Below are 57,671 nucleotides of genomic sequence, written 5' to 3'. Positions count from 1 at the left end.
CAGAAAAAGTTGAAGAAGTAAGTTCAAAGATGGTTTCTGAATTGATTGTGGCTGGTGATATTGTAGGTTTAAATCAACATATGAAGGAAGGAGTGAAACAATATTTAAACTCTGAACATTATAAACATTATCTGGATAAAATGAGCCAGTTAAATAATTATTCTAGTCGAAATATCCAGCTTATCTTAGCTCAAAATCCAAACGCAAAATATGTAACGTCATTAAACAAATGGAATAAAGAATTTGGACGTTATATCAATAAAGGGGAAAAAGCTCTAAAAATTATAGCTCCAAATATTCATCTTAAAAAAGATTCTGAAGGCAATCCAATGCTAGATAAAGAAGGGAAGCCAGTAACGTATATGACCTTTCAAGTAAAGTCTGTTTTTGATGTGAGCCAAACTAAAGGTAAGGAATTGCCAAAAGCTTTGCAGCCGGTCAAAGAAAATTTATCGGATTTAGACTACGCAAATCTCTATCGTAGTTTAAAAACGATTGCTGACAATAATCACGTTCAGGTTCGCTTTGAACAGCTAGAAAATGGAAGAAGAGGGCGTTATAATCCTAAAAATAATGAAATTGTGATCCATAAAGATATGGGAAAAGCACAAATTATTAAAACGTTTTTACATGAAACAGCTCACTCTGAATTGCACCATTCTCATCACCAACAAACAGAAAATTTAACTTATAGCAATGCAGAACTTCAAGCGGAGAGCGTTGCCTATGTAGTCGCTTCTTATTATGGAATGGATACAGCAGAACATTCATTTGGCTATTTAGCTAAATGGACGGATGATAAAAAAGCATTGTCTGATTTGGAAACCCAGCTTGATATTGTGCAACAAGAAGCAAAAAGTTTAATCCAAAGAATGGATAAAGAACTTGAAAAACTAAAAGTGATCCAAGTCAAACAAGACAAGAATCGTTTTGCGGACAAGCTGTCACATTATCAATCCAAAACGGAAAAATCCATTCAGGAACGTCAAACGAAAGAGGAAAAAGACTCAAAAAAACTCAAGGGTATCTCGAAATGATTGAACGAGATACCCCAATTCCAAAATTACAATTCAAACAGAATAATACTAGAAGAGGAGATTCAAATAGATGAATATAACACAGGAAGAAAGATTGATGAGCTTGCTGAGGGATTATGTGTTTCTTATGGATGGTGACCTTGTTTTAGGATATCGTCCTGAAGCAACAAACCTTACTCGAAGCAACTTACTGCAACAAATGGAAGAAGAGTATAAAACATTGACAACAGATGATTCCACTCTAAAGAATTGGTATCGTGACAATATAGGCTTGTTAAATCAAGTAGAAGATACTTCGTTTGAACAAGCACTAAAAGAAAAAATCCTACTGGCAGAAATTCAAACAGGACATTCTATTTGGCAGGAGTTGACATCAAAACAAGTAGATAGGTTGGGTCAAAAATTAGTGGAAAACGAGATGATTCAGTCATCATCTATTGACTCAAAACCAGTCACGAAGTTTAAAAAAATCTTTCCTTATCTTGGAAAGCAGTAAAATTTGACAGTTTGGAAGAACTAAAATGTTAGCCCAGGGGTTTGGGGATTTCCCCAAAAATGAAAAAGGGGAGAGAGTCAAAATGGGGATTTGACTTTCTCTGACCTTTTTTAAAATTCGCATTTGGTACCCCAAATGCTACGCTTGCCACAAGAAAAGGTCAGTCAGTCCCCATTTCTCATTGTGGGAAGTTCTATGATTAAAAATGCTCAATTTATAGCAGAAAGGAGTCATTGCATGAGGGAACGATATGAAAATAGAAAACGACCTATTGAGAGGAAAGTTCGTTTTACTCCAGATGAAGATCGTCAAGTCAAAATGACAATGGAAGAAATGGGCGTTAAGACATTTCAGTCTTATGCAAAAAATATGTTGGTACAAGGGCAAGTCGTTCAAATTGATTTTTCGGAGTTGAAAGATTTGCGAGTGGCAATCAATCGAATTGGCGGAAACATCAACCAAATTGCCAAACATGCCAACGAAAATGATTTGATTACGATAGAGGAAATCGGCGAAGTTGTGAATCTCTTATCTGAAATTAAAGACTTAGTCAATGCTAAAGTTTCTAGTGAGGAGAAGAGAAGCATCGCACAGAAAAAACAAATAGTAAGGACGTATGATGAATGGTAGCGATTAAACCGCCAATACAAATTAAGATGCAAGGAAATCTGAAACAAGCGGTTCAGTATATTCTAAATTCAAAGAAAACAACTATCAAATCTATTTCAGAAATAGAAGAGAACTTTCCAATTGTCATCAAAAATGGAGAACACTGTATTCAGTTAGTATCAGGTCATCAGATAACAGACGTGTCCATAGCAGATGAAGAGATGATCATGACAAAGAGGTTAGCTGCAATAGAAAAAGGAGATGATGATTTTAAAGAAATTTATTCTGGAAAACAGGTTCTAGCTCATCATATCATCCAGTCATTTTCTCCAGATGATCACTTGACTCCTGAGCAGGTACATGAGATCGGACGTAGAACGATGTTAGAGTTTACAGGTGGAGATTATGAGTTTGTCATTGCAACACATGTTGATAAAAATCATCTCCATAATCATATCATCGTAAACACAACCAATAGTGTCACGATGAAAAAAATGAGATGGCAAAAAAATACGTTAAAAAAATTAAGAGCAATCTCAGATAAACAGGCGGATTTGTATGGAGCTAAAATCATTCAGCCAACGATGAAAAATTCTCATAAAAAGTATGCTGCTTGGCGCAGACAAAATAATTTTCGGTTTGAAATAAAAGAGCGCTTAGATTTTCTGTTGAAACAATCCATCTCAATGGAAGATTTCAAAATGAAAGCGAAAGCACTTGATGTACAAATTGATTTTTCTGGAAAATATGTAAAGTATCGTCTACTAACTCCATTAGATGGAAAATTACAAGAGAGAAATACTCGTGATGATACATTATCAAAAAAAGGAATTTATTCGTTGGAAAATATTCAGAAGAGGATTCGCTTAAATCAAGTTGTTTATGATGTATCAGAAATACGAGAAAGGTATCAAAACGAAAAAGAGAAAACTGAAATTGATTTTGAGTTGAAATTAGAAGTTGAAGCTTGGCAAGTGGAATCAGAAACGACAAATGGTATTTATCTTCAAATGGATTATGGAGTTTTTAATTCTGGCACAATTCTTATCCCTGCTCATAAGGTAGATAAGTTAGAAAATGGAAATTATCATATTTTTCTTAAGGAGAAAGATTATTTCTATTTGATGAATCCCGATCATTCTGAAAAAAATCGTTATATGATGGGAACGACCGTTGCGAAACAACTGGCAAAACAAAATGGACAAGTGATAGTCACTAAAAATCCTTATATATCTTCAATGAAAGAACTGATTCAAGAATTTAATTTCTTAGTAGATCATGATGTGCGAAATGGAAAACAGTTTGATGAGTTAGAGGAACGCTTTAATCAAAAAATAAAAGAGACAGATCAGGAATTAAAAAAATTAGATGATCGTCTTGTTCAGTTGAGAAAAATTGAAGGAGGATTTTTATCTTTAGAAACGGATCCTGAAAATTCTTTAGTAGCTAGTCGATTGCTAGAAGAATTAGTGAAACCTGGAACGAAACGAGAAGATATACAACAGTTGATTCAACAATTAACGATTGAGAAAGGAGTTCTAAAAGAGCATTTTGAAGATACTTTGAAGAATTATACGAATTATCAGGAAGTAAAACAAAATGTGCTGACTCGAAAAGAACTCTCTAAGTCGGGTCAAGAAAAAGGGAAAGAAATTTAAGCAAAAACAATCATAAATATCATTATAAATATATTGACAAATATATTTATAATGATATAATAGAAGTATAGAAATTAGGAGGGGAATCTCATGAAAAAATACTTTCTTACAATTACGTATATTCTTTTAGTTACTTTCTTAGTTTGTGTTGGAGTAACCTTATATCTTCTGTTAACAAAGTATCCAATGTTTTATATCATATCAAGTGGTATATTTACAATTATTATCGGAATTGGAATTTATGCTCTGTTTATTTTAGCATCATTCGAGGTTTAAAAAGGAGAATTATAAATGACAAAATCACAATTATCTGTTAGTATATTTTGTTTTTCCATGCTTATTCTAGGAGTTATTTGTTTGTTTTTAGGTTATGCAAATTTGGGTATATATTGTAATACTTTAGTATTTGCCATTCAAAGTATTTTGATAGCCCAGCAGCTTATATTAAGAAATAACAACAATTCGGAGGATGAAAAATGAAGATCATAAGTTTTGCTGCCATCAAGGGTGGCGTCGGAAAAACAACCTTAACGTTTAACTATGCGGAGTGGTTGGCTAAAAAGGGGAACAAAGTTCTCTTAATTGATTTAGACCATCAGTGTAACCTGACCCAGTGCTATAATATTTACGAGAGCAAGAACACAATTGCCAATACTTTCAAAAGTGGAGACGTGGAGATTAAACAGGTCAAAGAGAACATCAGTCTTATACCTGGTTCTGTCCAGCTAGATGCGGTTGAGCGAGACTTGGAGAATAGCGACAAGAAAAATATGCTGCTCTATCTCTGGTTAGAAGATAACTACGAGAAGAAACAATTAGATCAGTTTGACTATATCTTGATTGATTGCCGTCCAGATTTTGCGACAGCGACAAAAAATGCGGTGGCTGTCAGCCATGCGATTATCAGTCCACTAACACCTTCTGAATTTGGTTATAATGCTAAGTTTAATCTTTCTAGTCGTTTGGAGGCTTTTAGAAAAGATGTGATTGACTATCGGACGAGAGAGTCCTATATTACTGCCAAACTTTATTTCTTGGCAAATATGATTCGTCCTAATTACGGTTCTTCTAGAGAGTTACTAGAAGCACTTGGACTAGAAGCTGAAGAAAAAGGAGAAGATAATCTGTTAGGGATTGTGCCAGCTAAGGAATTATTCAACCATTCCACGATTGAGAAGATTTCTATTGCGGATATGAAAGAAAATCCTGATCTATACAAAAAGCATAAAAAGTTTTTTGACGAATTGGAGCAGACTTTCTCCAAAATTTATGATACAATATAATTATATTTATAAACACAAATACAATTATAAGTATAAACAAAAAAGGAGATAGTCATGGCATTTACCCCTAAGGAAAAAGAAATATCCAAAATCATTGAAGAAACTAATCAACCAGCAGCACAGCCTATTTTTACTACTAACAATGCTAGTTTTGAGAGAAAGAAGCAATTTCAGTTTATGCTCAAGCCAAGTAACCGAGAAAAGCTTGACCGATTGGCTAAAGCTGCGGGTGCTCGTTCAGCTTCTGATTATCTAGATAGATTATTAGAAAGTATGGAATAACTATATCTATAATTGTAGTCATAAACACAAATATAATTATAAATATATTTGCTGTCAAGAAGAAATAATATAGACTTTTTCTGTTTTATGGTATAATGTAAGAGGTTCAAAACTCTAACAAGAGGCATCGGCTTTTAGCCGGTGTTTTTTATGTTCTGAAATAAATTCTTTTTTTGAAAATAATTCATGCGTTTTGTAAAATAAGAATTATGGATTTGAAAGTGATTAGTGAAAAAGAATTATTAAGCCAATTTCGAGCAGATGAACCAGATAAATTTTATCAATTTATTTCTTCTTTTGAGAAATACGTTGCGCCGATTATGCGTGCCAAAGGGTATCGAAGAATCAATGAAAGTGAACGAACAGTTGCTTTTCTTTTTGGAGAAGTCACATTTAGTAGGAGTCGTTGGACAAATGGGAAACGAACACGGATTCCAGTTGATGAAAAATTGGGATTAAAGAAGCATGTTCGCTATGCTCCAGAATTGCTGTTCAGAATTTCAAAATTAGCCACTTTTTTACCTTATCGCCAAGTATGTAAAATTATTGAAATGGATTATTCTATTGTGATTTCAAAAGATACTGTTTTAAAGGTTGTTAAACTAGCAAACAAACTTTTGAAAGCAAAAGAGCGCTATCGTTATCTAAAGGATGATAACACTGTTCAAAAGATTAAAAGTAATCGTATCTATGTTGAAGGTGACGGCGTTATGGTAAAGTGTAACTCTGGAGGAGATGAACGGAAAAACATGGATTTGGCTCACTTTGTTGTCCATACTGGACGAAAGCGAGTAGGTCCAAATCGTTATGAATTGCAGAATAAAAAAGAGATTATCAATAGCAGTCATGCGAAAGCAAAAGAGGAATTATTAGATTATCTCTATAACTATTTTGAAATTACACCTGATACTGTTTTAATTTCTAATTCAGATAACGGGAAAGGTTATACATGTAGAATCTTTATTGAGTTAAAGAAGGCTTTAAACATCCGACGGCATGAACATTTTTGGGACGCTTATCACTTGAATGAGAAAATCAAATCCTTTTTTAAACCTTATCCTAAAGATTTGCAAGATGTTTGTTTTAAAGCTATCCAAACACATGATAAAGAACTGTTGAAAACAGTATTTGATACCTGTGAAGGATTGATTACAGACGAAGAAGAAATGAACCAACTTTTATCTTTTAAACAAAAGCTGTTTAGGAATTTTAGATATACAAAACCAGCTACTTTAAGAGGACTTTCTGATGTAAATATTGGGATTATGGAATCGCAACACCGAAAAATTACTTATCGTATGAAACATCACGGAATGTATTGGAGTGAAAAGGGAGCTAATACCTTATCTCAAATGATTCTTTTAGAAAGAAAGGACGAATTAGAAGAGTTATTTTTTGGAAGATGGAAACAAGAGTATGAGCAGTATAAGTCGGTTGTTATGAGTGCAGGCAAGCTAAAAACAAGAAGTTGGCAAAATCCTTTCACTAAAACTCATGGAATTGCAGGTCATTTAATGCAGCGGTGTGAATATAAAAAAGCGTCAAAAAATCCTTATTTTTAACGCTTTTTTGGCTTGTTTTGCTTGCATTATTTTAGTGTTAATGATATAATAATTATATTGAAAAAACAAAAAAGGTGTAGAAGTTGCTGCTTCTACACCACCGATTAAGACAAAAGACACTTGCTTAATCAGTCAAACAGTATTGTAACATAAAAAACGCAATAACGTCAAGACTGGGGCAAGAAATAATTTGTCTCAGTTGTTTTTTTGGAAATATTTTATACTAATTTTCTTGATTTGTAGGGGATTTTATTGGTTCTCAAAAATTTAGACACAAACAAAGGCGTAAAATGCTTGCAATTTGAAGAAAATTTGATAAAATAGTAAGGAAAGTTAGACTGTATTGCCTACTGTCTATCTATAAAATATATTTTATTGGAGGCTTTTACTCAAATGGCAAAAGAAAAATACGATCGTAGTAAACCACACGTTAACATCGGTACAATTGGACACGTTGACCATGGTAAAACTACCCTAACTGCAGCTATCACGACTGTACTTGCACGTCGTCTTCCAAGTTCAGTTAACCAACCAAAAGATTACTCATCTATTGATGCTGCTCCAGAAGAACGCGAACGCGGAATCACTATCAACACTGCACACGTTGAATACGAAACTGCTAAACGTCACTATGCTCACATCGACGCTCCAGGACACGCGGACTACGTTAAAAACATGATCACTGGTGCTGCTCAAATGGATGGAGCTATCCTTGTAGTAGCTTCAACTGACGGACCAATGCCTCAAACTCGTGAACACATTCTTCTTTCACGCCAAGTAGGTGTTAAATACCTTATCGTCTTCATGAATAAAGTTGACTTGGTTGACGATGAAGAATTGCTTGAATTGGTTGAAATGGAAATTCGTGACCTTCTTTCAGAATACGATTTCCCAGGTGATGAAATCCCAGTTATCCAAGGTTCAGCTCTTAAAGCTCTTGAAGGTGATGAAAAATATGAAGACATCATCATGGAATTGATGGATACTGTTGATGAATACATTCCAGAACCAGAACGTGACACTGACAAACCATTGCTTCTTCCAGTCGAAGATGTATTCTCAATTACTGGACGTGGTACTGTTGCTTCAGGACGTATCGACCGTGGTACTGTTAAAGTCAACGACGAAGTTGAAATCGTTGGTATCCGTGACGAAATCCAAAAAGCAGTTGTTACTGGTGTTGAAATGTTCCGTAAACAATTGGACGAAGGTCTTGCTGGAGATAACGTAGGGGTTCTTCTTCGTGGTATCCAACGTGACGAAATCGAACGTGGACAAGTTCTTGCTAAACCAGGTTCAATTCATCCACACACTAAGTTCAAAGGTGAAGTTTACATCCTTACTAAAGAAGAAGGTGGACGTCATACTCCATTCTTCAACAACTACCGTCCTCAATTCTACTTCCGTACTACAGACGTTACAGGTTCAATCGAACTTCCTGCAGGTACTGAAATGGTAATGCCTGGTGATAACGTAACAATTGATGTTGAGTTGATCCACCCAATTGCCGTAGAACAAGGAACTACATTCTCTATCCGTGAAGGTGGACGTACTGTAGGTTCAGGTATGGTTACAGAAATCGAAGCTTAATTCAGTTAAGTTCCCAGATGAACAATTAAAGTCAGACAAACAAGCTCCGCTATTGCGGGGCTTTCTTTTTTATGATTTCATTCGACTCAGTCTTTATTTCTCTATTAAATTATGGTAAAATGATAGATGTAAATAAAAAAAGAAGAGGTATGTGAAATGTCACGTAAACCGTTTATCGCTGGTAACTGGAAAATGAACAAAAATCCAGAAGAAGCTAAAGCATTTGTTGAAGCAGTAGCTTCTAAATTGCCTTCATCAGAACTTGTTGAAGCTGGTATCGCAGCTCCAGCCCTTGACTTGTCAACAGTTCTTGCAGCTGCTAAGGGTTCTGATCTTAAAATTGCCGCAGAAAACTGCTATTTTGAAGATGCTGGTGCATTTACTGGTGAAAATAGTCCCAAAGTTCTCTCTGAAATGGGCACAGATTATGTTGTAATTGGTCACTCAGAACGTCGTGAATACTTCCATGAGACAGATGAAGATATCAACAAAAAAGCAAAAGCAATCTTTGCAAATGGGATGCTTCCAATTATTTGTTGTGGTGAAACACTTGAAACTTATGAAGCAGGTAAAGCTGCTGAATTCGTAGGTGGACAAGTTTCAGCCGCTCTTGCTGGCTTATCAGAAGAACAAGTTTCTTCACTTGTTATCGCATATGAACCAATCTGGGCTATTGGTACTGGTAAATCAGCTAGCCAAGATGACGCACAAAAAATGTGTAAAGTTGTTCGTGACACAGTTGCAGCAGATTTTGGCCAAGCAGTAGCGGATAGAGTTCGTGTACAATACGGCGGTTCAGTAAAACCTAACAATGTTGCTGAATACATGGCATGTCCAGATGTTGACGGTGCCCTTGTTGGTGGAGCATCACTTGAAGCAGAAAGTTTCCTTGCATTGTTGGACTTTGTAAAATAATTTCTTAAAAGAAATAGTTAGCTTGCCATATTTTATGGCAGGCTTATTTTAAAATGGAGAAATAAAATGAAAAAGAAAAGTTTATTTTATTTAGCAAGCACAGCTATTTTAATTGCAGCTAGTTCACAGCAAATTTTTGCTGATGAACCTGTAAAAACTTCTACGCTAGAGCCGACAGTAGAACTCAACAAACAAGAAACTCATTCTTTAGCTGAACTCCAAACAAAAGAAGTAACTCAAACTGCTCCAATAAATCAAACAACTTCATCTTCTTCATCTAAAAACGAAGCAATTACTGCTTCAACTGAAGCTAAAGTTTCAGAAGAACAAAATGTTGTAAAAGAAAATTCGACAACTACAACTGAGACTAAAAAAGACAACAAGTCAACTTTTTTTGCTGCACAGAATAATCAAGCAACAGCTAGAAGTAATCCTGATGCACAAGTGAAAAAATCAACTTTTGTGGATGTCAGCAGTCATAATGGGCATATCAGCAAAGAGGATTATCAACATTTAGCTGAAAAAGGGGTAAATGGGGTTGTTGTCAAATTAACAGAAGGAACGAGTTATAAAAATCCTTATGCGGCTTCTCAAACACAGAATGCACAAGCGGCAGGTATGCAAGTGTCGGCTTATGCTTTTTCTCATTATACTAATGAAGCAGAAGCAAGAGCAGAAGCGCGCTATTTTGCAGAGGAAGCAAGGCGATTGAACCTTCCTTCCTCAACTGTTATGGTAAATGATATTGAAGATTCTGATATGCGTCCGAATATCAATGCAACTACTCAAGCTTGGGCAGATGAAATGCGGCGTATGGGTTTTTCAAATTTGATGTACTATACAAGTGCAAGTTGGCTTGATCGAAACAATCTTAGAACGAAAGGACCAATCCAAACAGAACAATTTGGCTTGGAAAATTTCTGGGTAGCGCAATATCCAACTTCAAAATTAAGTGCCGATGATGCGAAAACACTGAAATATAATAGTGAAGCAGGTGCTTGGCAGTTTACTTCGCAAGCTGAACTACTACCTGGTCGTCATGTATTTGACCAAAGTGTGGATTATACTGGACGATTTACGAATAAGGCAACTCCAAGCAATCGTGCTGTAAATCAGCCAATAAAGGGAAAAATCACGGTTCAAAACAAGAATCCTAACACGGGAACCTTTGATGTGATTGTGTCGGACGTTTCTGCTCCTTACGGCGTTCGTGAAGTGAAATTACCGACCTGGTCTAATGTCAATGGTCAAGATGACATTATCTGGTACACAGCGACAAAGCAAACTAATGGAACCTATAAAGTAACAGTAAGGGCAGTAGATCACAAATTTTCTACAGGACTCTATCATATTCACCTTTATTACATTCAAAATAATGGGAAATTGGTTGGCGTAGGTGGAACAACTACCGAGCTTTCATTTGGACGACCTCAAGGAAAAGTGACTATTGCTAATAATAATCCTAACACAGGAACCTTTGATGTGATTGTTTCAGGTGTTTCTAGCCCTTACGGCGTTCGTGAAGTGAAATTACCGACCTGGTCTAATGTCAATGGTCAGGACGATATTATCTGGTACACTGCCACTAGACAGGCCAATGGAACTTACAAAACAACTGTCAAAGCGAGTGACCATAAAAGAAGCACAGGTTTGTACCATATTCATCTTTACTACATCCAAGGAAATGGTAAAATCGTTGGGATTGGTGGCACAACGACAGAAGTTTCAATTGCACGTCCAAAAGGTACATTAACAATTCAAAATAAAGATGCCAATAAAGGGACTTTTGAAGTAATTGTTTCCAACGTTTCTAATCCAGATGGTGTTCGTGAAGTGAAATTACCGACCTGGTCTAATGTCAATGGTCAGGACGATATTATCTGGTACACTGCCACTAGACAGACCAATGGAACTTATAAGGCATTCATTAAAGCAAGTGATCATAAGAATTCAACCGGTTTGTACTATATTCATTTGTACTATGTTCAAAACAATGGAACATTAATTGGAGTAGGCGGTACATCAACCAATGTGACAATTTCTGCGGAAAACCTTAAACCAACTGGAAAAATCACGATTCAAAATAATAATCCTAAAACAGGAACATTTGACGTGGTAGTGTCTAATGTTTCCAGTCCTTATGGTGTTCGTGAAGTGAAATTGCCAACTTGGTCTAGTGTGAATGGTCAAGATGACATCATTTGGTACACTGCTGCGAAACGATCAGACGGTACCTATAAGATAACTGTGAAAGCGAGTGACCATAAGAACTCAACCGGAGAATACAATATTCATTTGTATTACATTCAAAACAATGGTAAACTCGTTGGAGTGGCGGGCACCACAGTACAAGTTTCTAAAACGTCTTATCCGACACCATATTATTCTCAACGTGATAGTCGTTGGGCAAGACGAACTTATGGTGGCTATACGTTTGCTGCAACAGGCTGCGTTCCAACGACAGTCGCTATGGCAATTTCTGGTATTACAGGACAGACTGTCTTGCCAACGACTGTGGCCGATTATCTCTATCACTCTACGAATGAATTTAATAAGAGAAGTTACGGAACAACGAGCCACGGAATTGTATTAGCAGCACGGCATTGGGGCCTAAAAACAGAGACTTTAGGGTCAACTGCAGCTGTGCGAGAAGCACTTGCTATGGGATACCATGTGCTTGGTGCAGTAGGAACCAGTGTATTTGCAAATTATCCTGTTACACATGAGCTAGTCATGAGAGGCTATAACAACGGAATGACTTACGTAATGGATCCGTATAATCCTAATAATAATGGCTATTATTCAGTAGATTATTTATTTAGAGTACGGAGTTTGGATCCAACTGACAATACAGAAGGTTCTCCATTCATGACAATCAGAGCATAATATTGTGTCTGCTCTATGAGAACGAAGTTTCTGCCATTTTATCGGTTTAGTAATGAAAGGATGAAACTACGAACTAAAAATTTTAAATGTTTAGTTCTGTCTTATTCTCTTTTTGATGAAAAGTAAAAAGCTCTATGATTTCTAAGGTTATTCCTATAGAAATCATAGAGCTTACTTGTTTTTGTTCGAATTTATTTACTATTATTTTCCCAAACAAAATTGGCTGAAAAGTTGGCTAATGAGTTCATCAGGAGCGGCGTCACCTGTTATTTCACCAAGGATTTCCCAGGTCCGAGTCAGATCTACTTGCACTAAGTCAACAGGCATTCCTAAATCCAGTCCCTCATTGACAGCTTGGAGACTTTCGACAGCTTTTTCAATCAGAGAAATATGGCGAGCGTTAGAGAGATAAGTAGCGTCTTGTTCTACAATGCCTGCATTTTCAAAGAAAAGTTGGTTGATTCGTTCTTCGATTTTATCAATATTTTGATTTTGAAGAACAGAAATCTTGATAAAGTCATCGGGAAGCTGGTCAACTTCAATCTTTTCTTCTAAGTCAGTTTTATTGAGCAGCAAGATACGATTGGTGTCTTGACTGATTTCTAACAGTTTGCGGTCTTGTTCTGTCAATGGCTCGCTTGCATTCAGCACAAGAAGCACAAGGTCAGCGTCTTGGAGCACTTTTTTGGAACGTTCTACTCCGATTTGTTCGACAATATCATCTGTATCACGAATACCCGCAGTATCAATCAACTTGAGTGGCACTCCGTTGATGTTGACATATTCTTCAATGACATCGCGAGTGGTTCCAGCAATGTCCGTTACAATAGCCTTATCTTCACGGAGCAAGTTGTTAAGGAGACTAGATTTTCCGACATTAGGGCGACCAATAATAGCAGTCGAAATTCCTTCGCGCAGAATCTTACCGCGACGAGCTGTTTTTAAAAGCTGGGTTAAAAGTTTTTCAAATTCAGCTGTTTTTTCACGCAACAGTTTGGTAGTCATTTCCTCAACGTCATCATATTCTGGATAGTCAATATTGACCTCAACTTGAGCTAGTGTGTTAAGAATTTCCTGACGTGTGTTGTTAATGAGATCGGATAGAGAGCCGTCCAGTTGCTTGACGGCGGTATTCATGGCTTTGTCCGTTTTTGCCCGAATAATGTCCATAATAGCCTCTGCTTGCGTCAAATCCACACGTCCATTGAGAAAGGCTCGCTTGGTAAATTCACCAGGTTCCGCCATTCTAGCACCTTCTCGAATAGCTAATTGGAGGATTTCGTTGGTCACAGCAATTCCTCCGTGAGTGTTAATCTCAATCACGTCTTCGCGCGTGAAGGTTTTAGGAGAACGCATAGCTCCAACCATAACTTCATCTAAAATTTCGTTTTTTTCTGGGTCAATAATATGCCCATAATTTAGTGTGTGACTGGCAACGGTACTCAAATCTTTTCCTTTAAAGATTTTTTGAGCAATGGCAAAGCTGTCCGTCCCGCTCAGTCTAACAATGCCGATAGCTCCTTCACCAAGAGGAGTGGAAATGGCAGCAATCGTATCAAATTCTTTGGTTATCATCAATTTAATCCTTATAATGTGTTTATGCAATCTATATTCATTGTAACGCAAAACAAGGTTCGTCGCAAGATTTTTACATGCTGTTTTTGTTCAAATAAATTCATCATCTCTTTTTAATACAATAAAATAAATTTTAAGAAAGCTTCAAATATCATTTGTTTATTCGTTTGATATATCAAATTTTAGCAGATAAAATCTGGAATTTTTGGTGTTTTATAATCAAGAAAAATAGAATATTCGGATTTTAGAATGTTTGTAAAAAAGGGATCATTTAAAAAGAAAGTGGTTTCATTTTTGGGGTGCTAAAGTTGGCAAATCATGGTATACTAGAAGCAGATTGAATAAAGGAGCAAAAATGGAAAACCTCAAAAAAATGGCAGGAATCAAAGCTGCAGAATATGTGAAAGACGATATGGTAGTTGGTTTAGGAACGGGTTCGACTGCCTATTATTTTGTGGAAGAAGTTGGACGGCGTATCAAGGAAGAAGGACTGAAAATAACAGCAGTTACAACTTCAAGCACAACGAGTGAACAAGCTCGGCGTTTAGGTATTCCTTTGAAATCAATTGATGAAGTAGATGAAGTAGACGTGACCGTTGATGGAGCTGATGAGGTGGATACTGACTTTAACGGTATCAAAGGCGGTGGCGGCGCTCTGCTTATGGAAAAAGTTGTCGCAACTCCAACCAAAACCTACATTTGGGTAGTTGATGAAAGTAAAATGGTTGGTAAACTAGGTGCTTTCAAATTACCGGTAGAAGTCGTACAATACGGAGCAGAACAGCTTTTCCGTCGTTTTGAACATGCAGGCTATAAACCGTTATTTCGTGAAAAAAATGGGCAGCGCTATGTCACGGATATGCAGAATTTCATTATTGATCTTGACTTAGGCGTGATTGAAAATCCAGTCGAATTTGGGCAAAAGCTAGATCATGTAGTTGGCGTTGTGGAACATGGACTCTTTAATCAAATGGTGGATATGGTCATTGTTGCTGGAAGAAATGGCGTGCAAATTTTAAAATCAACCAAATCAAAAGGAGAGTAGAATTTTATGTCACATACAATTATATTCATGTCATTGTCATGGATTCAGTCCGAATTGGTACTGCATTAAGTGCTGTTCAAAAAGAACAGGAAAGATTAGAATATGCTCTTAAGAGTGGAGCGTAATTGTGTCATTCAATATTTTTCGAGTGAAAATTAAAAAAGATATAAAAGGATAAAGATATGAATTTAATGGATAAAGTTAACGAAACAGCACAGTTTTTAAAAGATAAAGGAATTACTGCACCAGAATTTGGTTTGATTCTCGGTTCTGGTTTGGGAGAATTAGCTGGTGAGATTGAAAATGCTGTCAGCATTGACTATGCAGGCATTCCAAATTGGGGTCGCTCAACAGTAGTGGGGCATGCTGGTAAATTGGTTTATGGCGATTTAGCAGGTCGGAAAGTACTGGCTTTGCAAGGACGTTTTCATTTTTACGAAGGAAATCCGATGGAAGTGGTGACATTCCCTGTTCGTGTGATGAGAGCACTAGGTTGTGAAGGTGTCATTGTTACCAATGCCGCTGGAGGGATTGGATATGGTCCAGGGACGTTAATGGCTATTTCAGACCATATCAATCTGACGGGGCAAAATCCTTTGATTGGAGCGAATTTGGATGAATTTGGTCCACGCTTCCCAGATATGTCTGATGCTTATACAAAAGCTTACCGTGAAAAAGCCCACGCCGTAGCCGAAAAATTAGGCATTGAATTGAAAGAAGGAGTTTATCTGGGTGTGACGGGACCAACTTATGAAACACCAGCTGAAATCCGCGCTTTCCAAACCTTAGGTGCAAGTGCTGTTGGTATGTCAACTGTTCCAGAAGTAATTGTGGCAGCCCACTCAGGCCTGAAAGTATTGGGAATTTCAGCTATTACAAACTTTGCAGCTGGTTTCCAAAGCGAGCTAAACCATGAAGAAGTGGTGGAAGTGACTGAACGAATCAAAGAAGATTTCAAAGGACTTGTAAAAGCAATCCTTGCAGAATTATAAAAAACATAAATGTAAAAAGAGTCGAAGATTGAGCTTACAATCACATCTCTTTCTGAACTCAACTAGAAACGAAAGGAATAAAACCCGCACGCAATCCTTTCTGAGATGAATAAGCTCCTAAGAAAAGTTATTTAGCGCTTGTACTTTTCAGTTTGGGTTTTTGACGGGCTTGGTATCTTACTTATGTCAATCCATATTGCAGCAAAACAAGGCGAAATTGCCGATAAAATTTTACTACCTGGAGACCCACTCCGTGCCAAATTTATTGCCGAAAACTTTTTAGAAGATGCTGTATGTTTTAATAAAGTTCGCAACATGTTTGGTTATACAGGGACTTATAAGGGGCATCGTGTTAGTGTTATGGGAACTGGAATGGGAATTCCGTCTATTTCGATCTATGCTCATGAGTTGATTGTTAACTACGGCGTGAAACGTTTAATTCGTGTAGGAACAGCTGGTTCCTTGAATAAAGACGTTCACGTACGTGAATTGGTATTAGCGCAAGCAGCAGCGACAAACTCAAATATCATTCGTAATGATTGGCCTCAATATGACCTTCCGCAAATTGCAAGTTTTCGTCTTTTAGATAAGGCTTATCACCTTGCCAAGGATTTTGGTATGACAACGCACGTTGGAAGTGTCTTATCATCAGATGTTTTCTACTCCAACTATGGTGAAAAAAATATCGAACTTGGTAAAATGGGAGTTCTGGCTGTGGAAATGGAAGCGGCAGCTCTTTACTATCTAGCTGCTCAATATAATGTCGAAGCACTTGGCATTATGACCATTTCAGATAGTTTAGTTCATCCAGATGAAGACACAACAGCGGAAGAACGACAAACGACTTTTACAGATATGATGAAAGTCGGTTTAGAAACGCTTATTTCAGAATCATGATTGAAAATTTAGACGTCAAAGAAGAGATAATTTACGCTATTTCTCGCTATGATTATGCTCATGCCTATAAATTGGCTCAAAGACTGAACGATGCAGAATCAAAGCTAGTTGAACTTTTATATATCATGGCAGAGCGGAGAGAGTTGAATATTCGCCCTGCTATGGAATATCAGTTGAAAATTAGAAATGATTTTCAACTTTTTTGTCATGATTCTGAGGAAGATGAGCAATTAGCGAATTACCTATATGACTTAGAAGCAAAGCTCAAAAACGAACAAGTGATTGACTTTATTCGTGCTGTTAGTCCGGCGATTTATCGGATTTTTATGCGTTTGATTAAGCAAGAAATTCCTGATATTGAATCTTACATTCATAATTCTAGAGAAGCGAGTTACGATCGTTGGAATTTTGAAAAGATGAAAAATACAGGACACCCCATTTTGAGCACTTTTCATGCTGAAAGTCCAGTTCATTCTTCTAGTCTGGCTAGCTTGATTTTACTGTTGGATTTACCAGAGCAAGTTAAAATCATGGTCAAAGAACTACGAAAGTTGGAGAAATCCGTTCGGAACCCATTGGCGCATTTGATTAAACATTTTGATGAAGAAGAATTGCATTCCACTACAGGTTTTTCTTCTCAATTTTTTATGGAAATATTGATTTTGTTGGCGCAAGCAACAGGCATTACTTATGACGAAGAGCAGTTTTACTTTGATCGGGTTAATCAAGTCATCAAAATATTGCTAAATTAAGTGTTTTGTTTCATTATAAAATCCCATACAGTTCATTTTACTTGTATGGGATTTTTGGTTATTTAGAAGAAGAGCTGGATTCTTCTGTTGATGAGGAGGAACCGCTACTTGTTGATTCAAATTGTTCAGGGTGAAGAGCACGATAGCTTGGGGAATTAAACAGATCAACAGTTGAATTACCACCTCGTTTGCTATAAAGGCTTGTAGATTCATCACCTTTTTTCTTTTCAATAGATAATAATGATTTAAGTGAGTTGGTATAAGAATAGTCCTTAGGATTCACTTTCCCTAAATCATTTCCAGTATAGAAGCGAAGCAAGTCTCCGGTTTGAATCAGGTCACTCATTTTCAACTGCTCATTGGTTGTATTGCGGATTTTTTCCAATTCTGCCTTAGTTGTTTCATCTGGATTGGTAATTTCTTCTCCTGTTTCTGTGTAGTAAGTACGTCCACTGTAGCTAGTATACTTAGGAGTTACAAAATAGTTTGATGAACGAAAGGCAACGGTTTGTTGATGTTTAGATGATAACAAATCTTGACCGACTTGCAAGTATTGTTTAGAGTCTATACCGAGCAAATGTTCCAGAGTAGGTAAAAGGTCAACTTGTCCGCCATAGGTATTAACGACTTTTCCTTTTGTCATACCAGGAATAACGACCATATAAGGAACTCTTTGTAGCATGGCATTGTCGTAGCTAGACCATGTTTCAGAGTTTTTGCCTAGCAATGGTGCTAGCGAAGGGTTCCGTGAATTGGAAATACCGTAGTGGTCACCATAAAGAACGATGATAGAATTTTCATAAAGGCCAGATGCTTTTAAGTAGTCAAAGAATGATTTAACGGCAGAATCTAGATAATTGGCCGTTGCAAAATAACCATTGATTGTTTCATCCTTGGTTGAAGCAAGTGGGAAACCAATCTCGTCTCCAATCAAGCTAGTTGTATAAGGATAGTGATTAGAAACGGTGATGTATTTTGCATAAAATGGTTGTTGTAAATGTTCAAGATATTTAATAGAATCTTTGAACATAATCTTATCATTCAGACCATATTGGAATGAATTCGTTTTGTCTTGCTTAGAAAAGTAAGAAGAATCGAAGAAATAGTTATATCCCCATTGTTTGTAGGTGGTATTTCGATTCCAGAAACTACCAGCATTTCCGTGGAAAACGGCACTAGAATTATAACCATTTTTTGAGAAAATGTACGGAGCAGCTTGCTGCGTGTTTGTTCCACCATAGTTTACCATAAAGGAGCCCTGATTGAGACCGAACAAACCAGTTTCTAACATCGTTTCTGCATCAGATGTTTTTCCAGCTTTTACTTGATTAAAGATATTAGAAAAAGCAAACGTTGAGTTTGAATGATAAAGAGAATTGAGGAATGGAGTTACTTCGTATTCTTTGCCCTCAGACTTTAATTTATAATCAATCAGGAATTGTTGGAAACTTTCTAAATGAAGATAGATGACATTTCTACCTTTAGCAATTCCGTAATACTCTTTATTTGGCTCGGCATAGTGTGACTTGACGTATTCTTCAACTGGTTTCAAATCTTCAGCACTTGCTTTAGAGCGTTCTTTGTTGGCACTATAAGTCTGATTAGCACTATAGCCAAGAAAGGCTGGCAACCCTAGGGCGCGGACAACATAATAATTAGAGAAGCCGCGTGTCAATAACTCTGGGCGGTCAACTTCTGCTAAAAAGAGGTTGGCTGAAAATAGCATACTGGATAGAGCAGTAATTGCAAAACTAGCTCGCTTGTTGAATGGCCGATCATCTAAACGAATCCATTTTTTATAAAAAAGAAAACCTAAGATTGGAAAATCAATGATGTAAATCAAATCTCCAGGTCGGAATAGTTCAAGCGCAGCCTCTCCCAGACCAGCAGAAACACTACTTGAAGCGAGCATGGTATTGACAGTAACAAAATCACTAAACTCGCGATAATAGATAGAGTTTGAAATGAGCCAGACAAATAATAAAATATAAAGCGCAACTGTTAGAATATAGAAAACCTTGGTTTTTTTAATATAAAATGCTAGTCCAATCAGTAATAATCCTAATGGAAGAGGATTGATGATAGCGAGAAAGACTTGATAGGCACCCTGAATATCCAGATTAAAATCAACAGAATAGGCCCACATGGTTTTCAGCCAATAAAGGGTCAGTAAGGTCAAGACAAAACCTAGTCTTGTACTCATGAAGTTGAGCATCTTCCTAGTCATAGTTTTCACAAATATATACTTCCTTGTCTTATTTCCTAAAATTTTCACTACTAAGTATAACATATTTTTGATTTAAGTTGGTAATTTAAAATGTTGCATTTTCTTTTGCTAGATAAAAAACAGAAAAAGGATTTTTATCAATTGAGAATAAATAGAATTTTTACGTATGAACACATTTTTTGCAATCATTTTGTAATAAGTAGTACATTTTTTTGAGAAAATTCATAACATTTGATATAATAGAGTTTATGAAACAGCTTACGATTCCTTCTTATACTGAAGAAAACATAAAAAAAGGACGATTTGTTTTAGAAAAACAAGATTTTCCTTCACTTTCTTTTCATCATCAAGTTGTAGAACTGGTAAATGCAAAAGGAAATTTTGTAGGTATCGCATATTTATCAGAGCAAAACAAGGGTATCGGCTGGTTTATCTCACAGAAGAAAGTAACTTTAGATGTCTCGTTTTTCTGTCAGTTATTCCAATATGCGAAAGCAAAGCGACAAGTTTATCAACAATCAAAAGAGACAACAGTTTACCGCCTTTTTAATCAAGAAGGAGATGGTTTTGGTGGGTTGACAATAGATTTGTATCAAGAATATGCTGTTTTTTCTTGGTATAATCTCTTTGTTTACGAAATTAAGGATACCATTGTTCAAGCATTTCAACAGGTCTTTCCAGAAGTTACAGGAGCGTATGAGAAAATTCGTTTCAAGGGTTTGAATGTTGAATCCGCTCATTTGTATGGGCAAGAAGCACCAGCATTTTTCACGATTTTAGAAAATGGTGTTCGCTATCAAGTGTTTTTAAACGATGGATTGATGACGGGAATTTTCCTCGATCAGCATGAGGTGCGTGGTAGCTTGGTAGACGGTCTAGCAGCTGGCAAGTCGCTGTTAAATATGTTTTCCTACACGGCAGCTTTTTCAGTTGCGGCAGCCATGGGAGGAGCCAGCCAGACGACCTCTGTTGATTTGGCAAAACGCAGTCGTGAATTGTCGGAAGCACATTTTAGAGAGAATAATCTTGACTTAAGCAACCATACATTCTTTGTAATGGATGTGTTTGACTATTTCAAATATGCAAAACGACATGGTTTGACTTATGATGTAATTGTGTTAGATCCGCCGAGTTTTGCAAGAAATAAAAAACAAACTTTTTCTGTGGCGAAGGATTATCATAAGTTGATTGCTCAGTCTTTGGAAATTTTAAATCCCCAAGGGATTATCATTGCTAGTACAAATGCTGCGAATGTTTCACGTACTAAGTTTAAAAAAGAAATTGAAAAAGGTTTTGCAGGAAGCAAGCACCGTTATTTGAAAGAATACGGTTTGCCAGCAGATTTTGCTTATAATAAAAAAGATGAAAGAAGTAATTACCTCAAGGTATTTACCATTAAGGTGGACAAATGAAATTAGTCGTATCAGTGATGCCGAAAAATTTAGAGGAAGCGCAGAATATTGATAGCTCGCGTTATGATGACGCGGACATTATTGAATGGCGTGCTGATTTTTTAGCAAAAGATGAGGTTTTGACTGTTGCACCTGCTATTTTTGAAAAATTTGCTGGTCGTGAATTGATTTTCACTTTGAGAACAATTGACGAAGGTGGAAATATTGAATTGACGGATGATGAATATATTTCTACCATCAAGGAAATTTCAACGATTTATCAGCCGGATTATATTGATTTTGAATATTTTTCTCACAAAAATAGATTTGAGGAAATGTTGGATTTTCCAAATCTTGTTTTGAGCTATCATAATTTTGAAGAAACGCCTGAAAACATGATGGAAATTTTATCTGAATTGACCAGTTTGACACCAAAAGTGGTGAAAGTTTCTGTTATGGCACGCAGCGAGCAAGATGTACTAGACTTGATGAACTATACGCGTGGTTTTAAAACTTTAAATCCAAATCAAGATTTTGTAACGATTTCCATGGGACAAATTGGAAAGATTTCGCGGATAACAGCAGATTTGACAGGCTCAAGCTGGTCGTTTGCAAGCTTGGATGAATCCAGTGCACCAGGTCAAATTTCTCTTGCCAATATGAAGCAAATTCAGGAGATTTTGAATGAAAATTGACGGCTATACTCGTTTAGCGGCGGTTGTCGCCAACCCAATCAAACACAGTATTTCTCCTTTTATCCATAATGCAGCGTTTGAGCAAACGGGTGTTAATGGAGTTTATGTGGCTTGGGAAATCTCACAGGATGACTTGAAAGCAACTGTTGAAAATATTCGCCGCTATAATATGTTTGGAATCAATTTGTCTATGCCTTATAAACAGGCTGTGATTCCTTTTTTAGATGAAGTGACACCTGCTGCGCAGATGATTGGGGCGGTGAATACTGTCGTGAATCAATATGGAAAATTGATTGGTTATAACACAGATGGCAAGGGATTTTTTATGAGCTTGCCTTCTTTTGTCATTAAAGGCAAAAAAATGGTCATGCTTGGAGCTGGTGGAGCTGCGACAGCGATTATTGTGCAGGCAGCTCTAGATGGTGCTGAGGAGATTTTTGTGTTTACGCGCCATTCCTCTTTTGAACGCGTTTCACAGAAAATGAAGGAAATTCAGCAGAAGACTGCAGCGAAGATTTGGGTATTATCTTTAGAAAATCAAGAATTACTACAAGAAAAAATTAACGTTTCTGCTTTATTGGTCAACGGGACCAGTTTAGGCATGGACGGTAAGGCTTTACCGATACCAAGCAGTATTCGTTTACCACATTCACTTCTTGTGGCAGATGTAATTTACCAGCCGTTTGAAACCCCATTTTTAAAATGGGCAAAAGGACAAGAAGTTGAAGTAGTGAATGGCTTGGGAATGTTGTTGTATCAGGCGGCAGAAGCATTCAAATTGTGGACAGGAAAAAAAATGCCAACGAAAGAAATTTGGCAGGCATTGGAAAAAAAGTACAAATAAGGGGTTGCCTATGAAATTAAATGTGAATATTCCCAATCATCCTTACGATATTGTCATTGAAAAAGGTACTTTAGCCAAAGCTGGAGAATGGCTGGCAAGTTTATGGTCAGCTCAAAAGGTCGTTGTTATCACAGATAATCATGTGGCAAGTCTGTATGCTGAAACGGTTAAATGTAGCTTAGAAGTTGCTGGTTTTGAAGTGTTTGTATTTGATTTTCTGGAAGGTGAAGCTAGTAAAAATTTAACAACAGTCAATAAAGTTTATGAATTTCTCGCTAAAGTAGGGATGACTCGCAGTGATGGTATTGTTGCCTTGGGTGGCGGTGTGGTCGGTGATTTGGCTGGCTTTGCCGCTTCAACTTATATGCGAGGTATTCATTTTGTACAGATACCGACGAGTTTGACAGCTCAGGTAGATTCTTCGATTGGTGGAAAAACAGGAGTCAATACGCCGTGGGCTAAGAACATGGTGGGTACTTTTACTCAGCCGGACGGGGTTCTGATTGACCCAGATGTTTTAAAAACTTTAGGACAACGTGAATTGATTGAAGGCATGGGAGAGGTCATCAAGTATGGTTTGATTGAGGATGTGGAGCTGTGGCAGGAACTGTCTGACATGGATGGTAGTCCAAAATCCATTTTGGAGCACGCAGAAAGTATCATCTATCATTCTTGCAATGTCAAACGAAAGCTAGTAGTGGAAGACGAACTTGACAATGGTGTGCGCCTTTATCTAAATTTTGGACATACGATTGGTCATGCAGTGGAGGCGACTGCTGGTTATGGCAAAGTCATGCACGGAGAAGCTGTGGCTATTGGAATGGTTCAGGTAGCGCGTGTAGCAGAAAAAAAGGGGCTGATGCCTAAAGGAATTACCACAGATATTGAGCAGATGTGTCGCAAATTTGGGCTTCCAGTTGATTATCAACCTTGGCGACAAGAAGAACTCTATCATGCCTTACTTCATGATAAGAAAGCTCGGGGCAAGACAATCAAATTAGTCATTGTTCCAGAATTAGGTAGGACAGCCATTCATCAGATTTCTTTAGAAGAAATGAAAGATTATTTAGAAAAGTAAGAGCTAAATAGCAACAACAGATGAGGTAACGGAATGAGATATTTAACTGCTGGGGAGTCACATGGACCGCGTTTAACAGCTATCATTGAAGGAGTGCCAGCTGGGCTTCCTTTGACAGCTGACTACATCAATGCAGAATTGAAACGTCGTCAGGGCGGATACGGTCGTGGAGCTCGTATGAAAATAGAGAGTGACAAAGTGGAAATTACTTCTGGTGTTCGGCATGGGCGAACCATGGGGGGGCCGATTACACTCAATGTGACCAATCTAGATCATCAAAAATGGTTGGACATCATGAATGTAGCAGATGTGGAGGACAAGAAAAAAGGGCTGCGCAAGATTACCAAACCTCGTCCAGGTCATGCAGATTTGGTCGGCGGTATGAAATATCGTTTTGACGACTTGCGCAATTCATTGGAGCGCTCTTCTGCGCGTGAAACGACCATGCGGGTTGCGGTGGGAGCTGTTGCTAAGCGTCTTTTAGAAGAAATCGGAGTTGAGGTAGCTAGTCATATCGTAACTTTCGGTGGCATTGACATTGAGGTTCCGGAAAATCTGACCGTTTCTGAAATCAAGAAACGTGCTCGTCAGTCAGAAGTTTCGATTGTCAATCCAGAACGTGAAGAGGAAATTAAAGCCTATATTGATCAGATAAAGAAAGATGGTGACACGATTGGTGGAATTGTTGAAACCATTGTCGGTGGTGTGCCAGTTGGACTAGGTTCCTATGTTCAATGGGATAGAAAGCTAGATGCTAAAATTGCTCAAGGAGTGGTTTCTATCAATGCATTTAAAGGTGTGGAATTTGGAGTTGGTTTTGAAGCGGGGCGGCTTAAGGGCAGTCAGGTGATGGATGAAATAATCTGGTCTAAAGAGGACGGCTTTACTCGTCGTACTAACAATCTAGGTGGTTTCGAGGGCGGTATGACCAACGGAGAACCTATCGTAGTGCGCGGAGTGATGAAGCCAATCCCAACTCTCTACAAGCCACTTATGAGCGTTGATATTGAGACACACGAGCCTTATAAAGCAACGGTGGAGCGAAGCGATCCGACAGCTCTTCCAGCTGCTGGTGTTGTTATGGAAGCTGTTGTTGCAACAGTGCTTGCAACTGAGGTTTTGGAGAAATTCTCTTCAGACAATCTGAAAGAATTAAAAGAAGCCGTTCAACAACACCGCGATTATGTGAAAGGATTTTAATGCTCACCTATATTTTTACAATGACTTTGGTCGGAATTTTTGCAGGAATTTTGGGCGCTTTATTAGGACTTGGAGGCGGAATTGTTATCACGCCTGTACTCACTCTCTTATTTGGAGTAGACATTAAGTATGCGGTAGGAGCCTCTATTATTGCAGTTTTAGCAACTAGTTCAGGTTCTGCGATTGCCTATCTCAAAGATGATATGCTCAATCTGCGAATTGCCATGTTTTTGGAAATTTTTACGACTTTAGGAGCTTTTGTAGGCGCTATGTTATCAGTGATAACAGATTCACAAGTCCTTTTTTTACTTTATGGCGCTCTCATGCTCTTTCAAGCATTTAATATGTACCAGAAGATTCATGATAAAAAGGACAATCAGAGTGTGAGCCACAATGATGCTATCGCAGAGAAATTAAATCTCGGTGGTGAATATTTTGACAAAGGTCTCAACCAGACAATCAAGTATCAAGTGACCAATGTCCCTGGTGGCTCTGTTGTCATGTTCTTTGCAGGTGTTATGTCGGCGCTTTTAGGAATTGGTGCGGGTGCTTTCAAAGTATTGGCCATGGATACTGTTATGAAAATGCCTTTAAAAGCTAGTTCAGCAACTTCTAACTTTATGATGGGAGTGACAGGAACGGCTTCAGCTATCTTTTACCTTTTTATAGGACAAATCAACCCGGTATTGGTTACACCAATCGCCTTGGGTGTTTTAGCAGGTTCTTTCATCGGAAGCCGCATCATGCCTTATGTACCTGTAAAAGTATTGCGCTGGATTTTTCTAGTCGCTTTATTAGCTCTGGGTGTGCAGATGTTTATACGAGGTATGCAATGACAGATAAAATGCAAAAAGAAGAGCTGGATTTGGTCATGGGGAAAATTCTTCGCATAGGGATTTTTCTCTCCATTCTTTTTATGTTTATTGGCTTGGTTCTTTACCTTTTTAGTGGTCAGCAGGTCATTTCTTTAAAGAATTTGGAACAGTTTAATCCAGTTGCCTATGTGAAGAGCCATTCCATTTTTGATGCAGTGACGTTTATGTTACTAGGGGCTTTTATGCTTATTTTGACACCGATTTTTCGAGTGATTTCAACTTTTATCATTTTTGTCAAAACAAAAGATAAAATGTATACGATTTTCACAGCGATTGTTATGGTTATTATTTTAGTATCAATTATTTTGGGATTCATTGTTGAGCCAAAGTAAGGAGTTAAGCATGGTAAAGAAAGTTATTTATATTGCGGGTCTTGGTTTGATTGGTTCATCAATCGCGCTTGGAATTCGACGTGATCATCCAGACTATACTATATTAGGTTACAATCGTGGAAAAGAATCTCGAAAAATTGCCCTTGAAAAAGGCATGGTAGATCAAGTGACCGACCAGTTTGCTGAATTTGCTCCTCTGGCAGATGTGATTATTCTTGCTGTCCCTATCAAGCAAACCATTGAGTTTATCAGGCAATTAGCAACTCTAGATTTGAAAAAAGATGTGATTATCTCAGATGCAGGTTCTACCAAAGCTGAAATTGTAGCTGCTGCTGAAGAAGCTCTAAAGGAGAAAACCATTCGCTTTATAGGTACTCATCCAATGGCTGGTAGCCATAAGTCAGGTGCTAGTGCAGCAGATGTAAATCTCTTTGAAAATGCCTATTATATTTTTACTCCGTCTCATTTGACGAAAGACGGCACGATAGCAGAAATGAAGAATCTCTTATCTGGTCTACATGCTCGGTTTATCGAAATTGATGCCAACGAGCACGATCGTGTCACCAGTCAAATTAGCCATTTTCCGCATATTCTCGCTTCTAGTCTTATGGATCAAGCCGCTGCCTATACTCAGCAATACGAGATGACGCAGCATTTCGCTGCTGGAGGATTTCGTGATATGACACGGATTGCAGAAAGTGAGCCGGGCATGTGGACTTCGATTTTGTTGACAAATCCAGATGCTATTTTAGAGAGGATAGAGGATTTTAAGAAGCGCTTGGATACTATTTCAGGTGCCATTCAGAATAAAAATGAAGATGTGATTTGGAATTTCTTTCAGCATGGTCGCCAAGTGCGAAAAGCTATGGAAATTCATAAACGAGCAGGTGTGGATAGCTTTTATGACATTTTTATCAATGTTCCCGATGAAGAAGATGCTATTTTAGGAGTGTTGGAACTTCTAAGGGGAACATCCATTGTTAACATTCACATCAATGAAGAAAATCGCGAAGATATTAACGGAATTTTGCAAATCACCTTTAAAAATCGCGAAGATTTGGAGAAATCTGCTAAAATAATAAGAGAAAAGACACACTATCAGGTCTTTTTAGATTAAGGAGGAAGACTATGTCAAATATTTATGATTTAGCGAATGAATTAAGCCGTACTCTGCGAGACCTTCCTGAGTACAAAGCTGTTGTCGAAAGCAAAAAAGCAGTAGATGCTGATAGTGAAGCAAAGAGTCTTTTAAAAGACTATCTAGCTTTCCAGCAAGAACTGCAGGGCATGGCGCAATCAGGTCAAATGCCAACGCAAGAAGTGCAAGACAAGATGAAGTCGTTTGGGGATAAGATTCAAGGCAATCCTGCCCTGACTGAATTTTTCAATAAACAACAACAATTGTCTATTTACTTGGCTGATATTGAACGTATCATTTTTGATCCGGTTCAAGAATTGTTGAAATAATGTTATGATTCAAGCTGATTCAAGATTTTGGTCAGCTTTTTATGTGCATAAAATCCATAGGAGAAGAAAGGATTCAACAAATTAGCGAGAATTTTCTGAATATTTCCACTAAATACTTGTTTTTTACTAATTTCTGAGTATAATGAAATGTATCAACTAAACAGATTTTCAGTTTAATGATGAAGCTGAACGGTGTATTTTGTGGAGGTGCTTTATGTCACGTAAAATTGCGATTATTGGTATGGGAAATGTTGGTGCCGCAGTCGCGCATGGTCTGATTGCGCAAGGTGCTTTTGATGATTATGTGTTGATTGATAAAAATGAAGCGAAAGTCAAAGCAGATGCACTTGACTTTCAGGACGCTGCAGCAAATTTGAATCATCACGCAAATATTATTGTTAATGATTATCAGGCGTTGGCAGATGCGGATGTGGTGGTGTCAGCACTGGGCAATATCAAATTACAAGATAACCCCAACGCCGATCGATTTGCGGAATTACCCTTTACATCCAAGGAAGTTCCTTTTGTCGCTGAACAATTGAAAAAAGTTGGATTTACAGGGATTATCATTGTTATTAGTAATCCAGTAGATGTCATTACTAGTCTTTATCAGCACTATACAGGCCTGCCTAAAGAGCGTGTTATTGGGACAGGAACGCTGCTAGACACAGCTCGCATGAAACGTGCAGTTAGTGTTCGCTTTGGTGTTGACCCTCGAAGCGTTTATGGCTACAATCTTGGAGAACATGGAAATTCTCAATTTACAGCTTGGAGCCAAGTACGGATAAAAGGTCAACCGATTTCTACATTTGCTTCAGTCGAGGAGTTGGATGAGATTGCTCTAGAAGCTCTTAAAGGAGGGCATACCGTCTTTTATGGTAAAAAATACACATCTTATGGCATTGCGAGCGCAGCTATCCGTTTAGCAGTAGCTCTTGTATCAGATTCACATGAAGAATTGCCAGTATCAAATTATTATCAGCCATTAGACACCTACTTGAGTTATCCAGCGATTGTAGGGCGTGAGGGGATTCTTGAGCAAGTCAAACTTAGTTTAACGGAAGAAGAGGAAGAAAAATTAGCCTATTCTGCACAATTCATCAAGCAAAAATTTGCAGAAAGTTTATAATTCTAAGAGGGTGAGGAAAAGTTGAATTCCACGAAATGAAGCTTTTTCCCCGCTCCCTTTTGTTTCCCTTCTCTTTTTATGGTACAATATGTAAAAAGAATCCGGTATGAGGTTTTCTATGCAGTTACGTACAAATTCAAAGGGATTAGCTGGGTGCATTCGTGTGCCGGGTGATAAGTCTATTAGTCATCGATCGATTATGTTTGGTAGTTTGGCCAAGGGAGTGACAACGGTTCACGATATTTTGCGTGGTGAAGATGTTTTATCCACCATGCAAGTTTTTCGTGATTTAGGTGTTCAAATTGAAGAGGACGGCAATGTAGTAACGATTCATGGAGTGGGTTTTGCTGGTCTTCAAGCGCCGACAAACAAACTGAATATGGGAAATTCTGGAACCTCTATTCGCTTGATTTCAGGTGTATTAGCTGGGCAGGATTTTGTGACGGAAATGTTTGGTGATGATAGTTTATCTAAACGTCCTATGGATCGCATAACGATTCCTCTTCGTCAAATGGGGGTGCAAATCGCCGGGCGAACCAAGCGTGATTTGCCACCGCTCACTATTCATGGGAATAAGAACTTACAGCCCATTCATTATACCTTGCCTGTGGCGTCTGCTCAGGTTAAGTCTGCTTTGATATTTGCGGCTTTACAAGCTCAAGGCGAGTCTGTCATTATTGAAAAAGAAATGACCCGCAATCATACAGAAGACATGATTAAACAATTTGGTGGTCAGATTTCTGTCAATGGAAAGGAAATCCGCATTCAAGGCGGACAAGAGTTTACTGGACAGAACGTGTTAGTGCCAGGAGATATTTCTAGTGCGGCTTTCTGGATAGTAGCAGGACTTATCGTTCCTAATTCTAAGATTATTTTGGAAAATGTCGGCATCAATGAAACACGAACTGGCATTTTGGATGTTGTTAAAGCTATGGGTGGAAATATAAACTTGTCCAATGTAGACAATATTGCTAAGTCCGCTACCATAACAGTAGAGACATCTGAATTAGTCGGCACAGAAATTGGCGGAGAAATTATCCCACGTTTAATTGATGAATTGCCAATCATTGCACTTCTGGCCACTCAAGCTAAGGGGCAAACGGTGATTCGTGATGCGGAAGAATTAAAGGTAAAAGAAACAGACCGTATCCAAGTTGTGGCAGATGCACTAAATAGCATGGGGGCTGATATTACTCCGACAGAAGACGGCATGATCATCAAAGGGAAAACGTCTCTTCACGGTGCTAAAGTTCATACATTTGGCGACCACCGAATTGGCATGATGACAGCTATTGCAGCTCTTTTGGTAAAGGACGGTCAAGTCGAGTTGGAGCGCGCCGAAGCTATCAATACGAGCTATCCAAATTTCTTTGATGATTTGGAGGGCTTACTTCATGGCTAAGATTTTGATTGGTTTCATGGGGGCTGGGAAAACAACGGTTGCTAGCTTGATAGATGAAAATTTTATCGATATGGATGAGTTTTTGTCAGAGAGACTGGAAATGCCGATTAAAGAATATTTTGAGCAGTATGGCGAAGCAGCTTTTCGGCAAAAAGAAAGTGAATTATTAAAAGAATTGCTACAGTCAGAACAAGTCATCTCAACTGGTGGTGGCATCATCAGCAATGCTCAAAATCGCGAGTTGTTAAAGCAGAACGCTGAAAATATTTATTTAAAAACAGATTTTGAAACGCTTTACCAGCGTCTTGAAGAAGATCAAGAACACCAGCGCCCGCTTTATTTGAACAATAGCAAAGCTGATTTGAAAAATCTTTTCGAGCAACGTCAGGCTTGGTATGAAGATGTGGCTACAAAAGTTATTGATGTGACTACTTTGACACCAAAACAAATCGTGGAGGTGTTGCAATGAAAATTGGATTTTTAGGTCCGAAAGGATCTTTTTCTCATCATGTGGCACAAGAAGCTTTTCCAGCAGATACGTTAGTGGCTTTTGAAAATATCACGGAAGTTATAAAAGCCTACGAGACAGGCGAAGTGGATTATTCTGTAGTGCCAGTTGAAAATTCAATTGAAGGAAGCGTTCATGAGACATTGGACTATCTTTTTCATCAGGCAGCCATTTATGCTGTGGCAGAAATCGTCCAGCCAATCAAACAACAATTATTGGCAACGGCAGCTGATAAGCCAGTAGAAAAAATATTTTCTCATCCGCAGGCGATTGCGCAGGGGAAAAAATATGTCCGCCAGCATTATCCACAAGCTAAAATCGAAATAACAGCTAGCACAGCTTATGCAGCACGCTTTGTAGCTCAGCATCCAGAAGAAAATTATGCAGCTATTGCGCCAAGGAGTGCAGCTAGTGAATACGGTCTGCAGATTATTGCAGAGAATATTCAAGAAATGGCTGAGAATTTCACCCGTTTTTGGTTGCTAGGACAGTCGATTCCGACTTTGCCATTATATCTTAAGGAAAAGAAAATAACGCTTGCTTTGACTTTGCCAGACAATTTGCCCGGTGCTTTATACAAAGCTCTCGCAACTTTTGCTTGGCGAGGGATTGATTTGACAAAGATTGAAAGCCGCCCGTTGAAGACAGCTTTGGGAGAATATTTTTTCATTGTGGACATCAATAATGAAAAAGAGGATTTAGTGTCATTTGCGATGAAAGAGCTAGAAGCAATTGGCATTACTTATAAAATTTTAGGAAATTATACCGTTTATACTATTTCAGAACAGTAGATTGGAGCAATCATGGATAAAAAATCAGATAATCTCAGCCACCATGAGCAGTTGAGACTGGACTATCTTTACAAAAATATCCATTATTTAAATGAACGCGAGAAAAAAGAATATCAATATCTTCTTAGAAAGCAAGAAGGAGACCAAAGAGTAGAGTCAGCTCGTGAAGCAAGAGCTACCTTTTCTGACCAACAAGTGCCTGAGAATTTTGGTTACACCGAGCAGGGACTCCCTCAATATCCAGAGAGAAGTCGCCGTAATAAACGTTCTAAATCAGAGCGTGTATCAACTAATGCGGCTGAAAGTGTTGTAGAAAATACACCCAAGCCTAAAAAGGAAAAGCGGCATAGAAAAATACGTGTGAAGCGGATTCTAGCTTGGCTTGCTTTAATTTTGGTTCTCATTGTAGGGGGCATGTTGTTCATGTTTATAAAAGGCTTGAACACTTCAAAAAACAACCCAAATGCCAAAGCTGCCCAAACAGAAGTCTTTAATGGGAAAGATATCAAAGACGGCGTAAATATACTTATTTTGGGTACAGATGGACGAATTGGTCAATCTTCTTCTGAAACGCGGACAGATTCGATCATGGTCTTAAATGTCGGTGGAAAAAATAAAAAAATGAAACTCGTCAGTTTCATGAGAGACACGCTCGTTCACATTGATGGAGTGAGTCAAGGACCAGGTTATGATCAAAAGCTAAATGTAGCATATGCCATTGGGGAGCAAAATAACAATCAAGGCGCTGAATTAGTACGTCAAGTGCTGAAAGACAATTTTGATATTGACATTAAATATTATGCCTTGGTTGATTTTTCAACTTTTGCGACAGCTATTGATACCCTTTTCCCAAATGGTGTTGAAATGAATGCGAATTTCTCGACTATCAATGGCGAAAAAGTGAGTGAAGTTCAGGTGCCAGATGACCTCAATATGAAAGACGGCGTGGTCCCAGAGCAGACGATTAAGGTTGGCAAACAGCGAATGGACGGACGCACGCTTTTGAATTATGCGCGTTTCCGTAAAGATGACGAAGGAGATTTTGGCCGAACACGTCGCCAACAAGAGGTGATGAGCGCGATTATTCAGCAAGTCAAAGACCCAACGAAGCTTTTTACAGGCTCTGAAGCGCTTGGCAAAGTATTTGCTTTAACCTCGACCAATGTTCCGTATAGTTTTTTACTAACGCACGGCTTGTCTTCTCTTACCAACGCTCGTAATGGTGTTGAAAAGGTGACCATTCCTGAAAATGGAGATTGGATAGATGCTTATGATATGTATGGCGGTCAAGGCTTACTAGTTGATTTTGAAGCCTATAAAGAAAAATTGGCACAACTTGGACTCAGATAGATGATAGAATAGAAAGTGATGATTCTGTCGCTTTCTTTTTTTGGGAAATGGCAGAGCTGATAGAAAGAGAAATATATGTTAAAAAAGAATGATGTGATAGAAGTAGAAATTGTGGACTTGAGCCATGACGGTGCAGGAGTAGCTAAAGCAGAGGGGTTGGTTTTCTTTGTGGAGAATGCCCTGCCTACAGAATGTATCCGTATGCGCATACTGAAAGTCAATAAAAAAATTGGCTTTGGCAAGGTAGAAGCCTATCTGACGAAATCCCCTTATCGAAACGAAGATGTTGATGTGGCTTATCTGAGGACAGGTATTGCTGACCTTGGGCATCTAAAATATAGCGAGCAATTGAAATTTAAAACCAAGAAAGTTAGAGATAGTCTTTACAAGATTGCTGAAATTGCAGATATCGAAGTAGCACCAACCCTTGGTATGGAGCACCCACTACATTATCGAAACAAAGCGCAGGTTCCTGTCCGCCGTGTCAATGGACAGCTAGAAACGGGATTTTTCCGAAAAAATTCGCATGATTTAATGCCAATTGAGGATTTTTATATTCAGGATTCAGTTATTGACCAAGTCGTTTTGGCAGTGCGGGATTTGCTGTGTCGTTTTGACCTGAAACCTTACGATGAGAAAGAGCAATCTGGTCTGATTCGTAATATTGTGGTTCGTCGTGGACATTACTCTGGTGAAATCATGGTTATTTTAGTGACAACTCGTCCCAAAATTTTCCGTATTGATCAGTTGATAGAGCGATTAGTTGCGCAATTTTCAGCTATTAAGTCTGTCATGCAAAATATTAACAACCAGCCAGGTAATGCGATTTTGGGGAAGGAATTTCGTGTACTGTATGGACAAGATTATATTACTGACCGCATGCTAGAGAATCACTTTCAAATTGCTGCCCCAGCATTTTACCAAATCAATACAGAGATGGCAGAGAAGCTGTATCAAACGGCGATTGATTTCGCTGAGTTGAATACAGAAGATATTGTAGTGGATGCCTATTCGGGGATTGGCACCATTGGATTGTCAGTTGCGAAACATGTCAAAGAAGTCTATGGCGTGGAGGTCATCCCCCAAGCAGTTGAAAATAGCAAAAAGAATGCTGAGCTAAACGGTATTAGCAATGCCCATTATATTTGTGATTCAGCAGAAAATGCTATCAAAAAATGGCTGAACCAAGGTATAAAACCTAGTATCATCATGGTCGACCCACCACGTAAAGGCTTGACTGAAAGTTTTATCAAATCAAGCGTCAGTATGAATCCAAAGAAAATCGTCTATATTTCCTGCAATGCCGCCACCATGGCACGTGACATCAAGCTCTATCAAGAACTAGGCTATAAACTCACAAAAGTTCAGCCAGTGGATTTATTTCCAATGACGCATCACGTTGAGTGTGTTGCTCTGCTGGTAAAAGCCTAGAAACCTTTGAACGAATGCCTTTTTAGAACCACTGCGAACAGTGGTTTTTTCTTTTAAAGTGGGAAGTATAAAACCTAGAGTCAAACTCGAGTGTGTAGAATTGCTCTCCAGAAAATGAGCGAATTTATTCCCACAAACTCATAGGGGACGTTTGTTTCCATAAGTTGAGTGTCTGTGGGAATAGAAATGCAAGCTCTTTCTTTGACTATTTTTCTATTTCAAAGTGTGATATAATTATGGTAGTTTTTATTGAGTTGGGAGAATATAATGGATCAATTTGAGTTAGATCAGTTTAAAAAAGGAATTTTCGAACTTAATACTAGGCGTTTTGGCACTGTTGCTGAAATAATGATAAAGTATCATTTTGATTGTATGTATTCAAATGATAAGCCTGATGATGCAACAAAATCAAAAGAGGGAGAAAAGGCTAAGAATTTTGACCTTTATAGCGAAAACTACGGTAATATTGAGGTTAAATTTTCTAGAGTTTTAGAATCTGAGTCATCAATTACTGAACCCTCGGCATTTGATATTATAATGAATTCAAAGCCTAACTCTACAAGGATCGTAAAAAGTAGTGAAGTAAAATCATTTGATTGTAATATTCAGCAAGTCAAACCTAAATTTTTTCACACACTTTTTTATGGATTATTTTTTGGAGATGAAATAAGAATTTATCAAATTTCAGATGTGGAGTATCTAGAGAAAAAGGACAATCCTGAATTTTCAGGTTCTGATTCACAACATTTTGGGAACGAAGGTGAGGGTCAATTTCACATAAAAGATTCCAATTTATCTTTTCATGACCAATTTAGAGTCAAAAATTTTTCTTACGAGGAATTATTCAATTTATTTAAGGATATTAAGGATTCCGTTGTTACGGAAGTTGAGCAATTTCTTGTAGAAGATATAAATTGCGAGAACCTCAATAGTAATGTAATTTATAATTTTCTTTTTCCGAACAAATCTCTTACAAAAAAATTCAATAAACATATAGAAAAAATTAAAATATTTACTACTCAGTACAATCAATATAGAGAATCAAGGGAGTACGGATTGGATTTTTTGTCTGTTGAATTAGAAAGATTAAAAAAACAATCAGTAAACAGAAAGAAAGATATACTGCAACGATTTGCTGATATGTATTCTAGGGGTAAAATTAGTGTAACATCTGAGGAACTTGAGAGATTGAAAGAAGAAATCAACATAACAGATGGTAATAACATAGAGGATTTGTATACCTCATTGAAGAATGAATTAACTAGATTAGGATAAAAATAAATGGATATTCAAGAATTCAAAGAAGGAATTTTTTCACTTCGTACTAGACGTTTTGGTACAGTGGCAGAGTACATGATTAAGGCACTTATCAGCGTAGAAATGTCGGGTAATTTAGCTTATGACTTAACCGATTCTGAAATGAATAGAATTGAAGTGAAGTTTTCTACGGTTATGAAAAAAAGCAAGTCTACTATCACCGAACAAAATGTTATACAACAAATCCTAGCTTCAACCGTTGAACATAGAATGATGGATAGTCATGAAATTTTTGATTCAAAGTTTGATTGTAACATTCAACAAGTCAAAACTTCTGAATTTGACATTTTGTACTATGGTTTATTTTTCCAAGACAGAATAGCTATTTTTAAAGTTAATAGTCATGATGTTTTTTCACTGCCTAATTACTCAAATAAGCAACATCGTGGGAATGAAGGTGAAGGGCAATTTCATTTGAATGAGAAAACGATTCAATTTCACCTAGATAACCAATTATACCGTTGGGTAAATTATGAAGAACTCTATGAACTTTTTTTAGCTTTAGGTAATAATTAAATAAACGTCAGACTTCCGATAAATTGGTGATATTGTATTTATCTGCAGGCTTTGTCAAAATATTATTTGATTCGTGTTATAGGAAGTCCATACTTGATATTCATTTTTACTTACGGTAATATACAAAGAACATGAGAGGAGGAATATGGAAAATATAATTTCAGAAGCAACAAAACGTAACTGGGAAAAACTTTCAGTTTCCGGTGAGGATAAGTTAAAAAGTCGAGCTAACAAGCAAAAATCTGAAAAAAGAATCATACCAGTTGAATATTTGGCAGATGGCAATAAAATTAGTTTCATAAAAGAAATAGTTGAAATATATAACACTGAGGAAATACCAGATATTATTTTTTCTCTAGCGGAAGACTTACTTGCACTGGCTGGAGTTGAAAATCGTAAAATAGTTCAAGATATACTTTCTAATTTTCAGAAGGACTTTCAAGTTAAGCGTTTAAAACTAAAAAAAGAATATTCTTTAAGTTACAAGAAAGGTGAAGATTTTTTGGGGGCTTTATATCAGAGTTTACTCACTGAAGGTGCGAAGAATAAAGCTGGTTCGTATTATACTCCTATTAGTATTGTAGATAAGATGTTATCAGATATTGAGTTGGAAAGTAACTCTAATTTTTTAGACCCTTGTTGTGGTAGCGGAGCATTTTTATTAAGAGTTAAGACTGAGAACCCATCAAATTTATATGGTATTGAAAAAGATCCTATTGCAGCTTTTATTGCAAAAGTTAACCTTATTCTTGTATATCAATCTTTTGAGTTTGAACCTAACATAATTTGCGGTGACTTTTTATCTGATGTTTCATTTTTCAAACAAGTAACTCAATTTGATTGTATTGCGACAAATCCACCTTGGGGGAACAAGTCGAAAATTACAACAAGTTTTATTGAATCAAAAGAATCTTTTGTTCAATTTTTCATAAAGTCATATAATTTATTAAATAAGGGTGGGAAGATTAACTTTTTATTTCCTGAGTCGGTTTTAAATGTTAAGTCACATAGAGTGCTACGGGAATTCATAATATCGAACCATGATTTGAACAAGATTCATCTGTACAAATCTACCTTTACAGGCGTTACTACAAGCTTTGTTAGCATGAATTTTTGTAAAGGAATTTTTGCTGAAAAAGTACAAGTCATTGGTGAACATGAAGAATTTTATGTTGATTATAATGCTTTTAAATATACAGAAAATAAAGTTTTTTCTCTTTTAAAACCCAAGGAAGAAAAAATAATTAAAAAGGTTTTAAGCAGTTCTAGCTATTCTTTATCAAATAGTACATGGGGGCTAGGGATTGTTACTGGTAATAATAAAGAAAAGCTGAAATCCTCTGATGGTCCTATGCTAGAAAAGATTTATACTGGAAAAGAGATTGAAAAATATAGATTAAAAAAAGCCCAAAATTATATCCTATACGATAGAGATTCTTTCCAACAGGTAGCGAAAGAAGATATTTATAGAGCTAAAGAAAAACTTGTTTATAAATTTGTTTCTAATAAATTGATGTTTGCTTATGATGACACTTCTAGTCTTTTCTTAAATAGTGCTAATATCTTAATACCGAATGTACCAGGTATGTCAACTAAAACAGTTTTAGCATTTTTAAATTCTAGCTTGTATCAATTCTTATATGAAAAGTTGTTTGGAGAGTTGAAAGTTCTTAAAGGTAATTTAATGGAGCTTCCGTTTCCTAAAATTGATTCTGAAACTAATAATACTTTGACGATGCTTGTGGAAGAAATTATTAGTGAGGGTAAAAATAATCAGAAAGACATTGATGAAATAATTTATAATGTATACGACCTATAGGGACTATAATCTCTACAGTGGATTACCCACTATAGAAATTATAGAGCCTATAAATTTAACAAAAGAGAGTTGTGCTCAAGTTTTGAGTACAACTCTCTTTTATATTACGAATAAGTAAGTGGATGAACAAGGCAATGAAAATCAAACGTATTATTTTAGGCCTTGTTGAAAGAACGGAGTATGGAGTAGAACATGAATTTAATTTGGGGTTTGAAAAAATAATGATAGCAATTTTTTCCTTATGACTTAGTAGTTTCTCAATCATCATCAACCCCATTAAGGAAACCATAGCGCCCATAGCTATGACTTTTTGTAAATTCAATATAATTAATATCGTTATAATTAAGTGTAGGTAGATTTCTAGAGTTCTCAATAACAATTAGTTGTCCTTCATGGGCTGAAGACTTAAAATATTCAAATAAAGCAATCTGCATACTTTCTGGAGTATCATTTTTTTCTCCTTCATCTAAGCCTAGTAGCGGAGTATCAAAAATATGGAAGAATGGCTTATATTGAGCCTGGTGAGAAAAGATTTTTCTCAAAGCTAGGACTACTACAGTATTTAGATATGCAATAAATCCTTTACCATATCGGGCAGTTTTCTTCTCACTCATTAGCGTAATATCAAACTCTTTTCTATCAAAACGACTGAAACTAGCTTTATCAAAGGAACACTCAGCTAGGATTGATTGTATATTTTTAGTCATATACTGCCAAAATTGAGCTGAGTACTCCTCTTTAGGAAGATACTCGACTTTTTCAGCTTTCTCATTTTCCAGGTCATCAATATCTTGGGACCAATTTTCTACTAATCTATTTATAGTTTCTATATCACTCTTAGCTTTGATGTATGATTTATACTGCTGGATTTTATAAGAAAGTTTTTTCTCATCAGGTAGCAAGATGTTATCAATTTCAGCTGAAACCCTTTGCTTTTGTTGTTCAAGATTAGTTTTTGATTCTAACAGTACAGAAATATTTTGTTGTAAATCAGTATTCGTCTGGTTTAGAGATCCAATTTTACTAACCAAAGTAGCTAGCTCATCACTGAAAGAGTCAAGATGATGTTCCAATGAGTCTTGATTGATATGACTGCTGCAGACAGGGCATAAAGCAGTATCTGCCACACTGGCTAGTTCATTGTGTGACTCTACAATAAACGATAATCTATTGAAGTCAGATTGATATTGGCTTGAAAGTTCATTGAAACGATTGAGTAATACGGATTTCTCAGATAGTTCAGAATCGATTTTTGCAATTTGCTGCAATAGATTTTCATGTTGTGAGTTGGTATTAGTAAGATTATTACGTAACTTCTGTAACTTTTCTGAAAGCTGCTCAATTTCAGTTTCAATATCTAAGATTGATTTTTCGTCTAATTCTTGTGTTAGTCGATCGTGATGCTCCTTAAACTGGATTATCTTTGAGCTGATATAGTTTTTGACAGAGTTATGCCGTATTTTTCTTTCTTCAGCAGATTCTTGTTTCTTGATTTCAGAAAAATCTTTCCCATAAAGCAAGTAAAGCAGTGCTGATAGGTAAGCTGTTTGTTGATTTGGGATCTGAGGGAGTAAAATTGATGTAGGACGATTCATATCATTTTCATGAATAATCCAAGAATTGATAAAGGTTCTAACTCCAAGTTTTTGAGTCTTAAAATTTTTGTTTCTAACAACTTCAACAGGAGGAACAATTCCAAAAATTTGAAGCCAGACATTACTTATTGGCTCTTTGTTTTTGCTCTTGTTCTTCGAGTAGTATTTCCCTGAAAGAATACTTGGAAGTGTAGATTTAACAGTAATATTATCTTCTTCGAGGGTTCGACTTAAAATAACTAGCTTATCGTCAACTGAAATTTCTAAAGTAATGGTATTGTAGTGTGTTGAAGTAGAAAAAGGGAGTGACGAGCTGCCAGTAAGATAGTCGATGCATTTAACAATGCAGGTTTTTCCAACATTGGAAGGCCCTGTGATAATGTTAAGTCCTTTATTAAAATTTATTTCAGATTTTTTATGTGATCCAGTTACGGTTAACTTTTTTAAGTAAGGTGCTTCCATAATAATCATTCCTTATTTAGAATATGTTCATGAGTGAATGTGAGCAATTCTAAATCACTCATATTTTTTACAGCATTGTAGATACTACTGGTAACTACCTTGTAGGAACTAGCAAAACCAGAATTTAGATTTTCTACTAACTCTTGACCTTTTTGAGTTATAGAAATTTTAGTTATTTTTCCTCCATCTAATTCTATAAGATGTTTTGAAATCAATAGTAGAATCGCTTTTTTCACTTTTTCATATCTGACAGTCAATTGTACTGAAGAATAAATACTATCTCCATACAGGTTGCTATCATTAAATTTGAAATCCTTAGCATACAAGCTTAAAAAATTAATTAACCAAAGTCTATCAAGAGATAGGCTTTTTTTATTTAGAGAATTAATTGTAATCAAACATTGCATAGCTACTTCAGAAGTAGTATCAAATATATTATTCATTATCGTCTACCCAGTTAAATTTGCCATCGTTTACTAGTGTATGACAAAGACCTTTCTTTTCAGAGTTACCAATGAAGTTCTGGATTTGGGTTATCTCAGGCTTTGAAAGTGAAACTGTTGTGATGTGTTTTAGTGTTTCAGTAACTTTTTTGAGTGAGGTTGTGTAATCTTCAAACAGATAATCACTAATTGAATCATAGGTTTCTTGCTTTAGTAGTGCAATTTGTTGTTCACTATCTTTAAATCCATCTCTAATAGCCCGTAATACGTAATCAGCGTTGAAGAAATTAATTCTTTGATCATGTAAGTGATTTCTGTACTTTTTGGGGAGGTTTTGGAAATCATAATAGTCTGTTTTGGGATTACCATCATTTTCAGAGTAAGCCATTAAAAGTTGTTTACTGTAGACTTCCTCTAAATCAATCAGAGAATCTGGGATAGGTTCTTTGTCTGGTAACTGAAATGACTGTGAACCAATAACTATTTTTCCATCTTCAAAGTGGACTTTTGTAATTGGGATATCGGAAACTGAGATGTTTTCTTTGCTAGATGTTTGGATACCGACTCTTTCTTCCAAAAAATTAATAAAGAGTCCAGCATAAATTTCAACAACATCTTTCTTGTGAGTGTCGCTATATAGCCTGTACTTTACTAAATTTTCTTCTAACCTATCTAAACTATCAATAGTAGATTGTTCTGATATATAAGAACAGAGTTTAGGAAGTTGTATGAGTTGGAGGAGTTTTTTAGCATTTTTTATAGAAATTCTATCTTTATTTGTACTAGAAAAGTATTTATTAATCGTATTTGGAGATAGTTCTGACAGTGGATTATCATCTGGATTTTCTATTGAATGTTCAACTAGAGTCTGAAAAAACTCATGCTTAGGTAAGTCTCCACCTATGTGTGCATGTAGAATGTTTAAATATTCTTCGAATTGCATCACTTACTCACGCCCTTTCCCAAAATTACCGCAAAACACCCCAAAGTCCCCCGATGTTACTTACGCGAATAAAGTATACTTTGTAATGTAAACATGTACTTGAATATTGAGTTATTTACTAATAATTATATCAGAAAACGAAAGTTTTGTAATCTGATAATGTGTGCGTTTACAGAGTTGTGTCCCAACCGAAACCTTGCCTCTGATCAGGGCCATTAACTTCTAAGGTGGAAGTTGGGAATAACAGTTCAGTTTGTGAAGTTAGCTGACCTAAAGCAAAGGATGTTGCTTATGAGGTCAAATTTAATAAAAGTTGGTTGTCATACCTTCGTTCTTTGCTGGTCAAAGAATGAGAGGTCAAAAAATGACAAACCAAGTTAACCATAGTCAATCAAACAATAATCCCTATCGTTATGAAGGACAAAAACCCTATGATGGTCGTCTTTGTGTAGAGGGAGAAGTATTAGCACCATTTGTTATCAAGGATGAAGCAATGGTGCGCGTGATGAAAATCAATCGTGATAATCTTAGAACCTTTAAATTTAGTGGTAAACCAGTATTGGTTGGTTTTACCCCAGTTCCTTTGGAGGAGTTTGACACCATGATGAAAGTCTTTAATGCTGATGTTCATGAGTATTTGAGTCGTCATACTAAGGGGAAATTAGACACGACATCACTTGAAGAAATGATGGAAACTGAGGATGGGAAGTCGAATGGTTATGATCCTACGGCTATTTCATCTCATGAAGAAACTCTGATGTTGATTGAAACCATAGAGGAGTTAATTGATGAAGTCTATCAGCGTAGTCCTAAGCACGGTAAAATCCTAAGACTGATTTATGGTAACTATGAAATTACCAAACAGGAAATCATTGCTAGATTAGGAATGAAAAAGACTCAAGGTTATGAAGCTATTAAGAGAGCTCAAGCAATGGCTAAAGAAGTCTATAGAGAATTAAATCAATAGTGAAAGAAGTCCGTTATCCTATCAAGGATGCGGATTTTTCTTTAGTCTTTTTGATAGAAGTAGCATTCATACCCTTCAGCTCGTAGATTGATATCTCCCATCCAGTTTGGAGAAATGGACATTTTATTAGATATTTCATCCAGATTTTTCTTTGGCAAGCACTCGATGATAACCTCATCGTGAACATGCCCAACAATTTTCTTGTCTTTTAGTTGTTCCATTGAATAAGCTAAGATATCTCGACTAATTCCTTGAACGATGTTTTCTACAAACTTTGGACCATAACTTTCCAATCTTTCCCATCGTTTTGCAGAACTGGTTCCCTCATATGTTACTGATTCGCCTCCGAATTGGTTCTCCCCAATTCTTGGTTTCACATAAGCTAATCTTCGTCCAGATGGGAGAGTAATAAATAACATTCCTTTTTCAACACTGAAAAGAATTCCATGACTTTCCGTTTTGGTTTGTTCCTTGACAGCAGTCTTGACGGCCTTATCGATATCCCACCACAAAAGGACAATGTTAGGATTGGCTTTTCGCCATGAATCAACAAGAGGTTGGAGTTCTTCTTCAGCTAATCCCATCTCGATAGCTCCCATTGCTTTTAGAGCGCCTACAGAACCACCGTAGCCTAGTGCCAACTCTGCAATCTTTCCTTTCTGACGTAAGTGTGCATTAACTCCATGTTTCTCTACAGGAACGTGGAACATTTTACTGGCACTGGCGCAGTAAATATCCTCTCCTTTATTAAAAACTTTAGTTCTCCACGTTTCACCTGCTAGATGGGATAGGACACGAGCTTCAATAGCAGAAAAGTCGCAAACAATAAATTTCTTATCTTTACTTGGAATAAAAGATGTTCGAATAAGCTGTGACAGTGTATCTTGAACATTGTAGAGAAGTTTAACAGTATCGCTATCTCCAGTCTTAAAGAGTATTCTTGCTTCATTTAAGTCTTTTAAGTAGTTTTGGGGTAGATTTTGAAGTTGCACTAATCGTCCAGCCCATCTCCCAGTTCGATTAGCTCCATAGAATTGGAACATCCCTCTTACACGTCCATCTTTACAAACACAATTCATCATTGCCTGATATTTGGATACACTTGATTTTGCTGCTTGCTGACGTAATTTTAGAACCCCTGCTGTTTTATCATCAACTTTTTGTAAAAGGTTTTTTACGGTCTTTTTATCGAGTGAATCTGTTTCAATATTGTGCTCACGTAACCAACCAATCATCTGTAGAACGGAGTTGGGATTTTCAAGACCTGTTAAAGCTTTCAATTCTTCTAGGATTTTTGCTTTACTCTCTGCATCAATTTTGATAGCTGACTGGACAAAATCAACATCAACTCCTATACCGTAGTCATTGATATTCTGATCAAGATGGTACTCTTCCCATACAAAGTCAGGTACTGGGAAGTTTTGCAACCTTTTTTTGATTGCTAGTTCAACTTCTACATCTCGTTTATTATATTCGATAAAATTTTTCCATTTCTCTGGCGCGTGATTTTCATAATTTCGTTTTCGTCCACCATTTATTTTTGTGGGTTTACAAGGAAGGCAGAAGTAGCGAATTAATTCACTCCCAACTTTTAGTTTTTGTTCACTAAGTTTAAGAATCGTACCCACACCTTCAAGTGACAAGGGCAATCCCAAATAAGCAGACCAAATCATACTACATCGCCAAGAGTTTGGGGATAAAAAATACTTGTTAAGTAAGGTAGGGTAATGTTTCTTAATCCAATTAGACAGGCAAATGCGCTCAAATGTTGCGTTAAAAGCCCATTTAATGACTGTATCATCAAGCAAGGCTTGTAGGATGAGATTTGGAAATTTATCCTTAGTCAGATCATAAACAATTACAGGAGTGTTATTGATAGATACTGCTAGAAGTAGGATTTCAAAAGATTCATCTTCCGCATATCGATAGACTCCAGTTTTCCGTAGGTCTACATCACAATAAGTTTCTATGTCTACTGATAGTTCTTTAATTTGCATAATTCATCCTTTCATAAAAAGGTGGCAGGAAGAACTGCCACCATGTTTTAGTGTTTATTTCTGCGACTAAAGAATCGTTCTCTCTCATATCTGATGTCATTGCGAATGCTAACATATAAAAGATGGCTGAGTAAAGCGATTGTGAGACAAGACGCAACAGTCCATAGGAATTCAATTATTGTCATTTGTATTCACCATTTTTTGTTTTCTCTCTTTTTCTGATCGGATATCATCTCGAATTGTCATAAATGCAGCATATAGTCCAGTGAATAGCCAAACTGCCATTAAGATAGTCATAAAAATTGAAAAAATCATCTTTCATATCTCCTTTCTTAGTTTAAGAAATCATCATCGTCTGTAGCGAAGTCATCTTCAGCACTTGTACGACCTCCCAGAGGCTCACCATCTCGCAATTTTTGCAGGTTATTAAGACCGCAAGCAATTCCCTTATTTCCGTTTGAATTGAAAGCGTAGAAGGAGATGCTGGCACGTCCATAGATACCGGAGTATAACTCTGAAGTATCAATGATTTCTTGACGGTTAGCATCAACAATACCAGGTTTATGTGGAGAGTTCGCATTTACGAAGTAGGCATTGCGATAAGCTTCATCATCAGGACGTTCCAAGTCCCCATCTCGTAGTGGTGTTTTCAATACTTCTAATGATGGAACGGATTTTCCGTTCCCTTTTAGTTTAGATTCACCTTCTTTATAGGCTTGTTCAATTGCTGTTTTAATTTTATCAATAGTTTGAACATCATCTTTTGAAATGATGAGTGACACGCTATACTTTGGTTTACCACCATTAATAGCTTTTGGTTCATTAGCGTTTAAATAACTAAAACGTGTATCTTTTCCTGTAATAACTTTTGTTGTCATAAGTTTAGTCCTCTATAAAATCTGTTTTTGCTAGGTTCATTTCTTGACGATTATCATCAATTGGAACGAGTGTAGATTTTCCATTTGGTTTTATAATTAGATTACCAAGAAGCTCATTAAAGGCTTGCTTTCCAAGCAATTTAGTCATCCCAGTAATGTTCAGTAATTTCTTTTCATAGGGGTCAAATCCTGCAGCAGTTACTGTTTGAATTACTTTATTTTCATCTGAGAATTTTCGAATAGAACGTCCTTCAACTAGCTTGTAACCTGGTATTGTATGGCCATTTGTAGCTAGATTTAAAGCATGATTTTTAACATCGTTAGCCCATGTTATCAATAGTTCAATTTTTGGTAAAATATCCGATATATCTTTGTTACTGAGAGTAGCAGGGTCAGCAAATTCCATCTTGGCAAGTTCTAGATTATCTTCTGCACGTTTGCGACAGATACTTTTTATTTTGCAGAATTGACAGTGTTTTCCTGATTTCATTTCTCCTTCACCCCTGAAAGCTAGTTCAGCTTTAGGAGATAGTTCAGTTTCAGCCCAGTGTAGTAGTTTTTCTTTGTCCATTTCAAATGTTGAGACATTATTCTTTCTTGATTGGAAAATAGTCATTGTCACTTTATCAAAACTATATAAGCCTTCAAACATTTCTAAAGCACCTAGAGCATAGCACATCATTTGGGGGTTATGGTCAGCATCAACAAGCACACCGAGACCGTGTTTATAATCGATGATTTGTAGCAAACCATCAGCCACAATAATACAGTCTCCTGTACCAAAACCTTCTGGAACCCATTTGGAGAAATCTAGTCTCTGTTCAACAAGAACGGTTGGATCTCTAGAATATGTTTTCGCAATTTCTATCCGTTCAACTACATAGTTCCGATATTCTTCTGCGCAATGTTGCATTTCCTCGTTATAGAATTTTAAGTTTTCAGTAGGATCACGCGCCTTACGTCCAAGTGCAGTTTCAACTAAATAGGCACACAATTCATGGGCGTCTGTTCCTTCCAATGCATACGTTGAAACCTTATCTTCTAGTTTTTCAGTTAATCTTACTGATGGTGGACAATTTAGCCATCGATGAGAAGCGGAAGCGGATAATACAGCATGATTAGTCAACACCAATACCTCCAGCCTCTTCCATTAAAGCTGAGTAGTTTTTAGGATCTAATTTTGAAAGTGAATCAGCACCATATGCCTTTAACAAAGCTCGAATCTCATCTTTAAATCCTTCACTAGCTTTTGTAGCAAGTACACCACGTAATTCTTCAAGGGTAACATGTCTTGGTTCTTCCATAAACTTTTCGTGATTTGAAGTAGTGTTTTCTTCAGATAGTAGTTCTTGAAACTCCTCTATAATTCTTAACTGGCACTTTGCTGATTCCTTCATTTCATTTAATAAGTCATTCAGTTGTTTCATTTTGCTCATATTGTTCGTCCTCTTTGATTTTTTTAGCTAGTTGTTTTGAGATAACACTGATGGCAGTTAGTGTATCTACTAATTGTTCATCGTGTTCAATCAATTGTTCTTTTGTCATTTCACATCCTCCTATCTTTATAGGTAAGAATCACTTTAGAATTTCCGGATTTCAAAAAATATTTCTTTATTCGATTTCTAATTCTTACACCTGTATAGGAAAAAAGAGATAATTGAATTCCGGTTTTTTTAAAAAAATTAATAAAAAATTTAAAACAAAGAAAACTCTTCCTTTGACATATAAAGGAAGAGTAATTTTTTTTGAAATAAATTTCTACTGAACCGGAAAATAGCAGGTAAATTTTACCTATAAAGATAGAAAGAGAAAAAGAATCTCGATGTTTTAGCAGATTAAGGAGGAGTTGCGGATGCAATTTTTGTTATATCATTCTGGAAAGACAGGTATCCAAACAAGTACTGTATATCCCAATAAAGTCAGAATAACAGATGACAAATCATTATTGAATGCAGTTCAATACGATCATGTAGGTGCAGAGTTTACCAATCACACTCGCTCAAACTCAAATTTTATAAAATCAAATGTTATTGTCATGGATATTGATAATGACAAGACAGACAACCCTAACGAGTGGGTTACAGAAGAGAACATTAAAGAAATCTTTATTGATTATAACTTTGCTTTGGTTACTAGTCGAAACCATATGTTGTCTAAGGGTGCTATGATAGCACGTCCAAAGTTTCATATTTATTTCCCAATTAATGAAACGAACGATAGGGAAACTTATGTTGCTATGAAAGAAGAGCTCACGAATAGGTATCAATTTTTTGATGATAATGCAAAAGATGCTGCAAGGTTCTTCTTTGGCAATCCGAATGCAAAAGTCATATGGAATGATTCATGGATGACTATCGACGAAGATTTACTTCAACTTAATTCTATAGAAGTAGAAGAAGATTTTGATGCTGACTTTTATAGAACGCCTAAAGTTCCTATCACTGAGGGAAGTCGAAATTCAACCATGTCAGTTTTTGCGGCTAAAATTCTTAAAAGATTAGGAGTTACACAAGAAGCAAGAAGCGGTTTTGATGAGCAGGCATCTAGATGTGAACCGCCATTAGAAAAATCTGAACTAGATACAATCTGGGGAAGTGCAGTTCGATTTTACAATAAGACAATTAAATCTTCAGATGATTATATTTCACCAGATAGTTTCAATAGGCCTTCTTTAAAACCGGATGATTTTTCTGATATCGGAGAAGCCGGAGTATTAGCTAGAGAGTATGGCGATGTTTTAGCTTATACAAATGCGACAGACTATTTAACTTTTAATGGTCAGTATTGGAAAGAAGATAAACAATTGGCCATAGGAAAGGTTCTTGAGTTTATGGACTTTCAACTAGCAGATGCTCTTGAACAATACGAAAAGTCCGTAATAGAGTTAGTCAACTCTGGTATTGATGAATCAGTAGTTCGTGAAGGTGGTAAAGCTCTTTCTAAAGTTATTGAAACACCGATTCAACAAAAACTTCATTCTATTTATCTTTCCTCAAAAGCTTATTATCAGTTTGTTATGAAACGAAGAGATTATCGCTATATTACTGCAACTCATAATACTGCAAAACCAATGCTAGCCATTGAGTTATCAGAACTTGATAAGGACGATATGTTGCTCAATACTCCCAATGCTACCTACAACTTAAGAAATGGACTTAGGGATTACCATGAACATAACCCAAAAGACTACATCACTAAAATAACTACTGTTTCTCCAAGTGATGAAGGCTTGGGATTATGGAAGGAAACTTTGGCTACTTTTTTCTGTAATGACCAGGAGCTGATTGATTATGTACAGGAAATCATCGGTATGACAGCCATCGGAAAAGTCTATCAAGAACATATGATTATCGCTTATGGAGGAGGAGCCAATGGGAAATCAACCTTTTGGAATACAATTGCAAGGGTACTCGGAAGCTATTCTGGCAAATTATCTGCAGATGCTTTAACTATGAATAATAAACGAAATGTGAGTCCAGAACTTGCTGAGTTAAAAGGAAAACGTCTTGTTATTGCTTCTGAAATGGCAGAAGGAATGAGATTGAATACTGCGGTTGTGAAGCAAATTACCTCAACTGACGAAATTCAAGCAGAAAAGAAGTATAAGGATCCATTCCATTTTGTTCCATCTCATACGCTGGTACTTTATACGAATCATTTACCAAAAGTTGGAGCGAACGACGATGGAACTTGGCGACGTTTGGTTGTTATTCCATTTAATGCCAAAATTACTGGTCGTTCAGATATTAAGAATTTTGCGGATTATCTGTACGATAACGCTGGACCAGCAATTTTATCGTGGATTATTGAAGGGGCGGAAAAAGCCATCAAAGCAAATTTTAAAACATCAGTTCCAAAAGCAGTAACAAACTCTGTCAAATCCTACCGTGAAGCTAATGACTGGTTGGGACATTTCATTAATGAAAGTTGTGAAGTGGGAGAAACATTAAGTGAGAAATCAGGAGAACTGTACAGCAAGTATCGAGCTTATTGCCTTCAAAATTTAGAATACACACGAAGTACAACTGATTTCTATGCTGCACTTAATCAAGCTGGTTATGAACGAAAACGGACTAATAAAGGGAATTTTATTATGGGGTTATCATTAAAAGCTGATGACGATGATTTTCTAAACTAATGACTTACACAAGTGAGGGTATATCTCCACTAGATTTTAAATCAAGTATTTTTGGAGTGTAAGTCGTTGAAGTATTCAGTGAAAAATAATTTGTGAAGTATGGTCAAAAAGTTTATGGATTAAGTTCCACGACTTCCATTTCTTTGTTTAGTGTAAGTCAATGATGGTCTTTTCTAAAACTATCTCTATAGGAATTTTAACTAAGAAAAAGTATATAAGGAAAGTTTAGGAAATGACCTCATTAGACCTCCACCATTTAAATCTGATGAGAGGACAAGTATGAGAGAAAAAGTGATTGAACAAAAGTTAGCAAGCGAGGTTAAAAAGCGTGGTGGTATCTGTCCAAAGTGGGTATCACCTTCCTTTTCAGGAGTACCTGACCGATTGGTATTCTTACCCAATGGCAAGTTTGGTTTGGTGGAAGTAAAAGCACCTAATCAACATCCTAGAGCTTTGCAGGTGTCACGGCATAAGTTATTTGAACACTTAGGATTTCGAGTCTATGTTTTAGATAATAAGAAAGATATTGAGGGGATATTGGATGAAATTGAAACTGCATGACTATCAAGAAGTCACTAAAGACTTCATCATAAAAACTCCTTATGCAGCAGTCATTTTAGACATGGGGATGGGAAAGACCGCTACCACTTTATCAGCTATTAATGAACTGATGTTTGACCGCTATGAAATTAATAAAGTACTGGTGATTGCTCCACTTAGAGTCGCAAATACAGTATGGAGTGACGAAATAGAGCAATGGACAGAACTGTCTCATTTGAGATATTCAAAAATTGTAGGCAGTCCCAAACAACGACAAGAAGCACTTCAAAAAGATGCGGATATCTACATTGTAAATCGAGAGAATATTTCTTGGTTAGTTGAAAAGTGTCATCCTTATTTCAAGTGGGATATGATTATCATTGATGAATTAAGTTCATTCAAATCATGGCAATCAAAACGTTTTAAAGCTTTTATGGCCATGCGCCCCTACATGAAACGAGTGGTAGGTTTAACAGGCACACCGAGTTCCAACGGATTGATGGATTTGTTTGCGGAGTTCAAAGTCATTGATGGCGGTGTCCGTTTGGGACGTTTTATCGGAGAATACCGAAGTCGTTATTTTAGAGAGGGACGTAGAAATGGAAACGTCGTCTATGAATATATTCCAATGGACTATGCAGAGTGTCAAATCTTTGACAAGATTGATGACATCACAATTTCTATGAAAGCAATGGATTATCTACAAATGCCGACATTAATCTCAACGAAAAAATCAGTTCATCTCACAAATGCAGAAGCAAAAAGATATAAAGAGTTTAAAAAGGAATCTGTTATTTCTGATTCTAACGAAATTGAGGTGACGGCAGCAAATGCTGCTAGCTTATCCAATAAACTAGTTCAAATGGCAAATGGTGCAGTTTATTCTGATGATCATAAAATTATCGAGTTACATAATCAAAAACTAGATGCACTGGAAGATATTATTGAAGCCGCAAATGGAGAACCAGTTCTGGTCGCTTATTGGTTCAAGCATGATTTACTTCGTATTCAAGAACGATTGAACAAACTTAGGATTAAAAGTACAGTACTTAAAAGTGAAACTAATATTCATGAATGGAATAAAGGGAATATCACTGTTGGTTTGCTACACCCAGCTAGTGCAGGGCATGGTCTGAATTTACAAAAGGGAGGTCATCACTTAGTGTGGTTTGGATTGACTTGGTCTCTTGAATTGTACCAACAAACCAATGCTCGACTTTGGCGACAAGGACAACAAGCAAACACTGTGATTATTCAACATATTGTAACGGAAGGTACAATTGATGATGATATTCTAAAAGCTTTAACTGCCAAGGACGCACAACAATCACGTTTGATTGAAGCAGTAAAAGCACAAGTAGGAGGTTGATATGGATAAAGTAGACTACTATTTTCAACACTATCAAGATGCAAAAAGAGATTTAACAATTGCAAAGAACTTGATTGAAAACTATAAACCCATTTCAGAAGATGCTTTTCTCTATTCTCTTGCTACTAGACAGACGAATGAAGAACGTGTTAAAACGAGTAAAACTAATGTTAGGACAGAAAATATGGCTCTATCTTTTCATGATAAGTTCTTAGTGGAGGAAAGAGAATATCAGGAGTCATTGTTTGAAAAGTACTGTCATTTAAAAACCGATATCGATTTCTTTGAACTTGCTGTTTCTTCTGTTGATGAAATTATGAGGGATGTAGTAGTTGACTTAGTCTTAGCTGGATTGACATGGGATGAGTTACTACCTAAACACAATGTTTCTAGAATGACAGTAAGTCGATATAGACAAAAGGCCTTAAAACAAGTAAAAGAATATTACCGTTTTGCAGGAAAAACCTTGAGTATCAATGGATAATGATACTAGGGTGTTACTAAGGTGGTACTACCCTGTTACTAAGTTGTTACTAAGATGGTACTGCTTTTTAAAAATGACTGTGATATACTTAAGATGTCAAAAAAGATAGAAAATCTGCTAATTTTACTGGATAAAATTCTGGTTCTACGGTAATATACACCTAGAAAAATAAGAGGAGAATAACCATGTGGACCAGAGGTCAGATTCATTATCACGGACAAATAGTTGATTACATAGCAAAAGTCAGTGACCAACCTTCAGATGTAGGTATTGATTTAGGATGTGTATTCAAATTAGAGGTTGATGTTGCTGAAAAGACTATCATTTCTTATGACAGAGGATGGGATATCTACCCAGAATCTGATGAACAAGAAGCTATTCTTGAAGCGATTTTGAAAGCTTTAAAAGTTTAAAATATCTTTAAAATAACGCACAAATGACTGGATATATCCCACTCTTAGAGGTAATATGGTTACAACAAAAAGAAAGAGGATAAAACCATGAAGAAAGAGGATATTTTAACCAAAATCGCAAAAAATAGAATTGGCGCTGAAACACTAGAAACGAGAAATAGCGACAGCCTTGACTTTTATGACATCAGCGTTTGGGCATTGAAAGAAATGCTTGAACAAGCCTATGAAGCAGGTAGAAAAGCAAAATAAAAAAAAAACAGAGCCTTACCCAAATGGGAAGGCTTTTTGCGTGGAGGAAAGAATGATTATTACGAGTGAACAAGTATCTAATGGCCATCCAGATAAAATTTGTGACCAGATTTCAGATGCAGTTCTAACAGTATGTTTAGAACAAGATAAGAATAGCAGGGTTGCAGTAGAAACTCTTATCAAAGATAATCATATAGTGGTTGCTGGTGAAATGAAAACAACAGCCTTATTTGATTTAAAAACTGTTGTTCGAAATGTCGTTAAACCACTAGGAATGAAAAATATCATTGTGACAAATCTTATCGGATTACAAAGTGATGATATTTCTCAAGGTGTTGATACAGGTGGTGCTGGAGATCAAGGAATGATGTATGGCTATGCAACTGATGAAACTGACGAATACTTGCCGCTACCCTACGTTTTAGCAACTCGTGTTCTTGAGAATCTTATGGAACTTCAGCATCCGCTCTTAGGGAAAGATGCTAAGGCACAGGTTTCTTATGATTATGACAATAAAAGAATTACAACATTCTTAGTATCAATTCAGCATAGCGATGAAATGACAATTGAGAATCTAAGAGTAATTGTTAAAGAATCTATGATGAAAGTTGCTAAACGGTATAGACAAAACCTTGATTTTAACATTTTAGTGAATCCCACTGGTCGTTTCGTTCTTGGTGGTTCTTACGCCGATGCTGGAGTTACTGGAAGAAAAATTATCGCTGATACCTACGGTGGATTTGCTCATCATGGTGGTGGTGCATTTTCAGGAAAGGATCCAAGTAAAGTGGATCGCTCAGGAGCTTATATGGCGCGTAAGATTGCAAAAGACATTGTTCGTGAAGGATATGCTAAACGATGCGAAGTTCAATTAGCTTACGCTATAGGGGTCGCAGAACCAGTATCTATTCATGTAGAAACATTTGGGACAAGTAATTATACGAGCAAACAATTGGTAGGAATGATTAGAGAACGGTATGATTTAACACCGAAAGGGATTATCAATGAGTTGGATCTTCTAAATGTAGACTACACTCAAACTACATGTTTTGGACATTTTACGAAACCAACTCTTTCTTGGGAACAGTAAGATGCCACGTAGACCAAGTACTCCCTGCAAGCAGAATGGTTGCCCTAACCTTGTGACTTATGGTAATAGGTATTGTGATGACCATAAAATAAACAACATCCTTGATGCCAAACCTACCAAAGCTAAAGGTTACAATGCACGGTGGAACAAGGCGCGGATTCGTTACTTAAAGCTCAATCCTCTCTGTGTTTACTGTCAAAGAGAAGGTCGACTGACCAAGGCAACAGTGGTTGACCATATCACCCCCCACCGAGGTGATCAAGAACTTTTTTGGAATCAATCTAACTGGCAAGCTCTTTGTAAATCTTGTCATGATAGGAAGACCAAGACGATTGACCGGTATGTGGAATATACCTATCGGTTTTGATAGAATTATTATATACTAGTAGAAAAGCATGAAATAAAATATAAGGAGTTTAATTTTCTATGAACTATATTAATTTTGTCAATAATAAAAAAGATGAAATTTCTCCGTATAGAATTTCAACGAGCAATAATAATGAGAAATATTTTGAAGCGCTTGAAAGATATTGCGGTAGTAGACATGACAGGATCAATGAATATCTTCGAACTAATAATATAAAAAATGGCGATAAGAATATCCTATGTCAAACGATAAATTCAATAAAATGTTTAGATGAAATAATCAATGAAGCCCCACAAGAGGAATATAAAGTTTTATACAGAGTCATCGATAAAGAGTTTTATAAAAAGCTAATGTCCTCTTCATCTTTTAAAGAGCGAGGATATTTAAGTACTTCAAAGATGGAACGTTGGGCCAAGGACAAAGCAGACCAAGAGGATAAAGTTGTTATTAAACTATATGTAGAAAAAGATGTGAAGAGGATCGATATATCCCAAATAAATTATGGAACTTTATCGGGAAGAACTGAATATGAAGTGCTTTTACAAAGAGGGACTATTTTAAAAAGAGATTCCTCAAGTGATGATACTTTTATAGTGTCGTTACCAAATCAATGTTTATTCTTAAAAAAATTTTGGGGTAAGGGGGGATAAAATCTCTAAACCCTTGTTTGTAAAAGACCGACGCCCCCTCAAACGTGCATTTTCGCAAAATGTAAAAGGGGTATATTTTTTGAAGAAATAAATAACTGAAAAACAAGCTGTAACAGGAAGTTATGGCTTGTTTTTCTTTCGTTTTATGATTTAAAAGGTTAGAGATTTCAGTAAAGAAAGGAGGCAGAAATGGACGATTTTCAGAGAAAACAGATTAGAAAATTACGTTCTGAAGGCTTGGGATACCAATCGATTGGAAAGATAGTCGGTTTGTCTAGGGATTCTGTTCGCAATTACTGCAAACGAAATCCGGAACTATTGGGCTATCGAAATGCCGTCACGAAGATGATGAAAGACCAAGCCAGTGGTCTTCCTTGTTGCCTTCACTGTAAAGAAACCTTTATCCCCAAAGGAACTGGTCGACCTAAGAAGTTTTGTTCAGATGCTTGTCGGAGATACTGGTGGCAGGACCATCCAGAATTACACCAGAAACAAAATACAGCTTACTATGAATTGGCTTGCCAACATTGCGGTAAGTCTTTTTTATCATACGGCAATGCGAAGCGGAAATTTTGTAGCCATGCCTGCTATATTCAATCTCGTTTTTACTAAGGAGGTAGTATGAAAGTCACACAAGATATGACATGGGTCTCTTTATCCATTGACTCTTTAAAACCAGCGGCTTATAACCCACGAAAGAAACTCAAGAAGGGTGATAAGGAATACGAAAAAATCAAGAAATCCATTGTGGAGTTTGGTTATGTTGACCCGATTATTGTTAATTTCGATGGCACTGTAATTGGAGGCCACCAACGACTGACTGTCTTATCTGACTTGGGCTATAAAGAAGTTCAATGTGTTCAGGTTCGAATTGAGGATGAGAATAAGGTAAAGGCCCTGAATGTTGCTTTAAATAAAATCACAGGCGCGTGGAATGAAGAACTTCTCGCAGACCTGGTGGTGGACTTGCAAGATGCGGATTTCAATTTAGACCTAACCGGTTTTGAAGCACCAGAAATCGATCAGCTATTTTCTAAGGTTCACAACAAGGAAGTGAAAGAAGATGACTTTGATGTAGATGGAGAGCTGACAAAACCGACTATCTCGAAACAAGGAGATATCTGGCATCTTGGGAAACACCGAGTGATTTGTGGTGATTCTACAAAGCCAGAAACTTATCAGCTTCTCCTGGGAGATAAGAAGGCCAACCTTATCGTAACTGACCCTCCTTACAATGTTAATGTGGAAGAAACAGCGGGAAAAATCAAAAATGATGATATGTCCGATGCGGATTTTTATCAGTTCCTTTTTAACATGTTTGTCAATGTAGAACAGTCCATGGAGGATGATGCTTCTATCTATGTTTTCCATGCGGATACAGAAGGACTGAATTTCAGAAGGGCCTTTAAGGATGCTGGCTTTTATCTGAGCGGTTGTTGCGTTTGGAAAAAGAATGCTCTGGTATTAGGTAGAAGCCCTTACCAGTGGCAACATGAGCCAGTTCTTTATGGTTGGAAACAAAAAGGGAAGCACCAATGGTTTTCTGACAGAAAGCAGACGACCATTTGGGAATATGACCGTCCAAAATCCAGTAAGGAGCATCCAACTATGAAACCTGTTCAGCTCATGGCTTATCCGATTCAAAATTCTTCTATGCGAGGGACTCTTGTTCTAGACCCATTTTTAGGCAGTGGCTCTACCCTGATTGCGGCTGATCAGACAGGTCGAATTTGTTATGGCATTGAACTGGATGAGAAGTTTGTGGATGTTATTGTCAAACGCTACATGGAAGCAAGAGAAAACACGGATGTGAAACTAATCCGTGAAGGCAGGACCTTATCTTTTGAAGAAGCAGTCAGTGAGTATGAGAAAGAAAAAAGCGAAATATAAAAAAGTGACGGAAGCAGAAGCACACCAACACCTCAAGGAACTGTCTGAAAAAATGGTCGATTTACCACTAAATTCTCCTGAGGTAGAGGAATTGAGGAACGCTATAGAGCGTGCTCGTAAGACTAGACAATTTGGTTATCTAGAGCTGGAGTATTTGTACAAAGTAATGACGGAACTGCTTGAAGAATTCAAACCAAAATCTCAAAAATAAATTGAATAATAACCTCTTATAGCTGGATAAGTATGCAGACTAGAGGTATTATACCATTGACCAAATTGAATCTCAAAGGAGAAACATATGATACTTTATTCAAATGCAGAAGCTAATCTAATGTTGGAACAAGCTCGCAATCGTTTAGCCCTCTTATCCAAAAGATTTATAACCTTGGCTCAAGAACGAGAGTTGGACAGTGTAGAACAGGAAGATGCTACTCAGGTTCATAACTTACTAACCTTCATTCAAGAAGCCGATATGAGTGGAAAAATGGCTGATATGGAATTGCAGCTGATTGTCGAAGACACCAATCGTATCTGGGAAGATGCTTCTTTCACTTAGACGAGGGAAGGAAAATAAAGATGAATGAAAAGATTGTAGACTTACTGAAAAGGCGTTATCCTGCTGGAACGAAGGTTCGACTCTTAAAAATGGAAGACCCGAATCCAGTGCCAGTTGGTATGTTGGGAACGGTGGAAGATGTGGACGATATTGGTTCCTTGATTGTCCGATGGGACAATGGACGGCAACTCCATGTCTTACATGGTATTGATGAGGTCGAGAAAATCGATTCATAAGAAATAAAGCCTCCGGGCTTTTTCTTGTGGACTGAAGGAGGTGAGGGCATGGCACAAAGGGGCAGAAAGCCCAAACCAACTAGTTTGAAAATTTTAGAAGGGAATCCAGGCAAGCGCCCACTTCCAAAAAATGAAATTCAGCCTAAGAAGAAAGCTCCTAGATGCCCTTCCTGGCTTGAAGAAGATGCCAAAAAAGAATGGAAGCGTATGGGAAAAATCCTGGAAGGTTTGGGACTTTTAACCGATATGGATATGACCGCTTTTGCGGGTTACTGCCAAGCTTATGCCCGCTGGAAGGAAGCAGAAGAGTTTCTTTCAAAACACGGCTCTATCATTAAAACTCCAAATGGCTATCTCCAACAAGTGCCACAAGTTTCTATTTCTCAGACCAATCTTAAAATCATGCTCAAGTTCTGTGAACAGTTTGGCTTAACGCCATCTGCCAGAACACGG

General features: G+C 36.9%; 60 protein-coding genes (2 of these 60 running past the window's edge). 49 read left to right on the top strand and 11 right to left on the bottom strand.

Features of this window, described 5'->3' with window-relative positions; translation table 11 throughout:
- From EHW89_RS09515 to EHW89_RS05915, 11 genes are all read left to right on the top strand, one after another.
- On the top strand, positions 1-1,037 hold the final stretch of the coding sequence (locus tag EHW89_RS09515) for a PBECR4 domain-containing protein (RefSeq protein WP_226997561.1). It extends 4,597 nt beyond the left edge of the window; 1,037 of the gene's 5,634 nt are visible here — the last part of the coding sequence; its start codon lies beyond the left edge, outside the window; it ends in the stop codon at positions 1,035-1,037.
- Between the two features lie 70 nt (positions 1,038-1,107).
- Positions 1,108-1,533 (top strand): hypothetical protein, encoded by a 426-nt coding sequence (locus tag EHW89_RS05960; protein ID WP_126467295.1) that lies wholly within the window; start codon positions 1,108-1,110, stop codon positions 1,531-1,533.
- A 237-nt stretch (positions 1,534-1,770) separates the two neighbouring features.
- Positions 1,771-2,163: a plasmid mobilization protein gene (locus EHW89_RS05955; RefSeq protein WP_126467294.1), complete on the top strand. Its 393-nt coding sequence runs from the start codon at positions 1,771-1,773 to the stop codon at positions 2,161-2,163.
- On the top strand, positions 2,157-3,800 hold the full coding sequence (locus EHW89_RS05950) for a relaxase/mobilization nuclease domain-containing protein (protein WP_126467292.1): 1,644 nt from the start codon (positions 2,157-2,159) through the stop codon (positions 3,798-3,800). The genes EHW89_RS05955 and EHW89_RS05950 overlap by 7 nt, the downstream gene beginning before the upstream one ends.
- Before the next feature lie 291 nt (positions 3,801-4,091).
- Positions 4,092-4,280: a hypothetical protein gene (locus EHW89_RS05945; protein ID WP_037567226.1), complete on the top strand. Its 189-nt coding sequence runs from the start codon at positions 4,092-4,094 to the stop codon at positions 4,278-4,280.
- Positions 4,277-5,083, top strand: a complete 807-nt coding sequence (locus EHW89_RS05940) for a ParA family protein (protein ID WP_020999734.1) — start codon at positions 4,277-4,279, stop codon at positions 5,081-5,083. Before EHW89_RS05945 ends, EHW89_RS05940 begins: the two co-directional genes overlap by 4 nt.
- Positions 5,084-5,137: 54 nt before the next feature.
- Positions 5,138-5,365: a hypothetical protein gene (locus EHW89_RS05935; RefSeq protein WP_041791224.1), complete on the top strand. Its 228-nt coding sequence runs from the start codon at positions 5,138-5,140 to the stop codon at positions 5,363-5,365.
- Positions 5,366-5,574: 209 nt separating this feature from the next.
- Entirely contained in the window at positions 5,575-6,927 is a 1,353-nt protein-coding gene (locus EHW89_RS05930) for an ISLre2 family transposase (RefSeq protein WP_020999733.1), read from the top strand.
- Positions 6,928-7,320: 393 nt separating this feature from the next.
- Positions 7,321-8,517, top strand: a complete 1,197-nt coding sequence (gene tuf, locus EHW89_RS05925; protein WP_003023932.1) for an elongation factor Tu — start codon at positions 7,321-7,323, stop codon at positions 8,515-8,517.
- 156 nt (positions 8,518-8,673) lie between these two features.
- Positions 8,674-9,432: a triose-phosphate isomerase gene (gene tpiA / locus EHW89_RS05920; RefSeq protein WP_126467290.1), complete on the top strand. Its 759-nt coding sequence runs from the start codon at positions 8,674-8,676 to the stop codon at positions 9,430-9,432.
- A 66-nt stretch (positions 9,433-9,498) separates the two neighbouring features.
- Positions 9,499-12,318 carry a GBS Bsp-like repeat-containing protein gene (locus tag EHW89_RS05915; protein ID WP_126467288.1) on the top strand — a complete coding sequence of 940 codons (2,820 nt, stop codon included), beginning with the start codon at positions 9,499-9,501 and terminating at the stop codon, positions 12,316-12,318.
- A 201-nt stretch (positions 12,319-12,519) separates the two neighbouring features.
- Here EHW89_RS05915 and mnmE read toward each other — a convergent pair whose 3' ends face one another.
- Positions 12,520-13,893, bottom strand: coding sequence for a tRNA uridine-5-carboxymethylaminomethyl(34) synthesis GTPase MnmE (gene mnmE, locus EHW89_RS05910; protein WP_126467286.1), 1,374 nt, complete (start codon positions 13,891-13,893; stop codon positions 12,520-12,522).
- A gap of 355 nt (positions 13,894-14,248) precedes the next feature.
- On the opposite strand from mnmE, the gene rpiA reads away from it, so the two are divergent.
- The 4 genes from rpiA to EHW89_RS05890 all read left to right on the top strand — a co-directional run bounded on the left by rpiA (position 14,249) and on the right by EHW89_RS05890 (position 17,579).
- Positions 14,249-14,938, top strand: coding sequence for a ribose-5-phosphate isomerase RpiA (gene rpiA / locus EHW89_RS05905; protein ID WP_126467284.1), 690 nt, complete (start codon positions 14,249-14,251; stop codon positions 14,936-14,938).
- 182 nt (positions 14,939-15,120) lie between these two features.
- Positions 15,121-15,930, top strand: coding sequence for a purine-nucleoside phosphorylase (locus tag EHW89_RS05900; RefSeq protein WP_126467282.1), 810 nt, complete (start codon positions 15,121-15,123; stop codon positions 15,928-15,930).
- Positions 15,931-16,113: 183 nt separating this feature from the next.
- Positions 16,114-16,827 carry a purine-nucleoside phosphorylase gene (deoD, locus tag EHW89_RS05895; RefSeq protein WP_126467280.1) on the top strand — a complete coding sequence of 238 codons (714 nt, stop codon included), beginning with the start codon at positions 16,114-16,116 and terminating at the stop codon, positions 16,825-16,827.
- The gene (locus tag EHW89_RS05890; RefSeq protein ID WP_126467278.1) at positions 16,824-17,579 is read left to right on the top strand and encodes a hypothetical protein; all 756 of its coding nucleotides are present in this window, start codon (positions 16,824-16,826) and stop codon (positions 17,577-17,579) included. The genes deoD and EHW89_RS05890 overlap by 4 nt, the downstream gene beginning before the upstream one ends.
- 58 nt (positions 17,580-17,637) lie before the next feature.
- On the opposite strand, the gene EHW89_RS05885 is transcribed toward EHW89_RS05890, so the two are convergent.
- Positions 17,638-19,806: an LTA synthase family protein gene (locus EHW89_RS05885; protein ID WP_405194485.1), complete on the bottom strand. Its 2,169-nt coding sequence runs from the start codon at positions 19,804-19,806 to the stop codon at positions 17,638-17,640.
- 248 nt (positions 19,807-20,054) lie between these two features.
- Between EHW89_RS05885 and EHW89_RS05880 the strand changes: the two genes are divergently transcribed.
- The 18 genes from EHW89_RS05880 (at position 20,055) to EHW89_RS05795 (ending at position 37,951) form a co-directional block, all read left to right on the top strand.
- Positions 20,055-21,218: a class I SAM-dependent rRNA methyltransferase gene (locus EHW89_RS05880; RefSeq protein WP_126467274.1), complete on the top strand. Its 1,164-nt coding sequence runs from the start codon at positions 20,055-20,057 to the stop codon at positions 21,216-21,218.
- On the top strand, positions 21,215-21,892 hold the full coding sequence (gene aroD, locus EHW89_RS05875; protein ID WP_049507947.1) for a type I 3-dehydroquinate dehydratase: 678 nt from the start codon (positions 21,215-21,217) through the stop codon (positions 21,890-21,892). The genes EHW89_RS05880 and aroD overlap by 4 nt, the downstream gene beginning before the upstream one ends.
- A complete protein-coding gene (locus EHW89_RS05870; RefSeq protein ID WP_126467272.1) occupies positions 21,882-22,736 on the top strand; it encodes a shikimate dehydrogenase in 855 nt (284 codons plus the stop codon). The genes aroD and EHW89_RS05870 overlap by 11 nt, the downstream gene beginning before the upstream one ends.
- 10 nt (positions 22,737-22,746) lie before the next feature.
- The gene (aroB, locus tag EHW89_RS05865; RefSeq protein WP_126467270.1) at positions 22,747-23,814 is read left to right on the top strand and encodes a 3-dehydroquinate synthase; all 1,068 of its coding nucleotides are present in this window, start codon (positions 22,747-22,749) and stop codon (positions 23,812-23,814) included.
- A gap of 33 nt (positions 23,815-23,847) precedes the next feature.
- Positions 23,848-25,014 carry a chorismate synthase gene (aroC, locus tag EHW89_RS05860; protein ID WP_022526237.1) on the top strand — a complete coding sequence of 389 codons (1,167 nt, stop codon included), beginning with the start codon at positions 23,848-23,850 and terminating at the stop codon, positions 25,012-25,014.
- On the top strand, positions 25,014-25,850 hold the full coding sequence (locus EHW89_RS05855) for a sulfite exporter TauE/SafE family protein (RefSeq protein WP_126467268.1): 837 nt from the start codon (positions 25,014-25,016) through the stop codon (positions 25,848-25,850). The genes aroC and EHW89_RS05855 overlap by 1 nt, the downstream gene beginning before the upstream one ends.
- Entirely contained in the window at positions 25,847-26,221 is a 375-nt protein-coding gene (locus EHW89_RS05850; RefSeq protein ID WP_049507952.1) for a DUF1634 domain-containing protein, read from the top strand. The genes EHW89_RS05855 and EHW89_RS05850 overlap by 4 nt, the downstream gene beginning before the upstream one ends.
- Positions 26,222-26,231: 10 nt before the next feature.
- Positions 26,232-27,338, top strand: coding sequence for a prephenate dehydrogenase (locus EHW89_RS05845; RefSeq protein WP_126467266.1), 1,107 nt, complete (start codon positions 26,232-26,234; stop codon positions 27,336-27,338).
- Between the two features lie 11 nt (positions 27,339-27,349).
- Positions 27,350-27,688, top strand: a complete 339-nt coding sequence (locus EHW89_RS05840; protein ID WP_003023972.1) for a YlbF/YmcA family competence regulator — start codon at positions 27,350-27,352, stop codon at positions 27,686-27,688.
- A gap of 214 nt (positions 27,689-27,902) precedes the next feature.
- Positions 27,903-28,817, top strand: a complete 915-nt coding sequence (locus EHW89_RS05835; protein ID WP_126467264.1) for an L-lactate dehydrogenase — start codon at positions 27,903-27,905, stop codon at positions 28,815-28,817.
- A 118-nt stretch (positions 28,818-28,935) separates the two neighbouring features.
- Positions 28,936-30,219: a 3-phosphoshikimate 1-carboxyvinyltransferase gene (aroA, locus tag EHW89_RS05830; protein WP_126467262.1), complete on the top strand. Its 1,284-nt coding sequence runs from the start codon at positions 28,936-28,938 to the stop codon at positions 30,217-30,219.
- A complete protein-coding gene (locus tag EHW89_RS05825; RefSeq protein ID WP_126467260.1) occupies positions 30,212-30,688 on the top strand; it encodes a shikimate kinase in 477 nt (158 codons plus the stop codon). The genes aroA and EHW89_RS05825 overlap by 8 nt, the downstream gene beginning before the upstream one ends.
- Positions 30,685-31,518, top strand: coding sequence for a prephenate dehydratase (pheA, locus tag EHW89_RS05820; protein WP_126467258.1), 834 nt, complete (start codon positions 30,685-30,687; stop codon positions 31,516-31,518). The genes EHW89_RS05825 and pheA overlap by 4 nt, the downstream gene beginning before the upstream one ends.
- A 12-nt stretch (positions 31,519-31,530) precedes the next feature.
- Positions 31,531-32,868, top strand: a complete 1,338-nt coding sequence (locus EHW89_RS05815) for an LCP family protein (protein ID WP_126467256.1) — start codon at positions 31,531-31,533, stop codon at positions 32,866-32,868.
- Positions 32,869-32,943: 75 nt separating this feature from the next.
- Positions 32,944-34,299, top strand: a complete 1,356-nt coding sequence (gene rlmD, locus EHW89_RS05810) for a 23S rRNA (uracil(1939)-C(5))-methyltransferase RlmD (protein WP_126467254.1) — start codon at positions 32,944-32,946, stop codon at positions 34,297-34,299.
- Between the two features lie 267 nt (positions 34,300-34,566).
- Positions 34,567-35,574, top strand: coding sequence for a hypothetical protein (locus EHW89_RS05805; protein WP_126467252.1), 1,008 nt, complete (start codon positions 34,567-34,569; stop codon positions 35,572-35,574).
- 6 nt (positions 35,575-35,580) lie between these two features.
- Positions 35,581-36,132: a hypothetical protein gene (locus EHW89_RS05800; protein ID WP_126467249.1), complete on the top strand. Its 552-nt coding sequence runs from the start codon at positions 35,581-35,583 to the stop codon at positions 36,130-36,132.
- 145 nt (positions 36,133-36,277) lie between these two features.
- On the top strand, positions 36,278-37,951 hold the full coding sequence (locus EHW89_RS05795) for a TaqI-like C-terminal specificity domain-containing protein (protein WP_126467247.1): 1,674 nt from the start codon (positions 36,278-36,280) through the stop codon (positions 37,949-37,951).
- A 257-nt stretch (positions 37,952-38,208) separates the two neighbouring features.
- Here EHW89_RS05795 and EHW89_RS05790 read toward each other — a convergent pair whose 3' ends face one another.
- From EHW89_RS05790 to EHW89_RS05780, 3 genes are read right to left on the bottom strand one after another with little or no spacing between them, the layout of a single operon-like run.
- Positions 38,209-40,008 carry an AAA family ATPase gene (locus tag EHW89_RS05790; RefSeq protein ID WP_162614540.1) on the bottom strand — a complete coding sequence of 600 codons (1,800 nt, stop codon included), beginning with the start codon at positions 40,006-40,008 and terminating at the stop codon, positions 38,209-38,211.
- A gap of 5 nt (positions 40,009-40,013) precedes the next feature.
- Positions 40,014-40,451 (bottom strand): ABC-three component system middle component 2, encoded by a 438-nt coding sequence (locus EHW89_RS05785; protein WP_126467243.1) that lies wholly within the window; start codon positions 40,449-40,451, stop codon positions 40,014-40,016.
- Positions 40,444-41,394: an ABC-three component system protein gene (locus EHW89_RS05780; RefSeq protein WP_126467241.1), complete on the bottom strand. Its 951-nt coding sequence runs from the start codon at positions 41,392-41,394 to the stop codon at positions 40,444-40,446. The genes EHW89_RS05785 and EHW89_RS05780 overlap by 8 nt, the downstream gene beginning before the upstream one ends.
- A gap of 364 nt (positions 41,395-41,758) precedes the next feature.
- On the opposite strand from EHW89_RS05780, the gene EHW89_RS05775 reads away from it, so the two are divergent.
- Positions 41,759-42,361 (top strand): hypothetical protein, encoded by a 603-nt coding sequence (locus tag EHW89_RS05775; RefSeq protein ID WP_126467239.1) that lies wholly within the window; start codon positions 41,759-41,761, stop codon positions 42,359-42,361.
- Between the two features lie 41 nt (positions 42,362-42,402).
- Here the strand turns inward: EHW89_RS05775 and EHW89_RS05770 are convergent, their stop codons facing one another.
- The 6 genes from EHW89_RS05770 to EHW89_RS09575 form a co-directional block, all read right to left on the bottom strand.
- Positions 42,403-44,358, bottom strand: coding sequence for a DNA polymerase (locus tag EHW89_RS05770; protein ID WP_126467238.1), 1,956 nt, complete (start codon positions 44,356-44,358; stop codon positions 42,403-42,405).
- A 171-nt stretch (positions 44,359-44,529) separates the two neighbouring features.
- Positions 44,530-44,673, bottom strand: coding sequence for a hypothetical protein (locus tag EHW89_RS09425; RefSeq protein ID WP_162837936.1), 144 nt, complete (start codon positions 44,671-44,673; stop codon positions 44,530-44,532).
- 17 nt (positions 44,674-44,690) lie between these two features.
- On the bottom strand, positions 44,691-45,236 hold the full coding sequence (locus EHW89_RS05765; RefSeq protein ID WP_126467236.1) for a DUF2815 family protein: 546 nt from the start codon (positions 45,234-45,236) through the stop codon (positions 44,691-44,693).
- A 4-nt stretch (positions 45,237-45,240) separates the two neighbouring features.
- Positions 45,241-46,362: a DUF2800 domain-containing protein gene (locus EHW89_RS05760; RefSeq protein WP_126467234.1), complete on the bottom strand. Its 1,122-nt coding sequence runs from the start codon at positions 46,360-46,362 to the stop codon at positions 45,241-45,243.
- Positions 46,355-46,672: a hypothetical protein gene (locus EHW89_RS05755; RefSeq protein ID WP_126467232.1), complete on the bottom strand. Its 318-nt coding sequence runs from the start codon at positions 46,670-46,672 to the stop codon at positions 46,355-46,357. Before EHW89_RS05755 ends, EHW89_RS05760 begins: the two co-directional genes overlap by 8 nt.
- Positions 46,647-46,781: a hypothetical protein gene (locus EHW89_RS09575; RefSeq protein ID WP_257994450.1), complete on the bottom strand. Its 135-nt coding sequence runs from the start codon at positions 46,779-46,781 to the stop codon at positions 46,647-46,649. The genes EHW89_RS05755 and EHW89_RS09575 overlap by 26 nt, the downstream gene beginning before the upstream one ends.
- A 307-nt stretch (positions 46,782-47,088) precedes the next feature.
- On the opposite strand from EHW89_RS09575, the gene EHW89_RS05750 reads away from it, so the two are divergent.
- The 15 genes from EHW89_RS05750 to EHW89_RS05685 form a co-directional block, all read left to right on the top strand.
- The gene (locus tag EHW89_RS05750) at positions 47,089-49,374 is read left to right on the top strand and encodes a phage/plasmid primase, P4 family (protein ID WP_126467230.1); all 2,286 of its coding nucleotides are present in this window, start codon (positions 47,089-47,091) and stop codon (positions 49,372-49,374) included.
- A gap of 279 nt (positions 49,375-49,653) precedes the next feature.
- Entirely contained in the window at positions 49,654-49,935 is a 282-nt protein-coding gene (locus tag EHW89_RS05745) for a VRR-NUC domain-containing protein (RefSeq protein WP_049501446.1), read from the top strand.
- The gene (locus EHW89_RS05740; protein ID WP_126467228.1) at positions 49,916-51,283 is read left to right on the top strand and encodes a DEAD/DEAH box helicase; all 1,368 of its coding nucleotides are present in this window, start codon (positions 49,916-49,918) and stop codon (positions 51,281-51,283) included. Before EHW89_RS05745 ends, EHW89_RS05740 begins: the two co-directional genes overlap by 20 nt.
- Position 51,284: 1 nt before the next feature.
- The gene (locus tag EHW89_RS05735) at positions 51,285-51,767 is read left to right on the top strand and encodes a hypothetical protein (RefSeq protein WP_126467226.1); all 483 of its coding nucleotides are present in this window, start codon (positions 51,285-51,287) and stop codon (positions 51,765-51,767) included.
- A gap of 185 nt (positions 51,768-51,952) precedes the next feature.
- A complete protein-coding gene (locus tag EHW89_RS05730) occupies positions 51,953-52,180 on the top strand; it encodes a DUF7678 domain-containing protein (protein ID WP_126467224.1) in 228 nt (75 codons plus the stop codon).
- Positions 52,181-52,267: 87 nt separating this feature from the next.
- Positions 52,268-52,429: a DUF6900 domain-containing protein gene (locus EHW89_RS09420; protein ID WP_167747256.1), complete on the top strand. Its 162-nt coding sequence runs from the start codon at positions 52,268-52,270 to the stop codon at positions 52,427-52,429.
- A gap of 52 nt (positions 52,430-52,481) precedes the next feature.
- Positions 52,482-53,519 carry a methionine adenosyltransferase gene (metK, locus tag EHW89_RS05725; protein WP_126467222.1) on the top strand — a complete coding sequence of 346 codons (1,038 nt, stop codon included), beginning with the start codon at positions 52,482-52,484 and terminating at the stop codon, positions 53,517-53,519.
- A gap of 1 nt (position 53,520) precedes the next feature.
- Complete coding sequence (locus EHW89_RS05720; RefSeq protein WP_126467220.1) at positions 53,521-53,886, top strand: HNH endonuclease; 366 nt, start codon at positions 53,521-53,523, stop codon at positions 53,884-53,886.
- 59 nt (positions 53,887-53,945) lie between these two features.
- Positions 53,946-54,536 (top strand): ADP-ribosyltransferase, encoded by a 591-nt coding sequence (locus tag EHW89_RS05715; protein WP_126467218.1) that lies wholly within the window; start codon positions 53,946-53,948, stop codon positions 54,534-54,536.
- 189 nt (positions 54,537-54,725) lie between these two features.
- Positions 54,726-55,148 (top strand): helix-turn-helix domain-containing protein, encoded by a 423-nt coding sequence (locus tag EHW89_RS05710; RefSeq protein WP_000340864.1) that lies wholly within the window; start codon positions 54,726-54,728, stop codon positions 55,146-55,148.
- Between the two features lie 9 nt (positions 55,149-55,157).
- Entirely contained in the window at positions 55,158-56,426 is a 1,269-nt protein-coding gene (locus EHW89_RS05705) for a site-specific DNA-methyltransferase (RefSeq protein ID WP_126467216.1), read from the top strand.
- Positions 56,401-56,637: an XRE family transcriptional regulator gene (locus EHW89_RS05700; RefSeq protein ID WP_126467214.1), complete on the top strand. Its 237-nt coding sequence runs from the start codon at positions 56,401-56,403 to the stop codon at positions 56,635-56,637. The genes EHW89_RS05705 and EHW89_RS05700 overlap by 26 nt, the downstream gene beginning before the upstream one ends.
- An 87-nt stretch (positions 56,638-56,724) precedes the next feature.
- Entirely contained in the window at positions 56,725-56,982 is a 258-nt protein-coding gene (locus tag EHW89_RS05695; protein ID WP_226997560.1) for a hypothetical protein, read from the top strand.
- 20 nt (positions 56,983-57,002) lie between these two features.
- A complete protein-coding gene (locus EHW89_RS05690) occupies positions 57,003-57,218 on the top strand; it encodes a DUF4314 domain-containing protein (RefSeq protein ID WP_126467212.1) in 216 nt (71 codons plus the stop codon).
- A gap of 48 nt (positions 57,219-57,266) precedes the next feature.
- Positions 57,267-57,671, top strand: the 5' portion of a protein-coding gene (locus tag EHW89_RS05685; RefSeq protein ID WP_126467210.1) for a phage terminase small subunit P27 family. 69 nt of this gene lie beyond the right edge of the window; 405 of the gene's 474 nt are visible here — the first part of the coding sequence; its start codon is at positions 57,267-57,269; its stop codon lies beyond the right edge, outside the window.

This window comes from Streptococcus periodonticum (genome assembly GCF_003963555.1).
GTDB classification, from domain to species: Bacteria; Bacillota; Bacilli; order Lactobacillales; family Streptococcaceae; genus Streptococcus; species Streptococcus anginosus.
The sequence above is the reverse complement of the archived record's forward strand: the minus strand, read 5'-3'. Positions and strand labels throughout refer to the sequence as shown.

What these genes read in the sequence shown, in the direction of transcription:
- EHW89_RS05960 (WP_126467295.1), top strand. Translation starts at nt 1,108, where the DNA reads ATGAATATAACACAGGAAGAAAGATTGATGAGCTTGCTGAGGGATTAT.
- EHW89_RS05955 (WP_126467294.1), top strand. Translation starts at nt 1,771, where the DNA reads ATGAGGGAACGATATGAAAATAGAAAACGACCTATTGAGAGGAAAGTT.
- EHW89_RS05950 (WP_126467292.1), top strand. Translation starts at nt 2,157, where the DNA reads ATGGTAGCGATTAAACCGCCAATACAAATTAAGATGCAAGGAAATCTG.
- EHW89_RS05945 (WP_037567226.1), top strand. Translation starts at nt 4,092, where the DNA reads ATGACAAAATCACAATTATCTGTTAGTATATTTTGTTTTTCCATGCTT.
- EHW89_RS05940 (WP_020999734.1), top strand. Translation starts at nt 4,277, where the DNA reads ATGAAGATCATAAGTTTTGCTGCCATCAAGGGTGGCGTCGGAAAAACA.
- EHW89_RS05935 (WP_041791224.1), top strand. Translation starts at nt 5,138, where the DNA reads ATGGCATTTACCCCTAAGGAAAAAGAAATATCCAAAATCATTGAAGAA.
- EHW89_RS05930 (WP_020999733.1), top strand. Translation starts at nt 5,575, where the DNA reads ATGGATTTGAAAGTGATTAGTGAAAAAGAATTATTAAGCCAATTTCGA.
- tuf (WP_003023932.1), top strand. Translation starts at nt 7,321, where the DNA reads ATGGCAAAAGAAAAATACGATCGTAGTAAACCACACGTTAACATCGGT.
- tpiA (WP_126467290.1), top strand. Translation starts at nt 8,674, where the DNA reads ATGTCACGTAAACCGTTTATCGCTGGTAACTGGAAAATGAACAAAAAT.
- EHW89_RS05915 (WP_126467288.1), top strand. Translation starts at nt 9,499, where the DNA reads ATGAAAAAGAAAAGTTTATTTTATTTAGCAAGCACAGCTATTTTAATT.
- mnmE (WP_126467286.1), bottom strand. Translation starts at nt 13,893, where the DNA reads ATGATAACCAAAGAATTTGATACGATTGCTGCCATTTCCACTCCTCTT.
- rpiA (WP_126467284.1), top strand. Translation starts at nt 14,249, where the DNA reads ATGGAAAACCTCAAAAAAATGGCAGGAATCAAAGCTGCAGAATATGTG.
- EHW89_RS05900 (WP_126467282.1), top strand. Translation starts at nt 15,121, where the DNA reads ATGAATTTAATGGATAAAGTTAACGAAACAGCACAGTTTTTAAAAGAT.
- deoD (WP_126467280.1), top strand. Translation starts at nt 16,114, where the DNA reads ATGTCAATCCATATTGCAGCAAAACAAGGCGAAATTGCCGATAAAATT.
- EHW89_RS05890 (WP_126467278.1), top strand. Translation starts at nt 16,824, where the DNA reads ATGATTGAAAATTTAGACGTCAAAGAAGAGATAATTTACGCTATTTCT.
- EHW89_RS05885 (WP_405194485.1), bottom strand. Translation starts at nt 19,806, where the DNA reads ATGACTAGGAAGATGCTCAACTTCATGAGTACAAGACTAGGTTTTGTC.
- EHW89_RS05880 (WP_126467274.1), top strand. Translation starts at nt 20,055, where the DNA reads ATGAAACAGCTTACGATTCCTTCTTATACTGAAGAAAACATAAAAAAA.
- aroD (WP_049507947.1), top strand. Translation starts at nt 21,215, where the DNA reads ATGAAATTAGTCGTATCAGTGATGCCGAAAAATTTAGAGGAAGCGCAG.
- EHW89_RS05870 (WP_126467272.1), top strand. Translation starts at nt 21,882, where the DNA reads ATGAAAATTGACGGCTATACTCGTTTAGCGGCGGTTGTCGCCAACCCA.
- aroB (WP_126467270.1), top strand. Translation starts at nt 22,747, where the DNA reads ATGAAATTAAATGTGAATATTCCCAATCATCCTTACGATATTGTCATT.
- aroC (WP_022526237.1), top strand. Translation starts at nt 23,848, where the DNA reads ATGAGATATTTAACTGCTGGGGAGTCACATGGACCGCGTTTAACAGCT.
- EHW89_RS05855 (WP_126467268.1), top strand. Translation starts at nt 25,014, where the DNA reads ATGCTCACCTATATTTTTACAATGACTTTGGTCGGAATTTTTGCAGGA.
- EHW89_RS05850 (WP_049507952.1), top strand. Translation starts at nt 25,847, where the DNA reads ATGACAGATAAAATGCAAAAAGAAGAGCTGGATTTGGTCATGGGGAAA.
- EHW89_RS05845 (WP_126467266.1), top strand. Translation starts at nt 26,232, where the DNA reads ATGGTAAAGAAAGTTATTTATATTGCGGGTCTTGGTTTGATTGGTTCA.
- EHW89_RS05840 (WP_003023972.1), top strand. Translation starts at nt 27,350, where the DNA reads ATGTCAAATATTTATGATTTAGCGAATGAATTAAGCCGTACTCTGCGA.
- EHW89_RS05835 (WP_126467264.1), top strand. Translation starts at nt 27,903, where the DNA reads ATGTCACGTAAAATTGCGATTATTGGTATGGGAAATGTTGGTGCCGCA.
- aroA (WP_126467262.1), top strand. Translation starts at nt 28,936, where the DNA reads ATGCAGTTACGTACAAATTCAAAGGGATTAGCTGGGTGCATTCGTGTG.
- EHW89_RS05825 (WP_126467260.1), top strand. Translation starts at nt 30,212, where the DNA reads ATGGCTAAGATTTTGATTGGTTTCATGGGGGCTGGGAAAACAACGGTT.
- pheA (WP_126467258.1), top strand. Translation starts at nt 30,685, where the DNA reads ATGAAAATTGGATTTTTAGGTCCGAAAGGATCTTTTTCTCATCATGTG.
- EHW89_RS05815 (WP_126467256.1), top strand. Translation starts at nt 31,531, where the DNA reads ATGGATAAAAAATCAGATAATCTCAGCCACCATGAGCAGTTGAGACTG.
- rlmD (WP_126467254.1), top strand. Translation starts at nt 32,944, where the DNA reads ATGTTAAAAAAGAATGATGTGATAGAAGTAGAAATTGTGGACTTGAGC.
- EHW89_RS05805 (WP_126467252.1), top strand. Translation starts at nt 34,567, where the DNA reads ATGGATCAATTTGAGTTAGATCAGTTTAAAAAAGGAATTTTCGAACTT.
- EHW89_RS05800 (WP_126467249.1), top strand. Translation starts at nt 35,581, where the DNA reads ATGGATATTCAAGAATTCAAAGAAGGAATTTTTTCACTTCGTACTAGA.
- EHW89_RS05795 (WP_126467247.1), top strand. Translation starts at nt 36,278, where the DNA reads ATGGAAAATATAATTTCAGAAGCAACAAAACGTAACTGGGAAAAACTT.
- EHW89_RS05790 (WP_162614540.1), bottom strand. Translation starts at nt 40,008, where the DNA reads ATGGAAGCACCTTACTTAAAAAAGTTAACCGTAACTGGATCACATAAA.
- EHW89_RS05785 (WP_126467243.1), bottom strand. Translation starts at nt 40,451, where the DNA reads ATGAATAATATATTTGATACTACTTCTGAAGTAGCTATGCAATGTTTG.
- EHW89_RS05780 (WP_126467241.1), bottom strand. Translation starts at nt 41,394, where the DNA reads ATGCAATTCGAAGAATATTTAAACATTCTACATGCACACATAGGTGGA.
- EHW89_RS05775 (WP_126467239.1), top strand. Translation starts at nt 41,759, where the DNA reads ATGACAAACCAAGTTAACCATAGTCAATCAAACAATAATCCCTATCGT.
- EHW89_RS05770 (WP_126467238.1), bottom strand. Translation starts at nt 44,358, where the DNA reads ATGCAAATTAAAGAACTATCAGTAGACATAGAAACTTATTGTGATGTA.
- EHW89_RS09425 (WP_162837936.1), bottom strand. Translation starts at nt 44,673, where the DNA reads ATGATTTTTTCAATTTTTATGACTATCTTAATGGCAGTTTGGCTATTC.
- EHW89_RS05765 (WP_126467236.1), bottom strand. Translation starts at nt 45,236, where the DNA reads ATGACAACAAAAGTTATTACAGGAAAAGATACACGTTTTAGTTATTTA.
- EHW89_RS05755 (WP_126467232.1), bottom strand. Translation starts at nt 46,672, where the DNA reads ATGAGCAAAATGAAACAACTGAATGACTTATTAAATGAAATGAAGGAA.
- EHW89_RS09575 (WP_257994450.1), bottom strand. Translation starts at nt 46,781, where the DNA reads ATGACAAAAGAACAATTGATTGAACACGATGAACAATTAGTAGATACA.
- EHW89_RS05750 (WP_126467230.1), top strand. Translation starts at nt 47,089, where the DNA reads ATGCAATTTTTGTTATATCATTCTGGAAAGACAGGTATCCAAACAAGT.
- EHW89_RS05745 (WP_049501446.1), top strand. Translation starts at nt 49,654, where the DNA reads ATGAGAGAAAAAGTGATTGAACAAAAGTTAGCAAGCGAGGTTAAAAAG.
- EHW89_RS05740 (WP_126467228.1), top strand. Translation starts at nt 49,916, where the DNA reads ATGAAATTGAAACTGCATGACTATCAAGAAGTCACTAAAGACTTCATC.
- EHW89_RS05735 (WP_126467226.1), top strand. Translation starts at nt 51,285, where the DNA reads ATGGATAAAGTAGACTACTATTTTCAACACTATCAAGATGCAAAAAGA.
- EHW89_RS05730 (WP_126467224.1), top strand. Translation starts at nt 51,953, where the DNA reads ATGTGGACCAGAGGTCAGATTCATTATCACGGACAAATAGTTGATTAC.
- EHW89_RS09420 (WP_167747256.1), top strand. Translation starts at nt 52,268, where the DNA reads ATGAAGAAAGAGGATATTTTAACCAAAATCGCAAAAAATAGAATTGGC.
- metK (WP_126467222.1), top strand. Translation starts at nt 52,482, where the DNA reads ATGATTATTACGAGTGAACAAGTATCTAATGGCCATCCAGATAAAATT.
- EHW89_RS05720 (WP_126467220.1), top strand. Translation starts at nt 53,521, where the DNA reads ATGCCACGTAGACCAAGTACTCCCTGCAAGCAGAATGGTTGCCCTAAC.
- EHW89_RS05715 (WP_126467218.1), top strand. Translation starts at nt 53,946, where the DNA reads ATGAACTATATTAATTTTGTCAATAATAAAAAAGATGAAATTTCTCCG.
- EHW89_RS05710 (WP_000340864.1), top strand. Translation starts at nt 54,726, where the DNA reads ATGGACGATTTTCAGAGAAAACAGATTAGAAAATTACGTTCTGAAGGC.
- EHW89_RS05705 (WP_126467216.1), top strand. Translation starts at nt 55,158, where the DNA reads ATGAAAGTCACACAAGATATGACATGGGTCTCTTTATCCATTGACTCT.
- EHW89_RS05700 (WP_126467214.1), top strand. Translation starts at nt 56,401, where the DNA reads ATGAGAAAGAAAAAAGCGAAATATAAAAAAGTGACGGAAGCAGAAGCA.
- EHW89_RS05695 (WP_226997560.1), top strand. Translation starts at nt 56,725, where the DNA reads ATGATACTTTATTCAAATGCAGAAGCTAATCTAATGTTGGAACAAGCT.
- EHW89_RS05690 (WP_126467212.1), top strand. Translation starts at nt 57,003, where the DNA reads ATGAATGAAAAGATTGTAGACTTACTGAAAAGGCGTTATCCTGCTGGA.